This window comes from Neisseria flavescens (assembly GCF_005221285.1).
Taxonomy (GTDB): domain Bacteria; phylum Pseudomonadota; class Gammaproteobacteria; order Burkholderiales; family Neisseriaceae; genus Neisseria; species Neisseria flavescens.
The window spans coordinates 56877-114033 of sequence record NZ_CP039886.1 but is presented as its reverse complement, the minus strand read 5'-3'; the positions used below and the strand labels follow the sequence as shown (position 1 = coordinate 114033).

At 48.8% G+C, this 57157-nt stretch carries 54 protein-coding genes, 3 tRNA genes, 3 pseudogenes and 1 riboswitch; of the genes and pseudogenes, 19 read left to right on the top strand and 41 right to left on the bottom strand.

What is annotated here, in order from left to right; translation table 11 throughout:
- Window positions 1-56: 56 nt before the first annotated feature.
- From FAH67_RS00620 to FAH67_RS00570, 10 genes are all read right to left on the bottom strand, one after another.
- On the bottom strand, window positions 57-1013 hold the full coding sequence (locus tag FAH67_RS00620) for an IS110 family transposase (protein WP_003680013.1): 957 nt from the start codon (window positions 1011-1013) through the stop codon (window positions 57-59).
- A gap of 408 nt (window positions 1014-1421) precedes the next feature.
- On the bottom strand, window positions 1422-1580 hold the full coding sequence (locus FAH67_RS00610) for a hypothetical protein (RefSeq protein WP_002248577.1): 159 nt from the start codon (window positions 1578-1580) through the stop codon (window positions 1422-1424).
- Entirely contained in the window at window positions 1580-2773 is a 1194-nt protein-coding gene (locus tag FAH67_RS00605; protein WP_003680018.1) for a zonular occludens toxin family protein, read from the bottom strand. The genes FAH67_RS00610 and FAH67_RS00605 overlap by 1 nt, the downstream gene beginning before the upstream one ends.
- Before the next feature lie 12 nt (window positions 2774-2785).
- Entirely contained in the window at window positions 2786-3067 is a 282-nt protein-coding gene (locus FAH67_RS00600; RefSeq protein WP_003680019.1) for a DUF2523 family protein, read from the bottom strand.
- Between the two features lies 1 nt (window position 3068).
- Window positions 3069-4934, bottom strand: a complete 1866-nt coding sequence (locus FAH67_RS00595) for a virulence factor TspB C-terminal domain-related protein (protein ID WP_003680020.1) — start codon at window positions 4932-4934, stop codon at window positions 3069-3071.
- The gene (locus FAH67_RS00590) at window positions 4924-5238 is read right to left on the bottom strand and encodes a hypothetical protein (RefSeq protein ID WP_003680021.1); all 315 of its coding nucleotides are present in this window, start codon (window positions 5236-5238) and stop codon (window positions 4924-4926) included. The genes FAH67_RS00595 and FAH67_RS00590 overlap by 11 nt, the downstream gene beginning before the upstream one ends.
- 9 nt (window positions 5239-5247) lie before the next feature.
- Complete coding sequence (locus FAH67_RS00585) at window positions 5248-5472, bottom strand: hypothetical protein (protein ID WP_003680022.1); 225 nt, start codon at window positions 5470-5472, stop codon at window positions 5248-5250.
- An 88-nt stretch (window positions 5473-5560) separates the two neighbouring features.
- Entirely contained in the window at window positions 5561-5830 is a 270-nt protein-coding gene (locus tag FAH67_RS00580) for a hypothetical protein (RefSeq protein WP_003680023.1), read from the bottom strand.
- A 55-nt stretch (window positions 5831-5885) separates the two neighbouring features.
- On the bottom strand, window positions 5886-6779 hold the full coding sequence (locus FAH67_RS00575) for a rolling circle replication-associated protein (RefSeq protein WP_003680024.1): 894 nt from the start codon (window positions 6777-6779) through the stop codon (window positions 5886-5888).
- Window positions 6776-6994, bottom strand: a complete 219-nt coding sequence (locus FAH67_RS00570; RefSeq protein ID WP_003680025.1) for a hypothetical protein — start codon at window positions 6992-6994, stop codon at window positions 6776-6778. The genes FAH67_RS00575 and FAH67_RS00570 overlap by 4 nt, the downstream gene beginning before the upstream one ends.
- A gap of 173 nt (window positions 6995-7167) precedes the next feature.
- Between FAH67_RS00570 and FAH67_RS00565 the strand changes: the two genes are divergently transcribed.
- A complete protein-coding gene (locus tag FAH67_RS00565; RefSeq protein WP_003680026.1) occupies window positions 7168-8049 on the top strand; it encodes a prephenate dehydrogenase in 882 nt (293 codons plus the stop codon).
- 108 nt (window positions 8050-8157) lie between these two features.
- Here the strand turns inward: FAH67_RS00565 and hisD are convergent, their stop codons facing one another.
- The 4 genes from hisD to FAH67_RS00545 all read right to left on the bottom strand — a co-directional run bounded on the left by hisD (window position 8158) and on the right by FAH67_RS00545 (window position 11694).
- Entirely contained in the window at window positions 8158-9450 is a 1293-nt protein-coding gene (gene hisD, locus FAH67_RS00560) for a histidinol dehydrogenase (RefSeq protein ID WP_003680029.1), read from the bottom strand.
- Window positions 9451-9521: 71 nt separating this feature from the next.
- On the bottom strand, window positions 9522-10247 hold the full coding sequence (nfsA, locus tag FAH67_RS00555) for an oxygen-insensitive NADPH nitroreductase (RefSeq protein ID WP_003680031.1): 726 nt from the start codon (window positions 10245-10247) through the stop codon (window positions 9522-9524).
- 48 nt (window positions 10248-10295) lie between these two features.
- A complete protein-coding gene (hisG, locus tag FAH67_RS00550) occupies window positions 10296-10949 on the bottom strand; it encodes an ATP phosphoribosyltransferase (protein ID WP_039863755.1) in 654 nt (217 codons plus the stop codon).
- Between the two features lie 82 nt (window positions 10950-11031).
- Window positions 11032-11694: an SCO family protein gene (locus tag FAH67_RS00545; RefSeq protein WP_003680035.1), complete on the bottom strand. Its 663-nt coding sequence runs from the start codon at window positions 11692-11694 to the stop codon at window positions 11032-11034.
- 284 nt (window positions 11695-11978) lie between these two features.
- Here FAH67_RS00545 and FAH67_RS00540 point away from each other — a divergent pair.
- The 6 genes and pseudogenes from FAH67_RS00540 (at window position 11979) to porB (ending at window position 17668) form a co-directional block, all read left to right on the top strand.
- Window positions 11979-12063: transfer RNA gene (locus FAH67_RS00540), tRNA-Leu, on the top strand.
- 388 nt (window positions 12064-12451) lie between these two features.
- Window positions 12452-14180: pseudogene (gene ilvB, locus FAH67_RS00535) on the top strand (biosynthetic-type acetolactate synthase large subunit).
- 10 nt (window positions 14181-14190) lie between these two features.
- The gene (gene ilvN / locus FAH67_RS00530) at window positions 14191-14682 is read left to right on the top strand and encodes an acetolactate synthase small subunit (protein ID WP_003685820.1); all 492 of its coding nucleotides are present in this window, start codon (window positions 14191-14193) and stop codon (window positions 14680-14682) included.
- Window positions 14683-14748: 66 nt separating this feature from the next.
- Window positions 14749-15042, top strand: coding sequence for a putative quinol monooxygenase (locus FAH67_RS00525; protein WP_003680039.1), 294 nt, complete (start codon window positions 14749-14751; stop codon window positions 15040-15042).
- 61 nt (window positions 15043-15103) lie between these two features.
- Window positions 15104-16117, top strand: coding sequence for a ketol-acid reductoisomerase (ilvC, locus tag FAH67_RS00520; protein WP_003680040.1), 1014 nt, complete (start codon window positions 15104-15106; stop codon window positions 16115-16117).
- Between the two features lie 387 nt (window positions 16118-16504).
- Window positions 16505-17668 (top strand): trimeric porin PorB, encoded by a 1164-nt coding sequence (porB, locus tag FAH67_RS00515; protein ID WP_003680041.1) that lies wholly within the window; start codon window positions 16505-16507, stop codon window positions 17666-17668.
- A 186-nt stretch (window positions 17669-17854) separates the two neighbouring features.
- Here the strand turns inward: porB and pepN are convergent, their stop codons facing one another.
- Both pepN and FAH67_RS00505 read right to left on the bottom strand, forming a co-directional pair.
- Window positions 17855-20476, bottom strand: a complete 2622-nt coding sequence (pepN, locus tag FAH67_RS00510; RefSeq protein WP_003680042.1) for an aminopeptidase N — start codon at window positions 20474-20476, stop codon at window positions 17855-17857.
- Between the two features lie 155 nt (window positions 20477-20631).
- Window positions 20632-21777: a YadA family autotransporter adhesin gene (locus FAH67_RS00505; protein ID WP_167480500.1), complete on the bottom strand. Its 1146-nt coding sequence runs from the start codon at window positions 21775-21777 to the stop codon at window positions 20632-20634.
- Here FAH67_RS00505 and FAH67_RS12360 point away from each other — a divergent pair.
- Window positions 21776-22632 (top strand): annotated as a pseudogene (locus FAH67_RS12360) (integrase core domain-containing protein). The gene FAH67_RS00505 and the pseudogene FAH67_RS12360 sit on opposite strands and share 2 nt — an antisense overlap.
- Window positions 22633-22836: 204 nt before the next feature.
- On the opposite strand, the gene FAH67_RS00495 reads toward FAH67_RS12360, so the two are convergent.
- Window positions 22837-23457: an L-threonylcarbamoyladenylate synthase gene (locus FAH67_RS00495; RefSeq protein ID WP_003680049.1), complete on the bottom strand. Its 621-nt coding sequence runs from the start codon at window positions 23455-23457 to the stop codon at window positions 22837-22839.
- 217 nt (window positions 23458-23674) lie between these two features.
- On the opposite strand from FAH67_RS00495, the gene dusA reads away from it, so the two are divergent.
- On the top strand, window positions 23675-24679 hold the full coding sequence (gene dusA / locus FAH67_RS00485; protein ID WP_050772625.1) for a tRNA dihydrouridine(20/20a) synthase DusA: 1005 nt from the start codon (window positions 23675-23677) through the stop codon (window positions 24677-24679).
- A 304-nt stretch (window positions 24680-24983) separates the two neighbouring features.
- Here dusA and FAH67_RS00480 read toward each other — a convergent pair whose 3' ends face one another.
- The 13 genes and pseudogenes from FAH67_RS00480 to FAH67_RS00420 form a co-directional block, all read right to left on the bottom strand.
- The gene (locus FAH67_RS00480) at window positions 24984-25619 is read right to left on the bottom strand and encodes an opacity family porin (protein WP_003680052.1); all 636 of its coding nucleotides are present in this window, start codon (window positions 25617-25619) and stop codon (window positions 24984-24986) included.
- A gap of 213 nt (window positions 25620-25832) precedes the next feature.
- Window positions 25833-26003, bottom strand: coding sequence for a hypothetical protein (locus FAH67_RS11445; RefSeq protein ID WP_003680054.1), 171 nt, complete (start codon window positions 26001-26003; stop codon window positions 25833-25835).
- A gap of 358 nt (window positions 26004-26361) precedes the next feature.
- A complete protein-coding gene (purH, locus tag FAH67_RS00470; protein WP_039863759.1) occupies window positions 26362-27942 on the bottom strand; it encodes a bifunctional phosphoribosylaminoimidazolecarboxamide formyltransferase/IMP cyclohydrolase in 1581 nt (526 codons plus the stop codon).
- A 163-nt stretch (window positions 27943-28105) separates the two neighbouring features.
- A pseudogene (locus FAH67_RS00465) lies at window positions 28106-29275 on the bottom strand (chloride channel protein).
- An 87-nt stretch (window positions 29276-29362) separates the two neighbouring features.
- Window positions 29363-29482, bottom strand: coding sequence for a hemagglutinin repeat-containing protein (locus tag FAH67_RS00460; protein ID WP_232500810.1), 120 nt, complete (start codon window positions 29480-29482; stop codon window positions 29363-29365).
- 423 nt (window positions 29483-29905) lie between these two features.
- Entirely contained in the window at window positions 29906-30724 is an 819-nt protein-coding gene (locus FAH67_RS00455) for a hypothetical protein (RefSeq protein WP_112890753.1), read from the bottom strand.
- A gap of 56 nt (window positions 30725-30780) precedes the next feature.
- Entirely contained in the window at window positions 30781-31656 is an 876-nt protein-coding gene (locus FAH67_RS00450) for a DMT family transporter (protein WP_003680067.1), read from the bottom strand.
- Between the two features lie 182 nt (window positions 31657-31838).
- Window positions 31839-32078 carry a Fis family transcriptional regulator gene (locus FAH67_RS00445; protein WP_003680068.1) on the bottom strand — a complete coding sequence of 80 codons (240 nt, stop codon included), beginning with the start codon at window positions 32076-32078 and terminating at the stop codon, window positions 31839-31841.
- 70 nt (window positions 32079-32148) lie between these two features.
- Entirely contained in the window at window positions 32149-33153 is a 1005-nt protein-coding gene (gene dusB / locus FAH67_RS00440; RefSeq protein WP_003680069.1) for a tRNA dihydrouridine synthase DusB, read from the bottom strand.
- Window positions 33154-33285: 132 nt separating this feature from the next.
- Entirely contained in the window at window positions 33286-33936 is a 651-nt protein-coding gene (locus FAH67_RS00435) for a site-2 protease family protein (RefSeq protein WP_049351143.1), read from the bottom strand.
- 72 nt (window positions 33937-34008) lie between these two features.
- On the bottom strand, window positions 34009-35256 hold the full coding sequence (locus FAH67_RS00430; RefSeq protein WP_003680074.1) for a hypothetical protein: 1248 nt from the start codon (window positions 35254-35256) through the stop codon (window positions 34009-34011).
- 210 nt (window positions 35257-35466) lie between these two features.
- Window positions 35467-36885, bottom strand: coding sequence for a type I glutamate--ammonia ligase (glnA, locus tag FAH67_RS00425; protein ID WP_039863760.1), 1419 nt, complete (start codon window positions 36883-36885; stop codon window positions 35467-35469).
- Between the two features lie 238 nt (window positions 36886-37123).
- Window positions 37124-37510: a surface-adhesin E family protein gene (locus FAH67_RS00420; protein ID WP_003680081.1), complete on the bottom strand. Its 387-nt coding sequence runs from the start codon at window positions 37508-37510 to the stop codon at window positions 37124-37126.
- A gap of 172 nt (window positions 37511-37682) precedes the next feature.
- Between FAH67_RS00420 and aroE the strand changes: the two genes are divergently transcribed.
- On the top strand, window positions 37683-38492 hold the full coding sequence (gene aroE / locus FAH67_RS00410) for a shikimate dehydrogenase (RefSeq protein ID WP_003680082.1): 810 nt from the start codon (window positions 37683-37685) through the stop codon (window positions 38490-38492).
- Between the two features lie 2 nt (window positions 38493-38494).
- On the top strand, window positions 38495-39196 hold the full coding sequence (gene mtgA / locus FAH67_RS00405; protein WP_003680083.1) for a monofunctional biosynthetic peptidoglycan transglycosylase: 702 nt from the start codon (window positions 38495-38497) through the stop codon (window positions 39194-39196).
- A gap of 39 nt (window positions 39197-39235) precedes the next feature.
- On the opposite strand, the gene pncB is transcribed toward mtgA, so the two are convergent.
- Together pncB and FAH67_RS00395 are read right to left on the bottom strand one after the other, a co-directional pair.
- On the bottom strand, window positions 39236-40456 hold the full coding sequence (gene pncB / locus FAH67_RS00400; RefSeq protein WP_003680084.1) for a nicotinate phosphoribosyltransferase: 1221 nt from the start codon (window positions 40454-40456) through the stop codon (window positions 39236-39238).
- Window positions 40457-40552: 96 nt separating this feature from the next.
- Complete coding sequence (locus FAH67_RS00395) at window positions 40553-41848, bottom strand: M23 family metallopeptidase (protein WP_003680085.1); 1296 nt, start codon at window positions 41846-41848, stop codon at window positions 40553-40555.
- Between the two features lie 363 nt (window positions 41849-42211).
- Between FAH67_RS00395 and FAH67_RS00390 the strand changes: the two genes are divergently transcribed.
- Complete coding sequence (locus tag FAH67_RS00390; RefSeq protein ID WP_003680087.1) at window positions 42212-43192, top strand: hypothetical protein; 981 nt, start codon at window positions 42212-42214, stop codon at window positions 43190-43192.
- 6 nt (window positions 43193-43198) lie between these two features.
- Here FAH67_RS00390 and rfaQ read toward each other — a convergent pair whose 3' ends face one another.
- Window positions 43199-44281 carry a putative lipopolysaccharide heptosyltransferase III gene (gene rfaQ / locus FAH67_RS00385; protein ID WP_003680091.1) on the bottom strand — a complete coding sequence of 361 codons (1083 nt, stop codon included), beginning with the start codon at window positions 44279-44281 and terminating at the stop codon, window positions 43199-43201.
- 148 nt (window positions 44282-44429) lie between these two features.
- A riboswitch (PreQ1 riboswitch) is annotated at window positions 44430-44474 on the top strand.
- Window positions 44475-44477: 3 nt separating this feature from the next.
- Here rfaQ and queF point away from each other — a divergent pair.
- Complete coding sequence (gene queF / locus FAH67_RS00380; RefSeq protein WP_003680093.1) at window positions 44478-44951, top strand: preQ(1) synthase; 474 nt, start codon at window positions 44478-44480, stop codon at window positions 44949-44951.
- Between the two features lie 101 nt (window positions 44952-45052).
- Complete coding sequence (locus FAH67_RS00375) at window positions 45053-45730, top strand: 7-cyano-7-deazaguanine/7-aminomethyl-7-deazaguanine transporter (RefSeq protein ID WP_003680094.1); 678 nt, start codon at window positions 45053-45055, stop codon at window positions 45728-45730.
- A 67-nt stretch (window positions 45731-45797) separates the two neighbouring features.
- On the opposite strand, the gene ubiM is transcribed toward FAH67_RS00375, so the two are convergent.
- The 3 genes from ubiM to rplU form a co-directional block, all read right to left on the bottom strand.
- Complete coding sequence (gene ubiM / locus FAH67_RS00370; protein WP_003680095.1) at window positions 45798-46982, bottom strand: 5-demethoxyubiquinol-8 5-hydroxylase UbiM; 1185 nt, start codon at window positions 46980-46982, stop codon at window positions 45798-45800.
- A gap of 274 nt (window positions 46983-47256) precedes the next feature.
- The gene (gene rpmA / locus FAH67_RS00365) at window positions 47257-47529 is read right to left on the bottom strand and encodes a 50S ribosomal protein L27 (protein WP_002212328.1); all 273 of its coding nucleotides are present in this window, start codon (window positions 47527-47529) and stop codon (window positions 47257-47259) included.
- 27 nt (window positions 47530-47556) lie between these two features.
- Window positions 47557-47865 (bottom strand): 50S ribosomal protein L21, encoded by a 309-nt coding sequence (gene rplU, locus FAH67_RS00360; RefSeq protein WP_002216394.1) that lies wholly within the window; start codon window positions 47863-47865, stop codon window positions 47557-47559.
- Window positions 47866-48128: 263 nt separating this feature from the next.
- Between rplU and ispB the strand changes: the two genes are divergently transcribed.
- The 3 genes from ispB (at window position 48129) to FAH67_RS00345 (ending at window position 49647) form a co-directional block, all read left to right on the top strand.
- A complete protein-coding gene (gene ispB / locus FAH67_RS00355) occupies window positions 48129-49103 on the top strand; it encodes an octaprenyl diphosphate synthase (protein WP_003680096.1) in 975 nt (324 codons plus the stop codon).
- 4 nt (window positions 49104-49107) lie between these two features.
- Entirely contained in the window at window positions 49108-49554 is a 447-nt protein-coding gene (locus FAH67_RS00350; protein WP_003680097.1) for a DUF441 domain-containing protein, read from the top strand.
- A gap of 18 nt (window positions 49555-49572) precedes the next feature.
- Window positions 49573-49647: transfer RNA gene (locus FAH67_RS00345), tRNA-Arg, on the top strand.
- Between the two features lie 105 nt (window positions 49648-49752).
- On the opposite strand, the gene FAH67_RS00340 is transcribed toward FAH67_RS00345, so the two are convergent.
- Together FAH67_RS00340 and FAH67_RS00335 are read right to left on the bottom strand one after the other, a co-directional pair.
- Window positions 49753-50910 (bottom strand): NnrS family protein, encoded by a 1158-nt coding sequence (locus FAH67_RS00340; protein ID WP_003680098.1) that lies wholly within the window; start codon window positions 50908-50910, stop codon window positions 49753-49755.
- An 86-nt stretch (window positions 50911-50996) separates the two neighbouring features.
- Window positions 50997-51377: a hemerythrin domain-containing protein gene (locus tag FAH67_RS00335; RefSeq protein WP_003680099.1), complete on the bottom strand. Its 381-nt coding sequence runs from the start codon at window positions 51375-51377 to the stop codon at window positions 50997-50999.
- Between the two features lie 147 nt (window positions 51378-51524).
- Between FAH67_RS00335 and FAH67_RS00330 the strand changes: the two genes are divergently transcribed.
- Both FAH67_RS00330 and FAH67_RS00325 read left to right on the top strand, forming a co-directional pair.
- Window positions 51525-51983 (top strand): RrF2 family transcriptional regulator, encoded by a 459-nt coding sequence (locus FAH67_RS00330; protein WP_003680100.1) that lies wholly within the window; start codon window positions 51525-51527, stop codon window positions 51981-51983.
- A gap of 534 nt (window positions 51984-52517) precedes the next feature.
- Entirely contained in the window at window positions 52518-53825 is a 1308-nt protein-coding gene (locus FAH67_RS00325) for a YadA-like family protein (protein WP_244284778.1), read from the top strand.
- A 486-nt stretch (window positions 53826-54311) separates the two neighbouring features.
- On the opposite strand, the gene FAH67_RS00320 is transcribed toward FAH67_RS00325, so the two are convergent.
- From FAH67_RS00320 to FAH67_RS00310, 3 genes are all read right to left on the bottom strand, one after another.
- Window positions 54312-54387: transfer RNA gene (locus FAH67_RS00320), tRNA-Ile, on the bottom strand.
- A gap of 93 nt (window positions 54388-54480) precedes the next feature.
- Window positions 54481-55332: a dihydropteroate synthase gene (gene folP, locus FAH67_RS00315; protein WP_003680102.1), complete on the bottom strand. Its 852-nt coding sequence runs from the start codon at window positions 55330-55332 to the stop codon at window positions 54481-54483.
- 84 nt (window positions 55333-55416) lie between these two features.
- Entirely contained in the window at window positions 55417-57078 is a 1662-nt protein-coding gene (locus FAH67_RS00310) for an electron transfer flavoprotein-ubiquinone oxidoreductase (protein ID WP_003680104.1), read from the bottom strand.
- Between the last annotated feature and the right edge of the window lie 79 nt (window positions 57079-57157).

Genomic DNA, 57157 nt, shown 5'->3' with positions numbered 1-57157 from the left:
ACGCAATAAAACAAACCTGCTGATTTTTCGGCAGGTTTTTCTTTTTGGCTTGGTTATTAATTCTTGTTCATATACCTTTGCGGCTCAAAGTCTTTGCCAGTCTTTATCAGGTTGTAAGCGATAATGGCAAGTTTGCGCATCAGGGCGACTATGATTTGCTTCGGCCTTTTTCCGTTGGCTTTCAATCGGCTCACAAAAGGGGCAAAGGTTCGGCTTCGGTAAGCGTGCATTGCTGGCATATACAGGGCAGTTCGTAGTCGGCTGCTACCGACTTTTGATATACGCTCTCGGCCTTTGACACTCGTGCCTGATTTAAATTGTTTGGGGTCTAGTCCGAGATAGGCGGTAAATTGCCGCTGGTTTTCAAATCGGTCTTGTTCGGCCAATACGGTTAGCAGAGTGTCGGCGGTGTTGTCTCCTACTCCTGTGATGGTCTTAAGGCGGTTTCTGTTTGCCTTGTAATCGGGATTGTCTTGGTGGAATTTGCCGATTTTTTCCTGAACGGCCTTAATCTGCTTTTGCAGATGTCTAATTGTGTCTTCGATGAGGGAGGCGAGGTAGTCGGGCGCGGTGTGTAGTTTTGTTTGTTCGGCGGCTTTTTGGGCTTTCAACCGCTGGCAGTATTGGTTAAGTTCTTTGAGTTTGGTTTGTGCTTCGCTTGGCTTTTGCCACACTCGCGGCTTCATATCACGGCAGTATTGGGCAATTAGCCTTGCGTCCAGTCGGTCGGTTTTTGACCGTTGCAGCTTGGCGTTGCCGTAGCCTTTTATCTTGCGTGGGTTCTCCACGCTCATAACGTAGCTTTCGGCCAAGTAGTCGGCTGCAGCTTCGTAATATTTGCCTGTTGCTTCGCAGCAGCAATGTAAGGCACTGGTTGCTCCGCTCTTTTTCAACCATGATTTAAGTTGATCAAATCCTGTTCTGTTGTTTTTAAACTGCCGTTCAAAAAAAATGCCGTCTGAAATCAGACAGCAATCTAACGTGTTCTTTGAAACGTCTATCCCTAGATTCATGATTTTTTGCCTTATGAATACGGGCTATTATTGCCCTAGATAGTGTACAAACTTGGGTAGGGAATCGCCCGCGCTTCAGTCTTTTTTACGGCCTTTGCGGCCTTGCCGTACTTGGGAAGTCGCGGGCGGCGGTTTGGGTCATGAGGCCAAACCCCTTATTGTTCTATTTTTAAAACAATAGGGGGGTGGGTCTCTTGGGTTTTGCGGGGCTCTGCCCCTGCGCCCCGCGTTCGCCACGTGGCAGGGGGTGGGGTAAAAAAACCACCCCACCCCTTTGCCCTAGCGTTTTTGGGTGGGCTAGAGCGTCAAGGGGTATCCAAAAAGATTTATAAATGCAAAAAACGCGCATTTACAAATCTTTCTGGACGTCCTCCCCCTGACTTGGTAAAGGTTACTGTGGCGGAACGGTTATGATGGGTGAAAAGTTTCTATAAAGTACATACCTAAAACAGCTACAAACTCAATCAGGACAATCGGCAATATAAAATACTTCTTCACGCCTGCCCAACCGCCTTTTTTATAGTAGCAACGGGTTGCCCATATGCCGAGTAAAAAGCCTGCTCCCATTATGTCCCATCTCCTACCACGCCGCCGCCGATTCCTTCAAAATCCCTGCCGCGCTCTTCCCAGTTGTCGTACATGAGATTTTGCTGCGGCTTGCCGCCCATAACAGCAACTTTGCCGCCCTGCGGTGCTTCTGCTTTAGGTGTCGTGGTTTCTGTCGTTAATCGGTTACTATCCTTGTACGGATTATATATACCGTTCTCTACGAACTCAAGACATTGGGTTTTACTGAAGCCTTTAATCGTTGTGCCTTGGTCTGTGTAGCAGGTACAGCGGTTTGCGTTTTTAACGCAAGCAACCGGATAGGGCATAGTCTTTACGGCTTTGTTGAATTGGTCGTATATCGGCGCGGTGTGGGGTTGGCCGTCTATGGCGGGCTTATAATCGTCTTCGGTCAGGTGTGGCCGCTGCTGCTGCGGCTCGGGCGTTGGCTGCGCTTCGGGATATTGCCCCGTTCCGTGCGTCCCGTTTTGGGCTTGCGCCCCCACCGTGCCGCCCGTTTCGGGGCTTGCCGCTGGCGCGGCAACTTCCTGCTGCGCCGTGGGGGTCGGCGTGGTTTTTTTGAAGTCTCCCCAAAAGTCATAAAAGCCCCAAAGGCCGCCGATTATCATCAAAAGTATGACAGGAATCAGGTAAAAGACTTTGCTGCGGCCTGTTCTGATTTTGGTGTGTTCTTCGGCTGATTTGTATAGGCCGTACACGCTTTTATCCAGCTTGTACACGCTTTTGAGTGCGTCTCTTACGTCTGCTCTGCTTTCGGGATTTTTAGCGCCACCCGTACTCCATTCCAGTTTGCGCCTTACGCCCAGTTCGGTCTTGCTCACATGGGTGTGATGCTCAATTAGGCTTCTTAGGTTGACATCAATTAATCGGGGGTGTTGGGTAATAAAAAAGAAGTCTAGGCCTCGATGGCGATGGGTTTCTAGTTCTGAAACGTAATCGGGTACTTTCGAGCCACTCGGGCGCGGCCTAAAGATGCGCTGGCATTCGTCAACAACGATGATTGCGCCTGTCGGCGCCCACTTCGGCCAAGTCTGTATGCTTTCGCCCTCGGGGATTTGTTCGTGTGGTATTTTAAGTTCTAGAATCCCGTCAACAAACAAGGGTCGGTTTTTGAGGTCGTGACGTTTGGCCAGCATTGAAACTACGTTCAGGGTTTTGCCCGAACCGGGTACGCCTGTGAACAGATATAACATGGCTTTTTCTCTCTATTTTTTGGATATGCCTGCGGCCAGTTTAGTCAGGCTTTTTGTGGAAATGACAAAGGCAAATGCGCCGATTATCCAGTTAAGCACTACGCCCAAGCCTGCGATATAGGCAATCTGCAAGGCTTCTTTTGGGATGTTGTTCAGGTTTTCGGCAATGGCCGCGACTATGCGGCTCTGAACTTCGTTCAGGCCGACATAGGTTACAAACGACAGACCGAACGCGGCGATTAGTCTGCCTGCTACGGTCATCAGTACGGCGGTTATGATGTTCCCGATATTCATTTTAGTCTTTCAGTGATGAGTAAACGAAAAAGGAGCAGGATACGATTGTGATAAGTATCAAAATCGGCCTTATTTTTCGGGCAAAATCGCATAGGGGGTCATATGAAAATTCATGTTGTCCGAACATGCCGAAATCTACGCTTCTAGGTTCGGGGCATACGCCGTCAACTGAAAATATATCTGCTGGTTTAAAGTCTAAATCTACGGTTTGGGTGGGTATGTCGGGGTCTTCATAGGCTGTATTTTCCTGCGGTGGTTGGTCTTCTTTAGGCTTGTTTGGCACGGTCGGATTATCGGGTGTGATAGGTGTGCTTGGGTTGTTTGGGCTAGTCGGTGTCGTTGGTGTGGTTGGACTTGTCGGGCTTGTCGGCGTGGTTGGGGTACTGGGGTTTTTGGGTATCAACGAGCTTCGCGTTGGGGCTTGTGGGCTGTTCGGTACGAGGTCGGAACGAGGAATAACGCTTGTTGTTACGCTGCCGTCTTTGTTTATCGTGATTTGGGTCTGCTGCGGTGTGTTCGATCCTGACGGAGTATAAGGGGCGGTAGTAGCCGTTGCCGGTGTGAACTCGGTCGAGGTGGTCGAATCGAGTACGACGTTGCCCATTTTGGCGAGCTGGTTCATTAATTCGGCATGGTTTGTCTGATTGTTCTCAAGCATTCGCTTGAGAATGTCTAACATTTCTTTTTGTGTCAGCATGAAATCTTCAGGTTTTACTTGACCAGTATTCTTAGCTGCATTAGGAATATCGGGACTGCCTGCTGGGTATGATCTAATCTCGTAATAGATTGAACTTTCTTTAGGAAGATTATTAATTTCTAAACTAATTTTAGACGGATTTTTTAAACCAGTAAAAAACGAATAATCTTTACTAGGATTATAGTTATGGTAAAAACCACCATTATTTATAAAACCGCTTGAAAATACATCATAATTAGTACTATTTGAATAAACCTTGTAACCTTTATATGTAACTGAAGATTCAGATTTGTAAATATTTGGTTGAAAAATCTTCTTAACAATTAAATCATAAGCATAAAGCCCTTTTGCTTTTGCTTCTTCTTCTCTTTTCTGTTCTTCTTTCCTCTGTTGTTCTTGTTGTTGCGCTTTTTGTTCTGCTTCTGCTGCTGCTTCTGCGGCTTTGGCTGCTGCGGCGTTGGCTACTGCTGAGCGTAAATCGCCTGCGCGTTCGGCTTGGGCTTGTGCGGTTCTTGCCCTCTCTGCAGCTTTCTTTGCGATAATCGCGTTTCCTATCCTATCGGTTTTTTCGGCGTTTACTTGGTACTTGCCGTCAAAGTAGCCTTGTACGAACCTATCTACTAAATTCGCCGTTGATTGCCCTGGACTTGAAAAAAAACCGTCTACAAATTTAAATACAGAACTAAAGCCCTGCCATGCAGCATCTTTATAATCGCCTTTTGCAATGGCGCTACCTAATTTTTCAACATTTGGTGCTGCCGAGTTCATACCATTAGCAAACCCTAAACCCACCGCAACCCCATTAGTTGCCGTCTGAAGTTTGCCCACTCCCACATTCTGCGTTACTTGGGTGTTCACGGTCGCTTTATTGCCGTACGCATCCGTTACGGTTACACGCTGGTTCTGCGTCCCCATGATTTGACCGCCGCCGCTGCTTACGGTCGGCTTGCCTGTTGGGTTTGTTTGTACTTTCCAAACGCCTGTCTCTCTGTTGTATCCCATCTGCTCGAGTTTTTGGGCAGACGGAAAGCCCGCATTTTGGTGTTGTGCCGGTGGCGGTAGTGTTGCGTCTGCAATCACTTGAGCATGAGGAACGACAACGCCCAGCAGCAGAACAGATAGGGGGCGATGGCAATTAAAAATAGAATTTCGGGGAGCATTATTCTTCATCTCTTTCTTTCAGTATGTTCAAGGTTGAAAGCACTGCTCGTATAATCCAAACGACTACAAACGCGCCTAACATGGCTATTCCTATTTCTCTGCCTGCGTTTGTGTATTCGTTTGGGTCGCATTGGGGGAATGTGAGTTTTATCGGGTACTCGTAACCGTTTTGCCTGTATGTCCAAGTCTTGCCATTAAAAACGGGGTGATGTAGCACCCCGTCTTTGTCTATGGTCGGTACGACTTGGGTCATCACGCTGTTCACTGCTTCGGCTTCTGTGCCGTAACAGATTCTTCCGACTTGATAACCCATGTCGTTTCCTTAGGCTTTGGATACTGCGCGTTTGATTACGCCGATGGTAACGGTTGCCACGGCGATGCCGATAATCACGGCGCCAATGGCTACAATGCCTGCTTTCAGGCCGCCGATTTCGGTTTGTGCGGCTTCCAGCGGTGTGCCATCAGCCCAAACGGGAGCAGACATTGCGGCTACTGCTACGGTTGCAGCCGCTTTACGCGCTGCGTTTTTTAAAGTCATCATTTTCATGATTTTTTCCTTTAAGTGAGTTAAAAAAATGTTGTGGCCGTTTTTAGGGGTCTGATTCAGGGGAAACGGCCAAACCCCTAAAACTGGTTTATGATTCGTCCGAATAGTAGATGTTGTTATTGAATGCGCGTGGGAATACTTGCATTGAAACGATTTGATGTGGCTTGTAACCTTCGTATTTTTCAGGGTGTTTTGTGCGAACTTCGCAAAGTCGCGTTTCGGTTTCGCTACGGATAATCAGGCCGACATAATGCGACTTGGTAAATGTGCCGTCTTGGTTTTTGCGTTCACGCGTGAACATTCGGTCAAAAGAGGCGATAACAAACATACCTTGTCGGCGTTCTGTTTCTTGTGTCATGTTTTTTCCTTTCTTTAAGGTCTGGGTTACTGGTATTCAACGGTTACGGGTTTCGCTACATATTGATGATGGTTTCTCGGTTTTTAAATGCCCATTTCGGGCTTAGGACAAAGGCCAAGACGGTGTTGTAATTGTCTTGGGTAATGCTGGGCAGGGCTACGCGGTGTTTCCATTCGGCCACGAGGTTCAGATAGCTTTCTACCTGCTCAACCCACTTTTTTAGCTTGCGTCTCCACTCTTTCGAGCCTTTGGACAAAAAAGCAAAATTGCTGTTTGCTACTTTCCACATGGATTTTTTATCCATGCTGGTACGCACGAGCCTATAACCTTTGTCTTCTGGCAGTCGGCTGTTGATGTGTTTGCTGATGTATTTGGATACGTATCGCGCCAAGCCTTTGCTGTTGGTTTTGACCGGCAACAGTTCAGTACGGCCAAAGCCGTATTTGTGGACGTTTTCACGGAGCAATGCCCACAGTTGGCGCAATGCTGGATTTGCCGAGCTGTAACGGCCTGCGGCGATTTCGCGGAAATTCAGGCCGCGCCGTATATCGACACGGGTATTTACGATTAGATGGAAATGGATACGGCCTTTCTTCGTGCGTTCGTAAACGCAGACGTATTCAGAAAAGTGGCGTTTGAGAAAGTTGGTTCTTAAGCTGTGAAAACGGCGTTGCGCTTCTTTCGGGTCGGTTACGTCATCGGCAAAGGTCAGGGTTAAAAAGCCGACTTTGTTCAGGCCAAAGGCTTCAATGAACGCTTTGACGTTCATTTCTAGGGCAGTAGTGGATTTTTTGTAAGAAGTGGAAAACTCGTTCAGCGTGTACGCTTTACGGTTTTCATACTGACTTGGCAACTGCTTGATTTCGCCGCTGTTTGCGGTCTCAATGCAGTTGTTACTATTTAGACAAGGAAGAGCGCGTTCCGCGCTTGCTGAAGCTGAACGGTTCATGCGTTTTCCTCCTGATTTATAAAATCAGCTACGCACAAATCGCCATATAAAGAAGCGGTTTCTTCTGTTGCTTTTGGATTTTGGGGATTGGTTACGTGGAAAGCTCTTGTATTAATGAGCTTGGAATAGCCGTCCTTATCGGAAAAAAGACGTAAGATGTAGGCAACTGGATTTTGTTCCGGTTGAGGTGTGATAGTGTAGAAACAAATTGACATTTCAGACCCCTTGAAAAGTCGGTTAATCAGAACTTGTCAAGGGGTTTTGTTTGTAATTTACACTCCCTTAACGGAGTGCAATATATAAGGCCGTCTGAAACCTTGATGACAACTTTCAGACGACCTCCATAACGGATTAAAATAAGCTTTTCCACTTGTACCGGATTCAAACCATGAACACTTCCGCCTTTTTCTCCCACATCACCCTTATCGGCGTCGGTTTAATCGGCGGCTCGTTCATGCTCGACCTCAAACGCTTGGGACTGGTGCAAACCGTTACCGGCATCGACACCAATGCCGATAACCTCAATTACGCACTCGAATGCGGCATCATCGACCATGCCTATCCAGATATTTGTGCCGAAAGCATCGCCAATGCCGATTTGGTTTTGATTGCCACGCCAGTCTCCGTCCTGCCTGACGTATGCCGCGACATCAAGCCCTTCTTAAAAGACACTGCCTGCGTTTCCGATGTCGGCAGCACCAAACAATCGGCACTCAATGCCTTCCGCACCCACTTATCCGACCGCCTGGCGCAATGTTTTGCCGCCCACCCGATTGCCGGTTCAGATCAAAGCGGGGCAAAATCCGCGCGTTGCGGTTTGTTTCAAAACAGCCGCCTTATCATTACGCTACATGGCCAAGAGGCTTCAGACGGCCTGAGACGGCTGAAAAGCCTGTGGCAGGCAGTTGGTTCGCAAATTTCCACCATGAGCGCCGAAGAACACGACAATATTTTTGCCGCCGTTTCCCACTTGCCGCACTTGGCCGCCTTTGCCTATGTCCACGCTTTGGTTGACCATCCGCACGGCAAAGACTACCTTCCCTATGCCGCTACCGGCTTTCGCGACTTTACCCGCATCGCTTCCAGCCATCCGGCCGTTTGGACCGACATCTGCATGGCCAACCGCCCTGCCCTGCTCAAACTGACCGGCGATTTGAAAGAACAATTGTCCCGATTAGAAAACTTACTTTCAGACGGCAACAAAACCGAGCTTTACCGCTATTTTGAAGAAGCCGCACAAATGCGTAATGACTGGCTGAAAAACCGTTAAACCTGTTTTCAGACGGCCTGATACCTTCTCAGCTAAAATCTTCATCACAATAAAAAGGGCATCTGTTTAGATGCCCTTTTTTGATTTCTTACGACTTCAACGTTTCACTCAGTCTTTCAAACGGAACTCAGCCGCTCTTGCGTGCGCGGTCAAGCTTTCGCCATGCGCTAACACGCTGGCGGTTTTGCCCAACTTCTGCGCGCCTTGTTCTGAAACCTGAATCAGACTGGAGCGTTTTTGGAAATCATATGTTCCCAAAGGAGAAGAGAAACGCGCCGTGCGGCTGGTCGGTAAAACGTGGTTGGGCCCTGCGCAATAGTCGCCAAGGCTTTCACTGGTATAGCGTCCCATAAAAATCGCACCGGCGTGGCGGATTTTTTTCGCCCACTCTTGCGGATTCTCAACCGACAGTTCCAAGTGTTCGGGAGAAATATAGTTGGCGATTTCACAGGCTTCGTCCAAATCTTTAGCCAAAATCATTGCACCGCGATTGCCCAATGAAGCTTCAATAATCGCACGGCGCGGCATGGTTTCGATCAAGCGGTTCATGGCCGTCTGAACTTCGTCCAAATACGTTTGAGAAGTACCGATCAAAATCGCTTGTGCAATTTCATCGTGTTCCGCCTGACTGAACAAATCCATGGCCACCCAATCGGCAGGCGTCGTGCCATCGGCAATCACCAAAATTTCAGACGGCCCTGCCACCATATCAATACCGACCACACCAAACACGCGTCGTTTAGCCGCAGCGACAAAGGCATTGCCCGGGCCGGTAATCTTATCGACTTGAGGCACTGATTCCGTACCATAGGCCAAAGCCGCAACCGCCTGTGCGCCGCCGACCGTAAACACTTTGGTTACACCGGCCACAAAAGCAGCCGCCAACACGATATCGTTGCGCTCGCCTTTCGGAGTAGGAACGACCATGATGATTTCTTTCACGCCGGCAACGTGGGCAGGCATGGCGTTCATGATAACGGAACTCGGATAAGCGGCTTTACCGCCCGGAACATAAATACCGACACGGTCAAGCGGCGTAATCTGTTGGCCCAAAAGCGTGCCGTCTTCGTCTTCGTAAGTCCACGACTCCATTTTTTGGTGTTGATGGTAGCTTTCCACCCGTCGCGCAGCCGTTTTTAAGGCCGTCTGAATGTTTTCGGGCAAACGTTCAAACGCAGACTGCAAATCGTCTTGCGTCAGGATTAAATCGTCGATGGTTTGAGCAGATGTACCGTCAAAGCGGTTGGTGTATTCAATCAGCGCCGCATCGCCGCGTTTTTGAACATCGGCGCAGATGTCGGCAACAATACGGTCGATTTCAGGGTTTTGCGCGGTTTCAAAAGCGAGTAACGCTTTGAGTTCGGCTTGAAAATCAGGGGATTGGGTGTCGAGTTTCTTCATGGTTTGCTCTCTTCCTTGTTTCGTTCCTATTGTTTTCAGACGGCCTCAGCCACACACAGGCCGTCTGAACATTATCTTTTCAAAAAACCTTTTTTCTGCAAAAACGCCAACATATGCGGCCGTACAGGATTACCCAAGGTTTTGGCCAGCGATTCCTTCCAAGGTATCGGGCTGCCCTTGCGTAACTCATAATAATCCGCCACTGCCTGATTATAGGCTTCAACCGCCTCAGCATTCAGGCTCGGACAAGCGTTTTCGGCATACACCATTTCCTTAGGCAGGCGCGGTTTGAGCGGCGGGTCTTGGTCGGGATAACCGAGGCACAGCCCCACCAAAGGCACGCAATAATCCGGCAGGTTCAACACGTCCGATACTTTTTGCGCATCATTGCGCAACGCGCCGATATACACGCCGCCCAGCCCAAGCGATTCGGCAGCAAGCAATACGTTTTGCGCCATAATACCTGCATCGACCGCACCAATCAGGGTGACTTCCGCCCAATCAATTTGCGCATCGGGAAACATCGCCTTGTGTTTGGAAAAATCGATGCAAAACAGTAAAAATTCCGCACAATGGACAATATAAGGTGCACTTCCTGCCGCTTCATGTATCCCCTGCCTCAGCGCAAGATCGGATACGCGGATGATGGAAACGCATTGCAGATTGTTGGAAGTCGAAGCCTGCTGTCCGGCGCGAACCAGCGTATCGAGGATTTCATCGGCAATCGGCTCGGAAGTAAACCTGCGGATGGAACGATGAGAAAGAATCGTATCGAGTGTCGGTTTGCTTTGCATCATGACGGGGCTTTCAAACTGGGTTGGCAGACAGGTTTTGCCAAAAACTTTTCAGACGGCCTTGGCGGCATTTTCAAATGCCTGAATAATCGGATTCAACAGCGCATATTTGGTTTTCAAGGCCGCTTTGTTGACCACCAAGCGGCTGGAAATATCAACCACATGTTCTACAGCTTCCAAACCATTGGCTTTCAAAGTATTGCCGCTGGAAACCAAATCGACAATCGCGTCGCTCAGACCGACCAAAGGCGCAAGCTCCATCGAGCCGTACAGTTTGATGATGTCCACATGCACACCCTTGTCGGCAAAGTGTTCGGCGGCGATGTCTGGATATTTGGTGGCAATCCGCAAGCGGCTGCCGGGTTTGGAAGCAGCGGCGTAATCGAAACCTTTTTTTACTGCAACCATCATGCGGCATGAAGCAATGTGCAAATCCAAAGGTTGATACAGGCCATCTCCGCCATGCTCAATCAACACATCCTTGCCGGCAATACCGAAATCCGCCGCACCATACTGCACATAAGTCGGCACATCGGTTGCACGTACAATCACCAAACGAATGTTGTCATGATTCGTGCCAATAATCAGCTTGCGCGATTTTTCCGGCTCCTCTGCAGGCACAATACCGGCGGCGGCCAACAGTGGCAGGGTTTCCTCAAAAATTCGTCCCTTGGATAAAGCAACCGTTAAAAGTGTGTCGGTCATTTTGTTCTTCTCCTTTGCCGTATCAAAAACAAGAAGGCCGTCTGAAATCCACAACCCATTTCAGACGGCCTTAACCACGGTTTTACAATAAAGTTTTTACATCAGCCGCAATCGTTTCCGGCTCGCTGCCATAAGGCGAGAAAATTGCCACTTCGCCGTTTTTATCAATCAAATATGCGCCTGAAGAGTGATCGACCAAATAGTTTTCGCTGTCTTCTTTTTGGTTGACTTTAGCCGATACCACACGGTATTGCTGTTTGATGACAGGCAGGCTTTGATCGCCGGTTGCCGTCAGGCCGATAAAATCAGGGTTGAACTGTTTGGCGTATTTGCCGATTACCTCAGGTGTATCGCGTTCAGGGTCGATGCTGACAAATACTACTTTCACGTCTTTAGCCTGATCGCCCAATTGTTTCAACGTGTCGCTGTAAGTCAGCAACTCGGTTGGGCATACGTCAGGACAGTGGGTATAACCGAAAGACAGGATAACCACTTTGCCTTTCAAATCGCTCAGGCTGAAAGGTTTGCCGTCGCCATCGGTCAATGTAAAGTCGCCACCAATGTCTTCTTTGCGCATATCGGTACCGCGCGCTTGCACTTTGGGCGCAGACTCACCGGAAGCAGCAGGCGCAGCAGAAGCGGCAGGTGTCGAAGAAGCCTCTTTGGCCTCCTCTTTAGGCTGACAAGCAGCCAGAGCAGCCAACGCAAAAGCACTGAGTAGGAAAGTTCGTGTAACGGAAAGCATAAATTTTCTCCAAAACCGTTTCAAATAAGTGCGGCCAAATAACTGCCCGGCCGATATAAAAACAAAACATCTTCATATTAACGCGTTTGACACATTAAATGTAGCCCTTTTTACAGATAAATACTGCTTTTTTTGTTTTAAAAATCTGCCTTCCATTTAGATAGTCATCAAACGTAAAAAGTTTAATTCATTAAAAATCAAACAAATATAAAAATAATCCAATTTTTTTTCAATTACTGCTTTACAAGATTCGAGAACTCGCTATAATGACGACTTCTTCGCTAGCCCAGGTGGCGAAATTGGTAGACGCAGGGGACTCAAAATCCCCCGCCGCAAGGTGTGTCGGTTCGAGTCCGACCCTGGGCACCAAATTAAAAAAACCTCTTGATTCGGTCAAGAGGTTTTTTGCTATTCTTCATTTGCAAAACCTTCTCCTTACTCAAACTGTCAACAATCTCCCCACATCAAGCTCAATAAAACTGTTTTTTTATTTCTTTAAAATCAAACGATAATCTATTTTCACTCCTTAAACGTTAAAAGATGAAAGATTTTATCTTGCTTGTACAGTCGGATTGCGTTATCGTTTCTACTCTTTTTCACAAACTCTGTGTTTCTTCCCAATTGCTTGGATAATCTGACTGTCATCGTATTCCCTCAGTGCGCGTACCCTAAATCGCTGCTTGGTGGAATTGCATTACAGGTGCTGTGGTGAGGCGGATTGTTCCTATTGGTTTGAGGCCATATAAAAGAGGTCAATATGCAATTATCTGGCGCACAAATCATCGTGCAAAGTCTCAAAGCCGAAGGTGTCGAGTATGTATTCGGCTATCCGGGCGGCGCGGTTATCGAAATCTACGATGCCCTCTTCCAACTCAATAAATTCAAGCACATCCTGGTTCGCCACGAGCAGGCAGCCGTACATGCGGCAGATGCCTATGCCCGTGTCAGCGGCAAAGTCGGCGTTGCCTTGGTAACTTCCGGCCCAGGCGTAACCAATGCGCTGACCGGTATCGCCACCGCTTACAGCGACTCCATTCCGTTGGTAGTCATCAGCGGCCAGGTGGGCAACTCCCTTATCGGGACAGACGCATTCCAAGAAGTGGATACAGTCGGCATTACCCGCCCTTGTGTCAAACACAATTTCTTGGTAACCAATATCGCTGAGTTGGCAGACACCATCAAAAAAGCTTTCCAAATCGCCGCAAGCGGCCGTCCGGGGCCCGTTGTTGTCGATGTTCCTAAAGATGTTACCCAAGCAATGGCTAAATTCAGCTATCCGCAAGAAGACATCTTCATCCGCTCTTACCAACCGGTTGTACAAGGCCATATCGGTCAAATCAAAAAAGCCGTACAAATGCTGGCTTCCGCCAAACGCCCAATTGTTTACTTTGGCGGCGGCGTGGTTTTGGGCAATGCCTCTGAGGAAATGACCAAATTCGTCCGCATGATCGGCGCTCCTTGTACCGGTACATTGATGGGCTTGGGTGCATACCCTTCCAGCGACCGCCAATTCTTGGGTATGCTGGGTATGCACGGCACTTATGAAGCCAACCTCGCCATGCAGAATGCGGACGTTGTACTGGCAATCGGTGCGCGCTTTGATGACCGCGTGATTTCTGTACCGTCCAAATTCTTTGAAAAAGCCAAAAAAAATTATTCATATCGACGTTGACCCGTCCAGCATTGCCAAACGCGTCAAAGTGGATATCCCGATTGTCGGCGACGTGAAAAACGTATTGTCCGAAATGATTCAATTGTGGGGCAAGCAAGAATCTGCACCTGCAGCCGACTCATTGGATAAATGGTGGAAAAGCATTGAAGAATGGCGTTCGCGCAACTGCCTGTGGTTTGATAATGAAAGCGAAATCATCAAACCGCAATACGTTATTCAAAAACTGGCCGAAATCACCAATAATTCTGCCATCATCACTTCCGACGTCGGTCAACACCAAATGTTTACCGCCCAATATTACCCATTCGAGCGTCCTCGCCAATGGCTCAATTCCGGCGGTTTAGGCACAATGGGCGTCGGTCTGCCATATGCCATCGGCGCGAAACTGGCTGCTCCTGATCAAGATGTATTCTGTATCACCGGCGAAGGCTCGATTCAGATGAACATCCAAGAGTTGTCGACCTGCTTCCAATATCGTGTTCCGGTTAACGTCGTTACCCTGAACAACGGCTACCTCGGCATGGTCCGCCAATGGCAAGAGCTTTATTACGGCAACCGTGAATCAGAAACCTATTTCGATTCATTGCCTGATTTTGTCAAACTGGCTGAAGCCTACGGCCATATCGGCATCCGTGTGGACAAGAAATCCGATGTCGAAGGGGCGTTGCTGGAAGCATTAAACCAAAAAGACCGCCTGGTATTCCTCGATTTCTTGACCGACAAAAAACAAAACGTGCTGCCTATGGTCGGCAACGGCAAAGGTTTGGACGAAATGGTTCTGCCGCCGCATATGCGCGAAACATTGTCAGCGTAAGGAGAGAAAAATGCGACATATCTTATCTATTCTGATGGAAAACGAATCAGGTGCGATGAGCCGTGTGGTAGGTTTGTTCTCCGCACGCGATTACAACATCGATTCCCTGGCTGTTGCACCAACCGAAGACAAAACCTTGTCTCGCATGACCATCGTTACCCATGGCGACGAACACGTTATCGAGCAAATCACCAAACAACTCAACAAACTGATTGAAGTTATCAAAGTGGTCGATTTGAACGAAAGCCGTTTTGTCGAACGCGAGCTGATGTTGGTAAAAGTCCGCGCCGTAGGTAAAGACCGTGACGAATTCCTGCGATTGACCGAAATCTACCGTGGCAGCGTCATTGATGTAACAGACCGCAGCTACACCATCGAAATCACAGGTTCTACCGAAAAACTCGACTCTTTCCTCGAAACAGTCGGTCGTGCTCAAATTTTGGAAACCGTACGCACAGGCGCAGCCGGTATCGGCCGTGGTGAGCGTATTTTGAAAATTTAACGCTGTATCGTTCAGACGGCCTTTTACTTTCTACAAAGGCCGTCTGAAAAACAGTAGGAGACAAATATGTCAAGCATCCAAATCGTTGCATTGGTTACCGTCAAACCCGAATACACCGAGGCTCTGGCTGCCCAGTTTAAAGAATTGGTCAAAGCCAGCCGTGCAGAAGAAGGCAACATCAGCTACGACCTGCACCAAGAAATCGGCAAACCCAACCGTTTCGTATTCGTAGAAAACTGGAAATCCCAAGCAGCTATTGACAAACACAATGCCAGCGAACATTTCCAAAACTTCGTCAAATCCATCGAAGGGAAAACCGAAGCATTGGAAATCGTCTTGATGAACCAAGTCCCCGCTTAAGCCCCTATTACTTTTAACTCAACCCGGATTATCCGGAACCCTCTTACACTAAGGAAATAAAATGCAAGTTTATTACGATAAAGACGCTGACCTTTCTCTGATCAAAGGCAAAACCGTTGCCATCATCGGTTACGGTTCACAAGGTCACGCACACGCAGCAAACCTGAAAGATTCCGGCGTAAATGTCGTAATCGGTCTGCGCCAAGGCGGCTCTTGGAAAAAAGCCGAAGCAGCCGGCCACGACGTACGCACCGTTGCTGAAGCAACCAAAGCGGCCGACGTTGTAATGATTCTGTTGCCTGACGAAAACCAACCTATCGTATACAAAAACGAAATCGAGCCTAACTTGAAAGAAGGCGCAGTATTGGCGTTTGCCCACGGCTTCAACGTACACTACAACCAAATCGTACCTCGCGCCGACCTCGACGTTATCATGATCGCCCCTAAAGGCCCAGGCCACACCGTACGCAGTGAATTCCTGAAAGGCGGCGGCGTACCTTCCCTGATCGCCGTTTACCAAGATAAAAGTGGCAAAGCCAAAGACATCGCCCTGTCTTACGCAGCAGCCAACGGCGGCACCAAAGGCGGCGTAATCGAAACCAACTTCCGCGAAGAAACCGAAACCGACCTGTTCGGCGAACAAGCCGTATTGTGCGGCGGTGTGGTCGAGTTGATTAAAACCGGCTTCGAAACCCTGACCGAAGCAGGCTACGCGCCCGAAATGGCCTATTTCGAGTGTCTGCACGAAATGAAGCTCATCGTTGACCTGATTTACGAAGGCGGCATCGCCAACATGAACTACTCCATTTCCAACAACGCGGAGTACGGCGAATACGTTACTGGCGTGGAAGTTATCAACGACAAATCGCGCGAGGCCATGCGCAACGCCTTGAAACGCATCCAAACCGGCGAATACGCCAAAATGTTCATCCAAGAAGGTGCCGTCAACTACGCCAGCATGACTGCCCGCCGCCGCCTGACTGCCGACCACCAAATCGAAAAAGTGGGCGCACAACTGCGTTCTATGATGCCTTGGATCGCTAAAAACAAACTGGTTGACCAAGACAAAAACTAATCTGTCTTTCAAGCAAATGAAACCTGCCTGATCACTCAGGCAGGTTTTTATAATTTTAAAACCCAATACACTATAAATCTCACTCAACAAGGCCGTCTGAAAACAATATAAGCAACATTTAAACTCCAAACTTAATAAGCCGTCTTTTATGGTTCTCCTAAAATTTTCCTTTTAAAAAAACATATTACGAAATAAACAACTATTTCCCATACCTACTCCGTCTGCAAAAAACAACGTTTCCCAACAAAATACGCCTAAAACAAGAGGAAAATTTGTTTTCTTAAGCCATAACCTTTATATTATGGTCATGGAATCGTTGAAACAGAACGATATCGTAATAAGAAGAACGAATGCTCGCTTCTTCACACTTAAAAAAAGAAAACAGCAATGAAAAAATCCCTGATTGCCCTGACTCTGGCGGCTTTACCTGTTGCAGCTATGGCTGACGTAACTCTGTACGGTCAAATTAAAGCCGGCGTTGAAGTATCCAAAGTAAATTTGGGTGAAAAAACCGCTACTGCACTGGGTAAAGAGAAAAGCTCTAAAACTGCTACTGAAATCGCTGACTTAGGCTCACGCATCGGCTTCAAAGGCCACGAACACTTGGGCAGCAACCTGAATGCTATTTGGCAAGTTGAACAAAAAACTTCTATCGCCGGTGGCGACAAAGAGTGGGCTTCTCGCGAATCTTTCATCGGTTTGGAAGGTGGCTTCGGTAAAGTTCGTGCCGGTAAATTGAACTCTACTGTTAAAGACTCTAGCAATAATGCTGACCAATGGGAAAGCAACAATGGGGCTTTGGGTCTGTCTGTATTCACTCGCGTTGACAAACGTGCAGTATCTGTACGTTACGACAGCCCTGTATTTGCAGGCTTCAGCGCAAGCGTACAATACACTCCACGCGATAACGCTAACCCTTCTGACAAATACACTCACAACGATGCTCCTCGTGACACTTACTACGCTGGCCTGAACTACGAAAACTCTGGTTTCTTCGGTCAATACGCCGGTGGTTTTCGTAAAAACTCTGTAGATACTACAGACGAGAATGGTAAGGTTACTCACAAAGATGGTCATGTACAACGCTTGGTAGCTGGTTACGATGCTAACAACCTGTTTGTATCTGTAGCCGGTCAATACGCTAAAAACTGGGAAAAATTAGGTGACTACGCTCAAGCTCAGTCTAACGGCGTTGTAACTAAAGAAATGCGCGAAAGAACCACTTCTCCAGTTAATGCTTCTAACGTAGTATTCGGTACTGATGCTACCTTGGATGGTAAAGGTGTTGAAACTGTTGAAGTTGCTGCTACTGCCGCTTACCGCGCCGGTAACGTAACTCCTCGCGTTTCTTACGCTCACGGCTTCAAAGCTAAAGTTGACGGCAAAAAACTGAAAGGCACTCAATACGACCAAGTTATCGTTGGTGCTGACTACGACTTCTCTAAACGCACTACTGCTTTGGTTTCTACCGGCTGGTTGCGTGGTGCTGAGTCTGGCTCTCACAAAGTTGAAACCATCTCTGGTTTGGTTGGCCTGCGTCACAAATTCTAATCTTCGGATTAGTATGAAAAAGAGCCTGTTTTATGCAGGCTCTTTTTTTATTCTTATTCCCTACACTCAACGAAAATTAATTTAAGCGTTGATATATAAAAAGGCCGTCTGAAACCAATCGGTTTCAGACGGCCTTTAGTCTATCTATCCTTATTGCCAAATTACAATAAGTTCAACAGACAAGCTTTATTTCTCATTTAAAATTTTACCGACAATCTCGCCCACATCTTTGGACAAACCTTCTTGTGCATGGATGCGTTGCAACTCTTTGGTCATAACGGCTTTGCGGTTGGCTTCCAATTTGTTGCAGATGTTGAAAGCCTGCACCAGTCGGGCGGCAACTTGCGGATTAAAGCGGTCGATTTCCATCACTTTATCAGCAACAAAACGGTATCCACTACCATTCTCTGCATGGAAGTGCAGAATATTGCGGCTGAAGCTCATCAATAAAGAACGGGCTTTATTTGGATTTTCAATACTGAACTTAGGATGATTCAAGGCCGTCTGAACTTGCTGTAAAGTATCTTTGCGGCGGCTTGAGGCAATCAGGGCAAAGTATTTGTCCATTACCAAAGCATCATCGGCAAACTTATCGGCAAATTGTGTCAACAAACGATCGCGGATTTCGCTTTCATTGCTATTGATTGCGGATAAGATACCCCATTCGTGGGTCATGTTTTGTGCCATTGCTTCGTAATTCTCCGCAACGTGTTCGATATGCGCAGCGTCAGCACGAAGGATAAATGCCCTGCAAGCATTACGCAAAGTGCGCCAGCCGGCCAATTCCGGACTGTATTCATAACGAACAGCGGCATCGGCTTGGTTTTCTTGCTCGGCAGCTTGACGGTTCAGCTCGCGCCATTGAGGCAGGAACTTGACGGCAACGGCATTGAGCAAGGCTTCTCGCGCTTGATGAACCTGAATCGGATCAATATTTTCTTCTTCCGCCCATACATCGGTTTCAGACGGCATTTGCAGCAAAATGGCACGGAATGCCGGATCAAAGTCACCGGAAACCACCAGAGCCAAAGCATCCATCAATGCTTTGTGTTCCGGCAAAGGTCGGCCCTCTGCCAATGCCTGACGATTGGCGTTAATGGCGCGATGGTACAGGGTTTGAGCAGCCTCCCAACGGGCAAACTCATTTTCATCTGCCGCCAGCAAAGTGGCCAATTCTTGCTCGCTGTACGGATAGTTCAGGGTAACCGGTGCAGAGAAATCTCGCAGCAGAGACGGGATAACCGGCTCATTGACGCTGCCTAACACAAAAGTCTGCTCGGCTTCAGTCAATACCAAAACCGCCTCTTTCACACGTTTGCCTTGATATTCAAACTCAACCGCTTCGCCTTTTTCATTCAGCAAACCGGTTTTGACCGGAATCATCATCGGCTGCTTGTCCGCCATATCGGGCGTGGCCGGAATGGTTTGTTTGATGGTCAATTCAAATGCTCCATCTTTCAGACGGCCTTGAGCATCTAAAACCGGCGTGCCGGCTTGGCTGTACCACAAGGCGAACTGATCAAGATTGATACCGTTTGCGTCTGCCATTGCGGCACGGAAATCATCACAAGTCACAGCCTGTCCGTCATGGCGTTGGAAATACAACTTCATGCCTTTTTGGAAGCCCTCTTCACCGAGTAAGGTGTGATACATGCGTACTACTTCCGCACCTTTTTCATAGACGGTCATGGTGTAGAAGTTGTTCATTTCTTCGTAGCTGGCCGGACGGACAGGATGTGCAGTCGGACCCGCATCTTCTGGGAATTGGAACAAGCGCAGCATGCGGACATTGTCGATACGGCGTACCACGCGGCTGGCCCGGTCGCTGGAAAACTCTTGATCGCGGAATACGGTCAAGCCTTCTTTCAGCGACAATTGGAACCAATCACGGCAGGTCACGCGGTTGCCCGTCCAGTTGTGGAAATATTCGTGGCCGACAACAGATTCGATGCCTTCAAAGTCGGTATCGGTCGCGGTACGGCTATTGGCCAGCACGAACTTGGTATTGAAAATATTCAAACCTTTGTTTTCCATCGCACCCATATTGAAATCGCCCACGGCAACGACCATGAAAATATCCAAGTCGTATTCCAAACCGAAGCGTGTCTCGTCCCATTTCATCGCATTTTTCAACGATTCCACGGCAAAACCGACTTTAGGTTTGTCTGTCTCAGTGGTATAGAACTCGATTTTGACCTTACGGCCGCTCATGGTCGTAAAATAATCTTCCGTTACCGCCAAATCGCCTGCCACCAAAGCAAAGAGATAGCTCGGTTTGGCAAACGGGTCTTCCCATTTCACCCAATGACGGCCGTCTGAAAACTCGCCGCCATCGATTTTATTGCCGTTAGACAGCAACACCGGATAGCGTTTTTTGTCTGCAACGATGGTGGTGGTAAATTTAGACATGACATCCGGACGGTCGATGTAGAACGCAATTTTGCGGAAGCCTTCCGGTTCACATTGGGTAAACAAATTGCCGCCGGAAGCATACAGACCCATCAGCGATTTGTTCTCAGCCGGTAGAATTTCAGTTTCCACTTCCAGCGTAAAGTTTTCAGACGGCACGCCTGCGATCGTCAGTTTTTCGTCTTCCAACACATAATCTACGGTCTGGCCGTTTACTTTCACAGACAGCAGTTTTGCCGATCCATCCAATACCAATGGCTCCCCTGCTCTTTCAGGTTGAACGGTCAGACTGGATTTGACGATGGTTTGCGGTTCTAAAATATCGAAATGCAGGTCGGTTTTCAGAATACGGTACGCTGGCGCGGTGTAGTCTTTCAAATAATGGATGGTTTTGCTCATTTGTTCTCTTTCAGAGTCATGCGGTAAATAGATGAAGCATATCGTTTCAGATAGCCTAAATTCAAGTGTTTTTAGAAAAAAAGGCCGTCTGAAACCTAAAATTTCAGACGGCCTCCCTATTCAGGCAGCAAATCTAGTTGCCTGTCATTGCCAACTTACCACTGATACAGCGCACCGGCACCGACATGACCGTCGGTATTGGCCGAGAAGTTGCCTTTGACAATCCAGTTGCCGCCGTCGCTCATCGCAGATACGCCGATGGCCATGGCAGACTGACCACCGTAGTAGCCGCTGCCGACACCGATACCGGTCGCACCCGGACGGGTTACTTGCGGAATCGAGCCTTGGGCAATCGCACCGGCCACACCCGCGTAGGCTTTCTTACCTACTTGGTTGATGTTGTTCTGCAACTCGGTACCCAAACCAATCAACTGGTTCACGTTTGCCGCGTCTGTACCGTCTTTACCCGGAGCCACGTTGGTAATGCGTTGGCCGCCGTTGTTTAGACCGACAGGAGACAGTTTGACTTGGTTGTTCGGATTGCTTTCAGTCGGTGCAGCGATGGTTACACCATCGTTGTTGACCACGGTATTGCCTGCGGTCAGACCGTCTTTGTTCAACGCAACTTTATCGCCGACTTTCACGCCGTCGTTATTCATCACAGTATCGCCTGCTTTGAAGGTATCGGCATTCACGGTCTTCACGCTGATCTCGTCAGCCAACTTCAGCTGTGCGCCACCGGCTACGGTTTCGCTGATGATGTTGCTGTCGCCTTTGACGTTGATGGTAGAACCCAACACGTAGTTGTTGCTGCCGGTCGTACCGCCGAAGTTAATACCTTTAGCGATCGTCGTAGCATTGTTGGCGACGTTTTGGTTGGTTGCGTGCAACTGGCTGCCGTTAATGGCATCTTTGCTGTTGGCATTGAGGTCGCCGTCGGCTACGTTGGTCACTTTGTTGCCTGCAGCATCAATACCGGACTTGGTCAGGCTAGAACCACCTGCAACGGTCACACCGTCGTTGTTCACGGTAGTGTCACCCGCTTTGACGCTGTCTACTACCAGGTCTTTGTTCAGCTTGACGGTCGCTTTATCGTCTTGGGCTTCGGTGGTGATGTTGTCGTCGCCGGCAACGGTCACGGTAGAGTCGAGTTTTTCGACATTGGTGCTGCTGCTGTCGCCGTTGAAGGCCAGGCCTTTGGTGTCAACGGTGGTTTTGACATCCACACCTTTTTGGATGTCGTCTTTGGTGTAGAAACCAGTAGCGTTGTTTACAGTATTTCCAGGAGAATACTGAAACATGAACATGCACAAAAACACCCGTCTCACCCCGCACCACCGCCAAGCCATTTGGCCGGCCTACACGCAGGGGAAGGAAAGCGTCACCTCCCCGGCACGCCGCTACCAAGTCAGCCGCGTCACCATTTACCGCGCACTTAAAGCCGCAAGAGGCAGACTGCTCAAACCCCAAACCAGTACCAACAACCGTTTCAAACAGGCAAAGTACGGAATGAAACGCCCGGCCAAGGTAGAACGCGACATTCAGGAAAAACTCAAAAGGCAGGCCAAACGCTACAATAAATCCTACCCCGGAGAGCCGGTACATCCCGATACCAAACGGCTGCCGCTGATCAAAGGGTAGAAAGCCACCGATAAGCGGGATTACCTGTTTGTCGCCATCGACGATTTCTCAAGGGAGCTATACGCCGCCATTTTGCCGGACAAAACCGCAGACAGTGCCGCCAAGTTTCTGACCGAATACCTGATTGATCCCTGCCCATACCTGATTGAGTGCGTTTACTCCGACAACGGTACGGAATATAAAGGCTCGGCCAACCATGCTTTCGGTGTAGCCTGTTATGAGAACGGGATTGGTCAAAAGTTTACCCGGGTTGCCCATCCGCAGACCAACGGTAAGGCGGAACGGGTTATCCGCACCCTGATGGAGATGTGGCATGAGAAACAGTTGTTTGACCGTCCGGAACACCGGCGAAAGGAGTTGTGCCGCTTTGTTAATTTCTATAACACTGTGAAGCCGCACCGCAGTTTGAACGGCGATACGCCGTTTGAGGTCTTGCAGGCTTATTTTTCTCAATCTGTGGTGTAAACAACGCAACGTTTTCCTACAACTCATGCAAACCATATGCCAATATTTAGAATATTATTTAAAATGAATTATTTATTGAGAAATGCAAGAGAAAGGCCGTCTAAAACATTTCAGACGGCCTTTAATGGAATGATATTGAACAACTACTTAATTGAATAATTTGGTTTTTAAGCTATCAATAAAATCGGCAATATACTTTTAATACATAATAGAAAGAACACGCATATCCCTACTTAATACAAACGCGGATGGTTTTACAAGCCGAATACGGCAATATCGCCCTTGCCTTGACGAATCAGCTCAGTGCCATCGGTCATATCGATAACTGTCGTCGGCTCAGTACCGCACCAGCCGCCATCAATAACCAAATCGACAGCATGCTCAAGACGATCTCGAATTTCGTATGGATCGGTCAATGGCTCGTCGTCTTCGGGCAGCATGAGGGTGCAACTTAAAATAGGTTCGCCCAATTCTTGCAAAAGTGCCAAGGCAGTGGCGTTATCGGGAACACGCAGGCCGATGGTTTTGCGCTTGGGGTGAAGCGTGCGATTGGGTACTTCTTTGGTTGCCTGCAGGATAAAGGTGTAGCTGCCGGGCGTAGCTGCTTTGAGCTGGCGGAATTGGGCGTTATCTACTTTGGCGTAAGTACCCAATTCGCTCAAATCGGCACACATCAGGGTCAGATGGTGTTTTTGATCGATTTTGCGAATCGTTAGAATGCGCTCCATCGCGTTTTTATCGCCTAGTTTGCAACCTAACGCATAGCAGGAATCCGTAGGGTAAACAATAACTCCGCCACTGCGAACAATATCGGCGGCTTGTTTGATAAGGCGGTCTTGGGGATTATCGGGATGAATAGCGAAAAATTGTGCCATATTTTTTTCCTTATCATTCCAATGGTTTGTTGTTTGACATTTTAAAACTTATTTGGCCGTCTGAATATTGGATTTCCACCACTATGAATAGATTTAGCCTCAGCTACAACACGGCGGCACCCAGTAATACCTTATATATCATTTTGATTTACCGGACGATATCGAAAGTCAATTTAATACACTATATAATGCGTTATTTTGTTTGAAAGTCATCTCAATGTCTGCTTCTTCCCTACCTTCCCGCCGCTTGTCTGTCGCACCTATGCTCGATTGGACAGACAGACACTATCGCTTTATGGCGCGACAAATTACACGCAATACTTGGCTTTATAGCGAAATGGTCAATTCAGGCGCAGTGGTTTACGGAGATAAAGACCGCTTTTTGAGTTTCAACGAAGGCGAGCAACCGGTAGCTTTACAGCTTGGCGGCTCAGATCCTCATGACTTGGCAATCGCTGCCAAAGCGGCTGAGACGTATGGCTATAACGAAGTTAACCTAAATTGCGGCTGCCCCAGCCCACGCGTACAAAAAGGCGCATTCGGCGCTTGCCTGATGAATGATGTAGATTTGGTGGCAGATTGTTTGAACGCGATGCAGGATGCAGTTGAAATTCCAGTAACAGTCAAACACCGTATCGGCGTAGACAGACAAACAGAATATCAAGTTGTGGCAGATTTTGTAGGAATGCTTCGTGAAAAAACAGCCTGCCGCACATATATCGTCCATGCACGTAATGCTTGGCTGGACGGTTTGTCCCCGAAAGAAAACCGCGAAGTTCCGCCACTCAAATATGAATACGTCTACCGTTTGAAACAAGAGTTCCCCGACTTGGAAATTTTGATTAACGGTGGCATCACCACCAATGAAGAAATCGCCGAACATCTGAAATTTGTCGACGGCGTCATGATCGGGCGCGAGGCTTATCACAATCCAATGCTGATGCGCGATTGGGATGCACGGTTTTACAACGACACACACGCACCAATCCAATACGCAGATTTAGCAGCTTGGCTATACGCATACAGCCGCGAACAAATCGCCTCAGGGCGCGGTACCATCCTACGCCATATCGTCCGCCACGCACTGGGCTTGATGCACAGCCTAAAAAATGCCCGCACTTGGCGCCGTATGCTCTCAGATGCCGCCTTACTGAAAGACAACGACGGCAGCCTGATTCTAGACGCATGGAAAGAAGTCGAACGCGCAAATATTTGGGATTAATGGCATATCGTGCGAATAAATGAAAGGCCATCTGAAACATCAAATGATGTTTCAGACGGCCTTTTAAATTGCAACAGACTGCTAAAGATATTTTCATTTCTCTTTGGCTACTATGACGATTAATTCATCGAATAAACCCAAAACATAATCTAAGCATAAAAAAATGCGGCCTAAATAGGCCGCATGGATTACGGTATATCGGGAATGACGGTCCGGGTATTTCACTGCGCCCACCCCGCGCCTGTAAATGGCGAGTGCATCAAAAATGCCGTCTGAAGGTTCAGACGGCATCGGAATCGGGGAATCAGAAGCGGTAGCGTACGCCCAATGAGGCTTCGTGGGTTTTGAAGCGGGTGTTTTCCAGGTGTCCCCAATAGTGGTAGCGGTAGCCGGTATCCAAGGTTAGGTTGGGCGTGATGTCTATGCCTACGCCTGCCACCGCGCCGAAGCCCACGCGGCGGATGCTGTGGCTTTCGTGGATGGGTTCATAGGCTTTTTCCGGACCTCTCACGATATTGTTAATGGTAGTAGTTTTCGTACCTTCTAAAGAAATGCTGTGTCTGATTTTGCCTAAACCAACCCGTACGCCGGCATAGGGTTTGAAGCGGGTGCCGGTGTCGAAATCGTAGATGGCGGAGATGCCGTAGCCGGATTCGGCTTTAAATGTGCCTTTGTCGGTATTGTCCGCTTCTATTTTGGCGGTAACAGCTCCATTAGCGTATGTTTTTGTTTGTTCCGCATGAATATGCTTGCCATGTTCCCAAGTATTATAACGGGCGTAATCGAGGGCGATGCGCCAGTTGCCGAAATCGTAGCCGACGGAAAGGCGGGGGTGTGTGGAGTGGGTTTTGATGTCTCGGTAGTCGTCGAAGAGTTTGGCGTTGTCGGCAGGATAATCGTGGGTAATGTGTTCGTAGGCGTAAGTCAAATCTGCCTGCACATACGGGCCGCGGCCGTTGTCTTCACTTGCCGCCTGCGCTGCGGAAGAAAAGAAAAGAGAAGAGAAGAGAAGAGAAGGTTTTTGGTGGCTGTATACATATCAATTCCAAATATTTAAGATTAAATTATTAAAAACATTGTTAACGAGTGCTGAGGATTTTAGCAGATTTGTTTGGCTGAAATGTGATTTTTTGTTAAAGAATGTATTTATTTTTTAAAGTTTCGGTGCGGCGATTGGATATAGTGGATTAAAATAGGAAATATTCAATGCCAAAGCAATTTGTCGGAAATGACCGAAATTCAAAAACCGGATTCCCGCTTTCGCGGGAATGACGGGATGCAGGTTTTCGTGCCGGCAGGTCTGGATTCCCTCCACTTTCGCCATTCCCACTCCTTCGTCATTCCCACAAAAGTGGGAATCTAGAAACTTAACGCTACGGCAATTTTTGGAAATGACTGAAACCGAACGGACCGGATTCCCGCCTGCGCGGGAATGGCGAATTTCAAAGTTATGGCATTATCGAAAAAACAGAAATGCCTCCGCCGTCATTCCTACCTTCGTATTTTGATTTTCTGTTTTTCGCGGGAAGGACGATTTGGAAATTACCCGAAACCTCAAAAAAACCGAAACCGAACGGACCGGATTCCCGCTTTCGCGGGAGTGACGGGTTTCAGGATTACGGTAAATGGCGCAAAAATGCCGTCTGAAAGCCCTTCAGACGGCATTGCCTTGTTCATCCGCCTTAATGGCGGAAGTGGCGCACACCCGTTACTACCATCGCGATGCCGTGTTCGTCCGCCGCGTCGAAAACTTCTTGATCGCGCATCGAGCCTGCCGGATGGATGATGGCTTTGATGCCCTGCTCGGCAATGACATCTACGCCGTCGCGGAATGGGAAGAAGGCATCGGATGCGGCACATGCGCCGTTGAGGTCGAGATTGGCATCTTGCGCTTTGCGGGCGGCGATGCGGGTGCTGTCCACGCGGCTCATTTGACCTGCGCCGATGCCGTAGGTTTGACCGCCTTTGCCGAACACGATGGCGTTGGATTTGACGTATTTTGCGACGTTCCAGACGAACAGCAAATCGTTCCATTCCTGCTCGGTCGGTTGGCGTTTGGAGACGACTTTCAAATCGGCGCGGCTGATGCGGCAGATGTCGGGCGTTTGTACCAACAGTCCGCCGCCGACGCGTTTGAGTTCGAAGCGGTTTGCGCCTGCTTCAAGAGGCACTTCCAATACGCGCACGTTTTTCTTGGCGGCGGCGATTTCGAGGGCTTCAGCGGTGAACTTCGGCGCCATCAGGACTTCCATAAACTGATTGTCGGTAATTTGTTTGACGGTTGCGCCGTCGATTTCACGGTTGAAGGCGATGATGCCGCCGAACGCGCTGGTGGTGTCGGTGGCGTAGGCGAGCTTGTAGGCGGTCAAGGTATCGGCTGCAACGGCGACGCCGCACGGATTGGCGTGTTTCACAATCACGCAGGCGGGCGCGTCGAAGGATTTGACGGCTTCCCAAGCGGCATCGGCATCGGCGATGTTGTTGTAGGACAATTCTTTGCCTTGCAGTTGTTTGTAGGCGGAAAGGCTGCCTGCGGCGGGGTCAATATCGCGGTAGAACGCGGCGCGTTGGTGCGGATTTTCGCCGTAGCGCATGTCTTGCACTTTAATCCAGCTTTGGTTGAACTGGCTTGGGAATTCGCCAATTTGGGGCTGGCCGCTCAAGACGTCGTCTGAAAGCGAGGTCAGGTAGTTGGAAATCATGCCGTCGTATTGGGCGGTGTGGCTGAACGCTTTGCGTGAGAGGTTGAAGCGGGTTTTGTCGCTCAATGCGCCATTGTTGGCTTCGAGTTCGGCGGCGATGGCAGGGAAATCGGCGGTATCGGTAACGATGGCGACGTGTTTCCAGTTTTTCGCGGCGGAACGCACCATGGTCGGGCCGCCGATGTCGATGTTTTCAATCGCGTCTTCCAGCGTGCAGTCAGGCTTGGCGATGGTGGCGGCGAAGGGGTAAAGATTGACGCACACAAGGTCGATATTGCCGATGCCGTGTTCTTCCATCTTGGCGACGTGTTCGTCCAAATCGCGACGGCCGAGAATACCGCCGTGAATTTTCGGATGCAGGGTTTTCACGCGGCCGTCGAGCATTTCGGGGAAGCCGGTATAGTCGGCAACTTCAATCACGGGAACGCCCGCATCGGCAAGCAGCTTCGCCGTGCCGCCGGTGGAGAGGATTTCGACACCGAGCTTGTGCAGGGTTTGGGCAAATTCGACTGCACCAGTCTTGTCGGACAGGCTGATCAGCGCGCGTTTGATGGAAGGCATTTGGATTTCCTTTGTTGAAGGTTTAATCAGTATGGGATGAATTTTCAGGGCGGTATTATCCCCCAGTTTCGCATTTTTGGCAGTAGGTTTTTGCAAATATTGTTAACAATTTTATTGCAAAAGGCCGTCTGAAACTTGGTTTCAGACGGCCTTTTGCTTTTGTCTATTTAAATCCCATTTTCTTTGCTACCCATACTGCGCCTGCCATGCCTACGCATAAGGGCATGAGTAAGGCAACGGGGGCATAGGTGAGCTCTAAAATAAAGACGATGGCGGTCAGCGGCATTTTGAGCGATACGCCGAGAAACACCGCCGCTCCGACGACTGCCGCGCTTTCAGACGGCATTTCGGGGAAGACGCTGTTCCACGCGGCGGCGGCAGCAAAAGAAATGGTGCTGCCGAGCATCATCGACGGCGTAATCAGGCCGCCGTATGCCCCTGCCGCCAGCTCCATCAAGACGACCGCCCATTTGACGGCGGTCAGCTCAAGGCTGTATTGCCAACCGGTCAAACCGCCAAAGGTCAGTTGGTTGCCTGCTTTGCCGTTGCCCAAAATTTCGGGAAACCAAACGGCAATCGTGCCGATGAGTGCAAACATACAGACAGCCAAGGGAATGATTTTGATGTTGTCGCGCTTGATGAAGGGAAACTTTTGGGCTGTGCGCTGGAAAAAGACGGCAGTTGCGCCCAGTATCGGGCCGATGATGGCGGAAAACCAAAGTAATGATGTGTTGATGGAAAGGTTGGCCGGATGATATTGCTGCACGTCGCCCAAGCCGATGCGCGCGACGGCGGTGGCGATGACTGAAGTCAGCAATGCGGCGGCGACAGCTTGCTGCGTCCATACGCCCAGCATGGCTTCGAGGATAAAAAGTGTGGAGGCGAGCGGCACGTTATACACGGCCGCCAAACCTGCACCCGAGGCGCAAGCAATGACCAGCCTTGCGTCGTCTTCGCGCAACCCGAAACGGTTGACACCTACTGAAGCAAAGGCGGCGGTCATTTCGCGCGGTGCAACTTCGCGGCCGAGCGGCGAACCAAGCCCGACGGTAATGATTTGCAACAGGGCATGGCTGACAGTTTCAAAAAACGGAAAACCGGCGAGCGGATTTTTAACCACGGCTTTAATGCTCGGTTACGACCTGCCGTGGCGTTTGAGCAACCACCACCCCAAGCCGACCACCGCGCCGCAAAAGGCCATCACGCCGATACGTCGCTCCGAACTTGCCTGCGCTACGCCCTCTCGGAATGAAACGTATAGGCCGTCTGAACCGTAACCGTAGGCAAGATGTTGAATTGTGTGCATGATTTCGGTTAATACAATGCCGACCATGCCGCCGATAATGCCGGTAATGATGAGTGCGGCCCAGAGTTTATGAGTGTCTTTCACGGGATTTGACTTGAGGTAGTAATGGTTTGATCAAAGCGTTTTTAAGGGAACTATATGTTGGCTGTCTTGGGCCGACTGCAGCCGGATGTCGCGTGCGGAATCGAGGCGGATGGTATCGCCCGCAGTAATGTTGCTGCCTTGGACGGTAATGTCGCCCTCGCGGCTGCGGATATTGATGTCGCTGCCGACTTTTAGAAATCATATCTCCCTGAGTTTAAATAAATAGACTCGTCTTCAGACTCTGTTAAACAACCATTGAAAACACTATCTATACTTAAAATATAGTGTCCGTGGTTATACGATATGTAATTACAATTCCCCCAGCCAGGCACGTTATAGCTAAAAAAATTACATCCTAAAATTTCATGTGGATAAATATTAATCTCGCTTAAATTAGATGGGTATCTTCCTTTCTGAGTTTTAAACAAGTGAACTTTATTATTTATAAAAATTATTTTTTTCATGCAATTCTGTTGATCATATTTATTAAATAATATAGTAAATATAATTATTGCTGCAGTGACAAAAAATTTTCTCAATTATTTCCCTCCTGTGAACATGGGTTTTGTGGTTCTATTGTCCGCCTAAGGGATAGTTTTTGGGGGCAACGTGGGTTTTGCCGTTATAAGGGAAAATATATTTCTGATTTTTATAATTTTTCTTTCCTGATACACCGCTGAGTTTTGCAGTCAACGCCCATACGCCGGATACGGCAGGACGGCTTTTGTCAAAAGCAATTTTGGCTTCCAGGCTGACAAACGTGTCTTCGCAGAGGCGTTTTTCGCGCCCTTTATATTCATCGCAATTGCCGTAATATGCGCCGTTATCTCTACCATTGATAATGAAGCTTTTATGAACACGGTTGCTATTATCGGTAAACAGGAAATTTTCTCCGGTTGTCGTTTCGCCTTGACCCGTATAGCCTGATTCGACAGTGTAGCCCCAGTTTTGCTCACCCATCTGGACAAACCGCCAATCCTTATTCTCCGGTGTCTCGCCCCATGCGCCGATTTCATCTTTTCCGTGCTGTTTAATTGCCCACTTGCCGTCTGCTTTCTCCAAAACAAACAATTCTGCCAGACCGGAAGAAGCATGGGCGTCCTGTTTTACTTTTTGTTCCATATCGTAGGCAAAACCCGTGTACAACACATAGCGCGTGGCTTTGCCGTTGCGCGTTACGGTATGATCGGCAACAGGTTTCATGCAATACATAATATTGTCAGATGCTGTCTCACTGTCTTTCGGCGGCTTGGCGAGCTGGCATTTGTGCGCGGCAAGCGGTCGGTTGTAATACTTGGCAATGACGGCCTGTACGGCGGCTTTGTCGTTATCGGGTGCAGCCAACGCCAAAATAGGGCAGGCAAGCAAAAGCAGGGAGATGATGCGTTTCATAGAAATTTTCCCAAAATGTTTTATTGAAGCTTACTTCAGGCCGTCTGAAACTGTTTTCAGACGGCCTTTTTGTGTTTGTTGCTGACACGCGCCAACATACCGGCGACAAAAGTGGACACAATAACCACGGTAATGCCCATCGCAGACATAGCACTTAAATGTTCGCCCAAAATTAACACCGCCATGATAACGCCGATGACAGGCTCAAGCGAAATCAGCAGGCCGGAGACGTTGGCAGGGACTGTGTTCATGCCTTTGTTCCACAACAGATAGGCAAGCCAACTACAGCCAATCCCCATATATAAAATCGACAGCGTACCGCCCCATGACCAGTTGATTTGATAGCTGTCTGCCAACACCAGCGAAAACGGCAGACACAACACCGCCGCCACCGCCATGGAAGCCGCGGTAAATGCAGGCGCACCGATACGGGCAACCATCTGCCGGCTCGGACGTATCACGCCTGCAAAGCCCAATCCCGCAAGCAAAATCAACAGACAGCCGAACCAGTCAATCGTACCGCCCTCTTCTGCACCGCCCATGACCATCATGCCCACGCCTGCAAACGCCACTGCGCCGCAAATCCAGTGGTAAAGTTTGGCTTTGTCGTTGAAGAAGAAATGACCGACAAAGACCACCAGCAAAGGCTCCAGCCCCACCATGGTAACCGCGCTGGCAGCGGATGTATATTTCAAACCGATAAACTGAAGCATCAAAACGACAACGTAGTTGACAAAGGAAATCCACAACAACGGCTTCCATTCGCTCCGCGGAATCCTACCCAAATGACGGCGGCACGACGGCAGCACCATCAACGCGGCAATCAGCAACCGCGCCTCAACCATCAGCGTCGGGTCAAGCATCTCGTAGGAATACTTGGCAGCGATAAACGAGCTGCCCCAGATTAACAATGCGAGTATTTGGTAAAGCATGGTTCAACTCATGGTAAAAAAATTAATCGTTTCTTCTCTGGTTTTCAGACGGCCTGAAGCCTTTTCAAGCTGTTTTTATTTTGATTGTGTCAACGAATCCAAAAAATATCTAACTGATGGATAAATGACCCAGCCGGTTCTTTCATTATAGGCAGGCAGAAATGTCTGCCCTATCCTCCCTATTACAATAAACCATGCTGCTGCAGCTTTTTGCGCAAGGTATTGCGGTTTAACCCCAAAATGACCGCCGCTTTAGATTGGTTGCCGCCGCATTGCTCCATCACGCAAATCAGCATCGGTTTTTCAACTTGGTGCAACACCATATCGTACACGCCGCAAGGTTCCGTGCCATCCAAGTCTTTGAAGTATTGCTTCAGGTTTTGTTCAATACATTGCGCAATGTCAGTAGTCGTTTGATTCATCGTGATGTCTTTCTTTGGATTTGTTTTTAAATAGATTTGTTTTTTAGATGATAAGGCCGTCTGAAACCCTTTAGCCTTCCCGATAGTGGCATACCCAACGGTCGGTTTTTTCTGAAAGCGTCTCAAGATAGGCGGCAAGGGTATCGTATTGTGCTGTGGCGCTGTCCAAGCAGTTAATTTCCCGGCGTGTTTGTTCGCCGTCGGGCATTTCATCGATATACCAGCCGATGTGTTTGCGGGCGATGCGTATGCCGGCCACTTCGCCATAAAATTCATGCATGGCGCGGATGTGGTTCAAAATAGTGGCATTATATTCTGTCAAGCTTAAGGCCGGCGGCAAAACGCCGTGTTCGGCGTAATGTTTTAAATCACGGAAAAGCCACGGCCTGCCTTGTGCGCCGCGCCCTATCATGATGCCGTCGGCAGCGGTTTGCTTGAGGACGGCGGCGGCTTTTTGCGGCGAAGTAATATCGCCGTTGACCCAAACGGGGATGTTCAGACGGCCTTTGGTTTCGGCAATCAGTTCGTAACGCGCTTCGCCTTTGTACATCTGCGTACGGGTGCGGCCATGGATGGCAAGGGCTGCAATGCCCGATTCTTCGGCGATTTTGGCGATGGTCGGCAAGTTTTGATGTTCGTCGTGCCAGCCCAAACGGGTTTTGAGGGTAACGGGTACGTCCACCGCGTTGACAACGGCTTCCAAGATTTCGCCAACCAAAGGCTCGTTTTGCATCAACGCGCTGCCCGCCTGCACATTGCAGACTTTTTTGGCCGGACAGCCCATGTTTATATCAATGACCTGCGCGCCTAAGCCGACGTTATATCGTGCGGCTTCCGCCATCTGCTGCGGATCGCTGCCGGCAATCTGCACGGCCACAACTCCACCCTCGCCTTCAAAATCGCTGCGGCGCAAGGTTTTTTTGGTATGGCGCAAGCTCGGATCGCTGGTCAGCATTTCGCATACCGCCCACCCTGCGCCAAACTCGCGGCAAATCCGGCGGAACGGTTTGTCCGTAATACCTGCCATGGGGGCGAGTGCGATAGGGTTGTCAATGAAATAGCCGCCGATGTGCATGATGTTTGCGCCAAATTGAAAGGGCTGAAATTGTACAATTTTTAAGCAACTTTTCCAATCGTATTTACATGTTGCACAATGAAAAAGGCCGTCTGAAACTGAGTTTCAGACGGCCTTTTTCAGCCAAAATATTTAAATAAACAGCATGACAACCATCTGCACTGCGGCCTGAATCATGGCGATAATCGGCCAAATCAGTTTGGCCAGCAGGCCGGTAAACAACAGAATCAGGATAATCCATGTGCCGTATGGCTCGATTTTACGAAACTGCATGGACTGTTTGGCGTTAAGGAAGGTATCAATAAAAATACCGCCGTCCCAAGGCAAAATCGGAATCAGGCTGAATGCGACCCAAATCGAGTTCACCATCACGCCGTAACCGGCCATCTGCACCAACGGCGCTTGATAAGACTCAGGCACATACGCGGACAATACGACGACAAAGCCCCAAAAAAACGCCAAAATCAGATTGGCAATCGGACCTGAAATCGACACCCAACGCCACGCACGGCGCGGATCGCGGAAATTGCGCGAATCGATGGGCATAGGACGCGCCCAGCCGAACAGAAAACTGCCTATCATCAGACACACCAGCGGCACGACAATCGTACCGACAGGGTCGATGTGCGGCAGCGGATTGAGGGTCAACCGCCCAAACTGCTCGCCGGTATGGTCGCCCCAATACCGCGCCGTATAACCGCGTGCCACTTCGCGCACGGTAATGGCCAACAACACGGGCAATACTGCCAGCAAGAATACGCCTAAATCAAAATTTGCAAACATGGTTTTCCTTATCAAACATGCCGTCTGAAAACAGAAAATATCATTAAATATCCTTTCAGACGGCCCGAGGCTTTAATCTTCTTCTTTCTTATCCGAATCGAAAGACTCTTTCAGCTCTTCCCAAGTAATGCCTTTACCTTGCGGATTAAATTTGAAGACCGGTTTGCCGTAATTACTGTACACACTGTCGCCGATAATATTAATGGCCTTATCTATCCCATTGATTTGCATATACATGCGGGAAGCCAACATGCGGCCTTTGCGGTCGAGATAATAGTCAGTAACAGGATTTTTGCCGAATACCTGTTTGAAGTTAAGTGGTTGAATACTTTCGCTTAAACTAGAGAATGCACTGAAATTTTCTTTTGCTTTCTGATACTCTTCTTCTGTTGATCCAGGTTGTGGCGTTTTCTGCAATTTCGACAACTCTTCATCAAAAGCCTTAGCCATTGCCTTCATTACGATAGAATCATGTTCAGGCTTCATGACATAACGCACTCGATAACGTGCTTTGTGTGATTTACCAAATTCATCCATTTCTTTGAATACATATGCATCAGCAGGTAGAGACTTATTAATGCTCAACCAAGCACGCATTGCCGCTTCAGCGATATGATCAAAAGGCACGCCTTTCAAATCAGCACTATCTTTCAAACTCACTTTTAAAGGTTCTTTAATCAAACGTTTGCCGATTTTCTCATCGGTGTACACACTAATAATGGCAGCAGCACTGGCGGGCGGATCCATATAAATTTCCCATTTTTCCGCATCCAGTTTCATAGGAAGTTTGATACTAAGTTTTTCATTGTGGTTGTTGATGGCCAATTCAGGAATCATCTCAAACTGACGCGTTGATAGGTCAACAGCCACCTCATAATTCAGATGAGTCCGTTCTATGTAGCTTGATATAGCGGGATATTTATCCAGATAATTAATGGCAACTTGTACAATGCTGCCATCCGGCAAGGCATCAAGCATTGCATTGCGGAACTCGGCTTCCTCTTTTTCAGAAAAGTCCTGTTTCAAAGGATCATCTTCTTCTTGAGTGTTTTCCATAGAGGCTGCCGCATCCTCTGCTTTTGCTTTGGCACCCTCTACTTCCGCTTTAGCTTTCTCTTCTACCTTTTCATCTGCCAATACAGCTTCAGCCAATGGGCTGATATATACCCTGGAGCTGCCTGTGATGTTAAAGCTGTGGTCTTCTTTTAAAATACGGTCATTGGAAATCGACATGACCTCGTGCGCGGTTTTGTGATCCAAATTACTGCACGCGCTCAAACCAAATGCCGCAGCAATGGCCAAACCAATTATTTTCTTCATTCTGTATAACCTTTTTGATTAAATGATTTCGTTAGCACAATTTAACACAAGGCGCCGATTCCATAAAGGTTTTCAAACAGCATGATTTATTGCTTCTCGCTATCATGGTAAATCAGAATACCCTAGCCAATTCAAATTTAAAGGCCGTCTGAAACTTCAAATCCAGTTTCAGACGGCCTTTGGTTTCCTATTTAAAATGCCTCAGCTGTTTTACAGGCTGTAATACATTTCAAATTCCAGAGGATGAGGTGCCATGCGGATGCGGCGTACGTCTTCTTCTTTGAAAGCGATGTAGCTGTCGATCCAGTCTTTGCTGAACACGCCGCCGCGCAGGAGGAATTCGTGGTCGGCTTTGAGGGCGGCGAGGGCTTCTTCCAAAGAAGCGCAAACGGTCGGGACAAGCGCGTCTTCCTCCGGCGGCAGATCGTACAGGTTTTTATCGGCAGGATCGCCCGGATGGATTTTGTTTTGAATACCGTCCAAACCCGCCATCAGCAGGGCGGCGAACGCCAAGTACGGGTTGGCTGTCGGATCGGGGAAACGCGCTTCGATGCGGCGTGCTTTGCTGCTGTTCACAGACGGGATGCGGATGGAAGCGGAACGGTTTTTGGCGGAATAAGCCAGTTTGGTCGGCGCTTCAAAGTGCGGCACGAGGCGTTTGTAGGAGTTGGTGGACGGATTGGTAATCGCGTTCAGGGCTTTGGCGTGTTTGATGATGCCGCCAATGTAATAAAGGGCGGTATCGGACAAGCCGGCATAGCCGTCGCCTGCAAACAGGTTTTGACCGTCTTTCCAGATGGATTGGTGGACGTGCATACCGCTGCCGTTGTCGCCCATAATCGGTTTGGGCATAAAGGTGGCGGTTTTGCCGAAGTTGTGGGCAACGTTTTGAATCACATATTTCATGTCTTGGGTTTGGTCGGCGCGTTTGACCAAGGTGGCGAAACGGGTACCGATTTCCATTTGGCTGCCGGTGCCGACTTCAGAGTGGTGGACTTCGACTTCGATGCCGAGTTCTTCCAAAATGTTTACCATCGCGGAGCGCAGGTCTTGACCGCAGTCAATCGGCGCAACAGGTGCGTAACCGCCTTTGACGGTCGGGCGGTGGCCGGTATTTTGACCGTCCATATGCAGACCGCTTGCCCACGCGCCGCTTTCGGAAGTGATTTCGTAACGGGTTTTGTGCATATCGGTTTCAAATTCTACGCCGTCAAAAACGAAGAATTCAGGCTCTGGGCCGAAATAGGCGGTGTCGCCGATACCGGAAGATTTCAAGTAAGCTTCGGCACGGCGTGCGATAGAGCGGGGGTCGCGGTCATAGCCTTGGCCGTCGGCCGGATCGATAACGTCGCAGGTAAAGACAACGGTGGTATCGTCGTAGAAAGGATCGACGAAGGCTGTAGACGCATCGGGACGCAGCTGCATATCGGAAGCCTGAATACCTTTCCAACCGCCAATGGACGAACCGTCAAACGCTTGACCGTTTTCAAACCATTCTTCGGGATCGTCGAGGACGATGCGGGTGGGGATGGTAAAGTGGTGCTGCTTGCCTTTGGTATCGGTAAAGCGCAAATCTACGAAGCGGGCTTCGCTTTCTTCAATCAGTTTTACAGCGTCTTTGATGGACATCTTCAGCTCCTGAGGGAATGGGTTTAAGTTGTTATTCTACCACGGTAAGGCCGTCTGAAATACATCAGGGCACCCGTTTTTACGCAATGAAATATAGTTTCAGACGGCAAGATTGTCAACAATATGCTTCAGTTTGTCTGTTCAAAAGCGGAATGCCCGCCCTTTTGTCCGAATGCCGACAAAACAGATGCCGTCTGAAAGCAGTTCAGACGGCATCTGTTGTTTGGTTTGAAAACGGTCAGCGGGGATAACGGTTGCAGACAAATTTGTACATACTCTCTCCAAGCGTACCTGGAATAACATAATCCCATTCGGCATAGGATGGTGTCTTAGAACCGATAGAGTTTCCCGATTCGGAATACCACGTTACCGTCAAAGACCTACGACGTTTACCACTGCAATCTATTTCTTCCAACCCTTTATCTGTATTATAAAATTTTCCATTGCTATGCTTTTTCGGCTTGGCATACCTCATTTCAACCCATGCACTATTGTCCGTACGGCTGTCTGCATCACCAAACACGGCAGTATTGTTACTGTCATTACCTAACCACACCCAATCCGCCGCCACCGCCGGCGTTGCCAACCCTAATGCAAATACTGCCAAGCACAACATCTTTTTCATGTCCGCCCCTTTCGTTCTTGTCAACAAAATAAAGTTAAATTGTAAAAAAGAAATGACTTTTTTTCAAGAAACAAACATTCCATCATGCTACCTGACAACCGTTTCAGACGGTATCGTTTCCATCTGTACGCCGCCGTTATAAAATAGCCGTCCCGTCTTTTGGAACACGACCATGACTACCCTCCCCCGTTACGCCGTTTTCGGCAATCCCGTTGCACACAGCAAGTCGCCGCAAATCCATCGGCAGTTTGCCCTTCAGGAAGGCGTTGACATTGAATACGAACGCATTTGCGCCGACATCGGCGGTTTCGCGCAGGCGGTTTCGACATTTTTTGAAACAGGCGGTTGCGGGGCAAACGTTACCGTACCGTTCAAACAGGAAGCGTTTGACTTGGCGGACGAGCATTCCGAACGCGCTTTGGCAGCCGGTGCGGTCAATACGCTGATTCTGTTGAAAAACGGCAAGCTGCGCGGCGACAATACCGACGGTATCGGTTTGGCCAACGACATCACGCAGGTCAAAAACATTGCCATCGAGGACAAAACCATTTTGCTTTTGGGCGCAGGCGGCGCGGTGCGCGGCGTGATTCCGGTATTGAAAGAACACCGCCCTGCCCGTATCGTCATTACCAACCGTACCCACGCCAAAGCCGAGGAATTGGCGCGGCTTTTCGGCATTGAAGCCGTCCCGATGGCGGATTTGAACGGCGGTTTCGATATCATCATCAACGGCACGTCCGGCGGCTTGAGCGGTCAGCTTCCGGCCGTCAGCCCTGAAATTTTCCGCGACTGCCGCCTTGCCTACGATATGGTTTACGGCGAAGCGGCGCTGGCGTTTTTGAACTTTGCCCAAAGCAACGGCGCGGCCGAAGTTTCAGACGGCCTGGGCATGCTGGTCGGTCAGGCTGCCGCCTCTTACCATATTTGGCGCGGATTTACGCCCGATATCCGCCCTGTTATCGAATACATGAAAGCCCTGTAACCATGTTCCGCATCATCAAATGGCTGATTGCCCTGCCCGTCGGCATCTTTATCTTTTTCAATGCCTATGTGTACGGCAACATCATCACCTACCGCGCCGTCGCGCCCCATCGGACTGCCTTTATGTCGATGCGGATGAAGCAGTTCGAACAAGAAGGGCGCGATGTCGCACTGGATTACCGCTGGGTGCCTTACAACCGCATTTCGGTCAACCTGAAAAAAGCCCTGATTGCTTCCGAAGACGCCAACTTTGCCGAACACAGCGGCTTTGACTGGAACGGCATCAAATACGCCATGAAACGCAACAAGCAAAGCGGCGAAGTCAAAGGCGGCGGCTCGACCATCAGCCAGCAACTGGCGAAAAACCTGTTTCTCAACGAAAGCCGCAGCTACATCCGCAAAGGCGAAGAAGCGGCCATTACGGCGATGATGGAAGCCGTTACCGATAAAGACCGCATTTTTGAGCTGTATCTGAACTCAATCGAATGGCACTACGGCGTATTCGGCGCGGAAGCGGCGTCCCAGTATTTCTACAAGAAACCTGCCTCCGCCCTCACCCGCCAACAAGCCGCCAAGCTCACGGCGCGCGTTCCGGCTCCACTGTTTTACGCAGACCATCCTAAGAGCAAACGGATGCACAACAAAACGAATATCATCCTGCGCCGTATGGGTTCGGCAGAATTGCCCGAAAGCGATATGGATTAATTAAAAAGGCCGTCTGAATATTTCAGACGGCCTTTGTTTTTAGGCTTTCTCTTCCGGCTCCGGTACGTCAAACACTTGGCGCAGGTAAGCGAGGAAGGTGTTGTTGGTGGTCATGGTTTTGCCCGGGGAGTCGGAGAGCTTGGCAACGGATTGGCCGTTACACTCGACAAGCTTCAAGACAATGTTCAAAGGCGTGTGTCCCAAATCGTTGGTCAGGTTGGTACCGATACCGAAACTGGTTTTGAAACGGTCTTTGAAGTATTGGTGCAACGCCCATGAACGCTCAATATCGAGGCCGTCTGAAAAGGTCAGCATTTTAGTGCGGCTGTCGATTTTGAGTTTTTTGTAATGCTCGTAGGCTTTGTCGCCCCAAACATAAGGATCGCCGCTGTCGTGGCGCAGGCCGTCGAAGAGTTTGGCGAAGTACAGGTCGAAGTCGCGCAAGAAAGCATCCATGCCAACCACGTCGGTCAGGGCGATACCGAGGTCGCCGCGATATTCGTGTACCCAGCTTTCCAGCGCGGCTTTTTGGAAATTGCGCAAACGTACGTCCAAGGCTTGGAAGGCTTGGAGGAACTCATGCGCCATGGTGCCGATTGGTGTGATGCCGATTTTTTTGGCGAGATAAACGTTGCTGGTACCGCGCACAATGTCGGGAGCGGCTTCCAGCAAGGTGCGGATAACGTGTTCCTGCCATGCGAGGGTGTAGCGGCGGCGCGTGCCGAAATCGGAAATCAGGAATGGCGGATCATTCGGATTTTGTGTAGCTGCAATTTCTTTCAGCTGTTGCGCTTTGGCCTGCAGACGGCGCTCGCCTTCTTCGATGACGGCAGGCGTTTCCAAGCGGCGGAAATAGAGTTCGTTGACGATGGCAAGAATGAAAATCTCGAAGAACATCGCCTGTATCATCGGGCCTTCGATGCGGATATTCAGACGGCCTTGGTCATCAGGACTGACTTGGACGAAGCGGCGTTGGAGTTGGAAAAGTTCGAGATAATCGACAAAATCGCTTTTGATAAAACGCAGGCTGCGCAGATAAGCAAGTTCGTCATGGGTAAAGCGCAGCCGGCACAGGGAGTCGAGTTCGCGTTCCAAGTCTTCTTGAATATCGGCCAGCGGATACACCATCTCTTTGTTGCGACAGCGGAATTCGTAGAGGCTGTGGGTTTGCGGGAATTGGTGCAACACGACTTGCAGCATGGTGAATTTGTACAGGTCGGTATCAAGCAGGGATTGGATAATGGGCTGATAAGCAGACATAAGTTTTCTCTGAGTAAACGTGGGCTTGATGAGGGTATCGATTTTAATAGGAAAGGCCGTCTGAAAGAAACCTTATTCAGACGGCCTGTATCTTATTTAATCCAGCTGCGCTACGGAAACCGGCAAAGAGCGGACGGTAGACAACATCGTGCTGGCATCTTTTTGCTGTTTGCGGAACGCGGCCATATTGGTCGGGGTCAATTTCGGCGTCGGCAGTGCAACGGTAGTCGGGTTGACCGGCTGGCCGTTGACGCGTGCTTCGTAGTGCAGGTGCGGACCGGTCGAACGGCCGGTTGTACCGACAAAACCAATCACTTCGCCGGCGCGGACTCTGCCGTCGGCAGGACTGAACGCGCTCATGTGGCCGTACAGGGTTTCCACACCGTTGGCATGGCGGATCATCACGGTATTACCGTAGCCGCCTTTCCAACCTTTGAAAATCACTTCGCCATCGGCAGCGGCCTTAATCGGCGTACCGGTCGGCGCGGCATAGTCGATACCGGTGTGCATATGGACGGTATGCAGGACCGGGTGGACACGGTAGCCGAACGGGGAAGAAATGCGCGTGTATGCAACAGGTTCGGTATTAAAGCCTTCTTTTTGTTGCAGGGACTTACCGTTTTGGTCGTAGTAGCTACCGCTTTCTTCGTCGCCTTTGCCTTGGCTGTAATAATAGGCTTGGTAGGTTTTGCCGTCTTTAACCACTTCAGCTGCCAAAATATCGCTGACCGCCATTTGCTGGCCGCGGAAATACATGCTGTTGTACAAAAGACGCACGGTATCGCCTTCGCCCAAGTCGCTCATATTGAACGAATCGGCAAAGATTTCTTTGAGCTGGATATACACTTCGGAAGGGATTTCGGCACGGAGCATATCGCCGATGGCGGAAGTGCGGATTTGCACGGAGCGCAGGGTCGGCATGGTTTTCATGTCGATTTCGGCATTGGAGATGCGCCATTTGCCTTTGACTTTTTCCAAAGCCACCAAGTTGCGTTCCAATTCTTCATCGGTAAAGAATTGAACGTCGGTCACTTGGCCTGAAGAATCGATGCGGATGTTGACGGATTGGTTGGTCCGTAGGTTTTTCATGTCGAGGTTGGCATTGTTTTTCGCCATGATTTGCTTGATGTCTTCTTGGTTGACACCCATGCGCGTCAAAACGTCTGCCAAAGAGTCGCCGGCTTGGACGGCTTCTTGCGCCCAATAGCTGGATTGATAGGTATTGGTTTCCACATAAACGGCAGGCAGCTCTTCGGAAATACGCTCGACTTTGAAATCGGTATGTGCTGGTTGAGGGTCGGTAATGGCGTATGCGGTCATGATGCCTGAAGCCGGCAGCAGAAACGCTAAGAGGGTTGCTTTGAATCGAGTGGAATATTTGTTTTTAATCACGCGTTATCCTTAATGGGGCGGTCTGTTTTTGAGGTTTGCAGAATGCCGGCACATCCGGCCTGCTGCGACCGCCTGCTGGTTTAAACAGTTTTGGGGATAAAGGACTTTGAGTCTTTTTTCCGATCTGAAAATCAGGTTTTCATTCGGAATGGATGAGGTCGTATTTGAGATTGACGTTATTATCAGGGCTATTGTGTTGATTTACACCCTGTTTTTCTGAAATTTACGCCACGAATTCTAGCATGGCAGCCCGTTTTTTTCCAAACCGGCCGTCTGAACGGCTCTTTTTCAGGGCGTAAGGGCAAGGTTCCGAAACGCATCATTTGTCGCGTAAAATAACGGTTTTCCTATCTATTTGCGCTTATGAAGCTGACCCTCGCCCTCCCCTCGCTCAACCGTTTTGCCGACGAATCCGTTCCTGCACTTGCCTTACCTGCTTTTAACCGTCTTTTGCGTTACGGCATATTGCGCAAAGAAACACTCAGGCCGTCTGAATTTTACGGCCGCCATTTGTGGAGCGGCAGCCTCATTACCCAAGTGCAACGTTTACGCCACACAAGCCAAAAACGCACAGCCGCTTTTGCCTCTCCGGTTTGGCAACAGATGGGTATGCACCATGTCAACATTATCAGCGGCGAGTTTATCGGCATCCAAAAAGAGGAGGCGCAACGGTTATGCACGGATTTGTCGGCGTTTTATCAAGATAAAGATTGGCAAGTCGAGCCACTTTGCGAAAGCATGTGGCTGCTCAGTATGCCGAAGATTGAAGATTGGGGCGCGGAATGTGTTTTGGATGTGTGCGGACAGCCGGAAATGGACGGTCAGGCACACGGCAAAGATGCGGTGTCTTGGTTGGCCATGCAGACGGAAATCCAAATGTTTCTCCACACGCATCAGATTAACCAAGCGCGTGAACAACAAGGATTGCCGGAAATCAACGGTTTGTGGCTGTGGAATGACGCGGACGGTACACAGTCTGCGGATATCGTCGCTTCAGACAGCGCATGGGCGCGTTTTTCGGATACGCCCAAACTCGATGCGCCATACGATTTGAAGGCTTGGTTTGAGATGGTTCAAGAAACAGGCAACACGGTTTCAGACGGCCTTATCTTTTTGGACGACTTGGTTTCCACCTTACAAACAGGCGATGTTTGTGCATACAAAGATATTCTGGAAAGCTGGGAAACCCGTTGGTTTGCGCCTTTATGGGACGCACTCGCTTCAGGCTGTCTGAAAACCGTTTGCATTGCCACAGACGGCGAAAACGGCGGCACGCTGGAAATCGGCCGCCGTTCCAAATGGGCGTTTTGGCGCAAAGCTAAAACGTTTAACGGATCGTGGTAAGCGGTTTTAAGCCTCCAACGCCTCCAATTTGGCTGAAATTTTGTCCCACACATCCTGCAACGGAATCGCTTTCAACAGACGTGTCGGATCGTTGGTATCGATACTGTCGGGGTGAGGCAGTTCGGCATAATCGCCGGCATAAATGACTTCCGCCTGCTCGGAATACGGACGCCATTTATCCACCCATGACGCGCCAAACAAAGAAATTTGCGGTTTATCCAAAGCAGCGGCGATGTGCATCGGTGCAGAGTCGACACCGACAAACAGTTTGGCACCCTCAATGGCCGCCGCCAATTCACGCAGACTCAAGCATCCGGACAATACATATACTTTTCTGCCTTCCGGAATATTCAGACGGCCTATAATTTCCTGAAGCATGTATTGTTCGACAGTGTCGGGAGAAGCGGTCAATACGACATTCTGTCCGCTGTTGAGCAGAAGCTGTACGATGGCGGCATTCTTGCCGTCTTCCCAGCATTTGAAATGCCAACGCGCACCCGGGTGCATCAACACATAATCTTCGCCGCTCCAACCCTGCTCACGCAATTTCTGCCGCATGCTTTCCCTTGCATCTTGTGCCACCCAAAGGCGCACTTTCGCATCGGCCACGTCTTCCGGCCGGATAAGCGGCGCGAGGATATTCAACTGGTTTTCAACGATATGATGGCTGGTATCAAGCTCATGGTTGATAAAATCATGACAGAAACGCCACCAGAATCCGTCACGCTTGATGCAGTCCAAACCCACGCTGCAACGGGCGCACAGTTTGGCGATTACCGCCGCGCTCCATTGGTCAGACAGATTGAAAGCCCAGTCATAATCGCGCGCCTTCAGCTTAGACAAAAGGTTTTTCTCACACGCCAACTGCTTGAATACGCCCAGCTTCTTCCAATTTCGATCAAGGGTAAAAATCTGCGCAATCTGCGGATTATCGGCAATCAGCTGTCCCGTACCGGCATACACCAGCATATCGATTTCGCAATCGGGGAAACGGGTTTTCAGCGCATCGACCACCGGCGTGCTCAAAAGCACATCGCCATGATGGCGCAATTTGATGATCAGAATACGTTTGGGTTGGGCTAAAGACATACAAATACTTTCAGACGGCCTGTTGATTGGCTGCTATTGTAAAGCGGAAAACAGGTTTCATAAAATACAAAACAGGCCGTCTGAAACCTATCCTGCTGATTCATCGCTATAAAATCCGCACAAGCCATGCAATTTATATTACAATCCGCACCCCGTGGTTCGAAAACCTCCCACATTAAAAAACTAAGGAAACCTCATGTCCCGCAACAACGAAGAGCTGCAAGGCATCTCCCTTTTGGGCAACCAGAAAACCCAATACCCGAGCGAATACGCACCTGAGATTTTGGAAGCGTTCGACAACAAACATCCCGACAACGACTATTTCGTCAAATTCGTCTGCCCCGAGTTCACCAGCCTCTGCCCGATGACCGGCCAGCCCGACTTTGCCACCATCTACATCCGCTACATCCCCCATATCAAAATGGTGGAAAGCAAATCCCTGAAACTCTATCTCTTCAGCTTCCGCAACCACGGCGACTTCCATGAAGACTGCGTCAACATCATCATGAAAGACCTCATCGCCCTGATGGATCCGAAATACATCGAAGTATTCGGCGAATTCACACCGCGCGGCGGCATCGCCATTCATCCGTTTGCCAACTACGGCAAAGCAGGCACAGAGTTTGAAGCTTTGGCACACAAACGCCTGTTTGAGCACGATGCACAATAATCCCGTTCAGACGGCCTAACGCCCTTTTCATTGCAAGACTTTCTCTATTGCACGGTCTCGCAAGGCTTCATGCCGTCTGAAAAAACTTCCGAAAGATTTCCATGTACGAATTTACCGCCGCACAGCAGAAGAAAGCGCTCTTCTGGCTGGTGCTTTTCCATATTTTTATTATTGCCGCCAGCAACTATCTGGTGCAGTTCCCCTTTCAAATTTTCGGTATTTTTACCACTTGGGGCGCATTTTCCTTCCCCTTTATCTTCCTCGCTACCGATCTGACCGTGCGCATTTTCGGCGCGCCGTTGGCGAGACGGATTATTTTTTGGGTGATGTTCCCCGCCCTGCTGCTCTCTTACGTCTTCTCCGTCCTCTTTCATAACGGCAACTGGACAGGCTGGGCATCTTTAACCGAATTTAACACCTTCGTCGGCCGTATCGCATTGGCCAGCTTTTCCGCCTATGCGCTCGGGCAAATCCTCGATATTTTCGTGTTCAACAGATTACGCCGTCTGAAATCATGGTGGGCCGCCCCTACTGCTTCCACTGTAGTCGGCAACGCGTTGGACACGCTGGTGTTTTTCGCCGTTGCCTTTTACACGAGTAACGATGAATTTATGGCGGCAAACTGGCAGGGCATCGCATTTGTCGATTATCTGTTCAAACTCGCCATCTGCACCCTCTTCTTCCTGCCTGCCTACGGCATCGTATTGAGCATCTTGACCAAAAAACTGACTTCCTTAAACGTCCGTCAAGAAATGCCCGAATCGGTTTTAGCCAAATAAGCTGCAGATAAAAAACAAGGCCGTCTGAAACTTTAATCGTTCAGACGGCCTTTTATGTTTTAAACAATTAACCGGTCAATTGTTTGGTAATCAGTTTTTTCAGCGGAGGGAAGTTATTGCTTGCACGCAATACCAAACCGCGCAGCAGTTTCGCCGGAGCAGTTTCATTGGTGAAGAGTTTCAGCAGCATATTGGTGCCGTGGTAAATCGGATGGGCGTGGAGCATATGCTTGGTGCTGTATTTTTCCAGGAGGCTCTTCGCACCAATATCCTGACCGCGTTGCTCGGCTTCGAGAACCAATTTAGCCAAGAGATCGGCACTTGCCAGACCCAAGTTGAAACCGTGCGCAGTAACCGGATGCATACCGACTGCGGCATCGCCGATCAACGCGCTGCGTTTGCCGTAGAAACGTTGGGCAATCATGCCGACCAAAGGATAATTGTGAATGGTGCTGACCAATTCCATATCGCCCAAACGGCCTTTGAGTTGCTCTTTCACGCTGGCTGCCAACTCTTCCGGCGACATATTTTTAATCGTTTCGGCTTTATCGCTGTCCACTGTAATCACTGTATTGGTCAAATGCTCTTCCAAAGGCAGCAACGCAATGGTGCGGCCGTAGTGGAAGCATTCATATGCAGTATGCAGGTTGGACAAAGTATGCTTCATGCGGCACACAAACATGGTACGGCTGTAATCGTGCATATCGGAAGAAATGCCCAATTGACGGCGCGTTTGCGAGAAACGGCTATCGGCGGCCAACAACAGACGGCCGGTCAATACTTCGCCGCTTTCCAAAATAACTTGCGCCTCATCGTCAGAAGTTTTGACTTCTTTAACATTGGTGCCGGTCAGGATTTTCACGTTGTCCAATTTGGACACGACTTCATAAGCGGCTTTGCGGATATTGTGGTTGGAGATCAAATAGCCCAAGCAGTCCGCAGGCTCGCCGCGCGCCTGAGTCGGTTGCGGGAAATGGAGCTGGTAATCGGAATGGCCGTTCAACACTTTGGCATCGCGCAAAGGATAAATTTCGTCTTTTGGAATCAAATCCCACATACCCAATCGCTGCATGATTTCACGCGACAGATGCGTCAGTGCGATTTCACGGCCGTCATACGGCGGATTTTGCAACACTTCTAAAGGACTTCTTTCAATCAGGGTTATGTTCAAACCGCTTCCGGCCAACTCTGCGGCAAAACTTAATCCGGCAGGGCCTGCGCCGACGACGAGAATATCACTGTGTAAGCTCATGGGAGGAATTCCTTGTATTCAACTGATACGGATTTTTTCAGACGGCCTTAAGTTTACTGTGTTTAGCTACAGGAGGGCAAATCAAAGGCATTTGATAGATTATATAGAAAGAGTTGATAGAATAAAACAAAGGTCATCGATTGTAAGCACGTTTTTACTTTGGCCTTAATATAAATCAAGCTTCACGACATACGGATTTTATCAAACAGACAAAACCGTCTGACAAACAAAAACCGCATTCCAAAAAGGAATGCGGCTTTCAATCGTAAAACGATTATTCTTCAGAACCGGTGTAAGGACGGATGCTGACGGTTTTACGGTTCAGCGCGCCTTTGGTTTTGAATTCAACGTAACCGTCGACTTTAGCAAACAAAGTGTGGTCTTTGCCCATGCCTACGTTGTCACCTGCGTGGAATTTAGTACCACGTTGACGAACGATGATAGAGCCTGCCGGAATCAGCTCGTTGCCGTAGGCTTTAACACCCAAGCGTTTGGCTTCTGAATCGCGACCGTTGCGGGTGCTACCGCCTGCTTTTTTACTTGCCATTTGTAATACTCCTGAACTTACTTGAAATTAGGCAATTGCCACGATTTCGATTTGGGTGAAATTTTGGCGATGGCCTTGGCGTTTTTGGTAGTGTTTGCGACGACGCATTTTGAAAATGCGTACTTTCTCGCCACGACCATGAGCAACGACTTTAGCTGTTACTTTTGCGCCTTCGATAAAAGGTGCGCCTACTTTTACAGATTCGCCGTCAGCAATCATCAAAACTTCAGTCAGTTCGATTTGGCTGTCGAGTTCGGCTGGTATCTGTTCTACTTTCAATTTTTCGCCAACGGAAACTTTATATTGTTTACCGCCGGTTTTTACGACCGCGTACATACTCAACTCCATGAGAATTAGGTTAACTTTCCGCACACCATGTGCGAAACGAGGTATTCTATTTCTATTTACCTGTTTTGTCAAAATTTATTTCATTTACAAGTGAAAAGGCCGTCTGAAAGATATGTTGCATGCTTTTTAACTGATATAATCACGCGCTGGATTGCTGATATCTTTATGCAACGTTATTACCCCGACCGAATGTACGGGTTTAAACAGATTCATTGGAGCTCCCGCTCCGTTTTGTCAACAGAGAATGTTTTATGCTCGAAAACCTGCCTTACTTCCAACGCCACCTGCCCGATGACCTTGCCAAAGTTAATGTGGTCATCAACCAAGCTGTTCAATCCGATGTCGCGCTGATTTCGCAAATCGGCACATACATCATCAGCGCAGGCGGTAAGCGCCTGCGTCCGATTATTACCATTTTGGCAGGCAAAGCAGTCGGGCATGACGATGAAAAACTGTACTCGCTGGCAGCAATGGTGGAATTCATCCACACCTCTACCCTCCTGCACGACGATGTCGTCGATGAAAGCGATTTGCGCCGTGGTCGTAAAACGGCCAACAACCTCTTCGGCAACGCGGCGGCTGTTTTGGTCGGCGACTTCCTATATACACGCGCCTTCCAACTGATGGTTGGTTCGGGCAGCATGCGTATTTTGGAAGTGATGGCAGATGCGACCAACATCATTGCCGAAGGCGAAGTCATGCAGCTGATGAACATCGGCAATACGGATATTACCGAAGAGCAATACCTCCAAGTTATCCAATACAAAACAGCAAAACTGTTTGAAGCTGCCGCTCAAGTCGGCGCAATTTTGGGCAAGGCTTCCCCCGAACACGAGCAAGCCTTGAAAGACTACGGCATGTATGTCGGTACGGCTTTCCAAATCATTGACGATGTATTGGACTACTCTGGCGAAACCGAAGAAATCGGCAAAAACGTCGGCGACGATTTGGCAGAAGGCAAACCTACCCTGCCATTGATTTATTTGATGAGAAACGGCTCCGAGCTGGCAGCAAACGATGTGCGCCACGCCTTGGAAAATGCCGACCGTAGCTATTTTGAAAAAATCCACGACTATGTCGTCAACTCCGACGCTTTGCCGTATTCGATTTCCGAGGCGAAAAAAGCCGTCGACAAAGCCATCGCTTCATTGAACGTGTTGCCTGACAGCGAAGTCAAAGATGCCATGATCCAACTGGCAAAAGAATCCTTGGCCCGAGTATCTTAATCCGATGAATTTCAGCTTTGTCCCTTTGTTTCTGGTTACGCTGATTTTTTTAGGCGTTGTCAGCAACAACAACTCGATTACAATTTCAGCGGCCGTCTTATTGTTGATGCAGCAAACCGCTTTGTCGCAATACATTCCCTTCGTGGAAAAACACGGCCTGCAAGTGGGCATCATTATTCTGACCATCAGCGTATTGAGTCCGCTGGTTTCAGGCAAAATACAGATTCCGCCGCTGTCCGAGTTTCTCAATTTCAAAATGATTACCGCCATCCTGATCGGCATCTTTGTCTCTTGGCTTGCCGGACGCGGCGTTCCATTGATGAGCGAACAGCCTGTTTTGGTAACCGGTTTATTAATCGGCACAGTCATCGGCGTTGCTTTTCTTGGCGGCATTCCGGTCGGCCCCTTAATTGCCGCCGGCTTATTGTCTTTTTTTGCCGGAAAGGTTTAAAATCCCCTCCTTTAACGCCTCGCCATAGTTCAACGGATAGAACGTATGCCTCCTAAGCGTAAAATACAGGTTCGATTCCTGTTGGCGAGGCCACAATTTCAATAAAAGCCTTTCATACTTTGAAAGGCTTTTTTATTATCAATAAATAAAGGGGGCCGTCTGAAACTTTTCAGACGGCCTTTTCATTTTGCCAAACCGTTAACCCGGACGGCCATCCGAACGCGGACGGATCAGCCAAGGAATATATTTCCATGCGTACAACAGCAGAGATACGGCGAACAAGGCGGCGGAGCAACGGATACTGTGTATGTATGCCGTACCGCTCACAAAGGTAGCCAAAACACGGATAACCGTTGCGGCAATCATCAGCCAAAAGGCGACAGGAACCACTTTAGGCGGCGGATAAATAGAGTTGCCGGTATGGCCAAGCGCAGTTCGCGCCATCATACCCAAAGTCAGTACGCCGATACCGCCAACGCCGATAAGGTGTACGCCCAAATTCAGGAAACTTGAAATCCAATAAGAAAGACCGACAGCAATCAAACCCAAGCCTGTAAACAGATAGCCTGCAAACAAAATCCAAAGCATAGGTTCTTTCAGTACGGCTTTATACCACCAGCGGTACACCTGCACGGTAAAAATCACACCGGCAGCAATAGAGAACAAAGCAGCCAATTCCGGCAATATGTTATGCGCCATCATCATGGCAGTCAGCATAGGCAGCCAAAGCGATGCGTGCGCGACCCATTGAGGGCTGGGAATTTGCGGTACATTCAAACGTTTGGACGTGAAGAACGAGATAATCCGCATACCGATCAAACCGATAAAACCGGCCACCATAATCAAACCGGATTGCAAACCGGTCATCAGCGCGATGGCATCAAACGGCTGCATTTTCATATGGAACGCGAAATGGGTACCACCCAAAACAAAAATAGCAAATACGGCAACATAGTTGCGCTTGTTTTGAGAACGGATTACCGGCAAAGCCATACACACCGCGCCATACCAGAAAAAGATCGTGCCGAATATGCCGCTTGCCGTCGCACCCCAGCCGGGAATAAACGCACACAAACGCGCAAGCAGCCAAAATGCGGTCAAACCTGCCAACGCCTTACCGCGTGTAGGCGGCTGGCCAGTCCAAGTTGCCACGGCCGTCAGCAAGAATGCAATGACAACCAATCCGGCGTAGCCCCAAATCATTTCATGGGCATGCCAATACAAACCCGGCAATTCAGGCGTACCCTGATAGCCGAAGCCCCAAAGCAATATAGACAATGCGCCATACAAAGCCGCCAACGAGTAAAACGGGCGGAAGGCCATTGCCCATACAGGATGTTTGAACAAATCGTTCATGGTGGTTCCTTCTATTTTTATATCATCATAAGACAGCAACAGAGGCCGTCTGAAACTTTTCAGACGGCCATCAATTCCCTTCCCTATTACACATTCTCAGGCAAAGGCAAAAAAGGTTCAATCGCAGGAAAAAGCTCGCGCTCCTCAAAACGCGCATGATCGCGCAAAATTACCGCAAAATCCTTATTCCATGATTCATTCATATATTCGGGATGAGCCATCATCGCACGCAGCTTGGCATGATCGTCTTCAAAACGCTGCCTCAACGCCTGATCAACCTTATCCCAATACGGCGCAAACATGGTTTCTTCCTCCAAAAAATGTGGCTCAAGCTCCACAAAATGAGGATCCAGCTCCGCTTGATGGCTTTGCTCCGGCGTACGCAGGAGACGGACGCACAACGACAGCGAGCCATGATGCTCGCGGGAAAGTTCTATTAAGGCAGGGTGACGTTTCAAGGGTTTCATAAGTTCGTTATAATGGCAACAGTTTGTCAAACTGGATTAATTTAAATGTTTCAGATATTATGAAACCCAATCCCACATAAAGTCAAACAACCCTTTACCAAACACTACCCTTTTGACATATAAGAAAAAATATTCAAAGAGCCAGCTATGTATCTGACCCAACATACCGATTACGGATTGCGCGTATTGGTTTATACCGCCATTAACGATGACACCCTCGTCAATATCAGCACCATTGCCGAGACTTACAATATTTCCAAAAGCCACTTGATGAAAGTGGTTACCTCATTAGTCAAAGGCGGATTTCTGGTCAGCGTGCGCGGTAAAGGCGGCGGTTTGCGCTTGGCGGATGTTCCAGAAAAAATCAACATCGGCGCAGTCGTGCGCCATCTTGAGCCGATGCAGGTTGTCGAATGTATGGGCGAAAACAACGAATGCCTCATTACCCCATCCTGCCGACTGACCGGCATCATTACCGGCGCCATCAAAGCTTTCTTCAACCATTTAGATCAATACTCCCTGCAAGATCTTTTGGACAAACCAACCTACGACATACTCTATACCCCGCGTATCCCCATCAACGAAATACGCAGAATGGTTGATTAAACTTTCAGGCCGTCTGAAAAACAGTCCGGCTATATTGAAATAATCATCAGCCTCTCAACATAGGGGGATGTGGTATTACTCGGAAAAATAAAAAATGCCGTCTGAAATTAAGATTTTCAAACAGCATTGTTAATTTTAAAATAATAGAAAGATATCGACCAGTATTAGAATGTTAAGAATTGAAGAACTTAACGATCTTTCCCCAGCACTATAACAGTGATGACTTTTTATAGCCTCTAATTCTAATATAGATTAGAGGCTTTTCTTTAACTGCTATTAAGTGGCTATTTATGCGTTCACAATGACTACTAAAATCAATTAATTTTTAAAATAATGTCTTGCCTTTTATTTTCTGTTAGAATGACCGTCCTCAATTATTTTCTTGACAAAGGAGCAAAACAATGAAAATCATTAAGCAAGCAAGCAAGCAAGCAAGCAAGCAAGCAAAATAGTCTAACCCGCCTTTCTTTAATTACTCTACTTATTTCCACTTCTTTTTATCCTGTTCAGTCTGTTGCGGCTACAGTTTCTAATGTGAACGATAAAACCTATAGCTTCCAAGGCGGTCAGGTCACTACCGGTGATGGAAAATATAAAAGTACAGTTAATATTGCGATTGGTAATAATTCTACTGCTCAAGGTTTTAACTCAATTGCGCTTGGGGATGGTTCAGTCGTAGTAAGTGAAGAGGGGAAAGGTATTGCTATCGGTTATAAAGCAGAAACAAAGGGTAAAGACACATATGATAATATTGTCATCGGCTTTGAAACAAAAGCATCATCGAAAGCCAATAGATCTATTGCTATGGGTTATAAGGCAAGTGTTGCAGATGGGGCGAGTACAGCAGCATTTGGTGAAAGTGCTACAGTGTCTAAATTGCCTGCAAATAAAACAACGCCAATCAATGGCACGTCTAAGCAAGTTGTTACTGACGGTAGCGGTAATGTAACAAATGTTATTGGAACCTCTCAAAATGAAGAAGCTGTAATTAACAGTTATGGCGCAACTTTCGGTAGCCAAGCATTTGGTTATAAAGCTTCATCGCACGGACTACTCGCCAATTCATTCGGTGCGTTCAGCACTACAGGGGCAACAGGTGCTAGCGCATACGGTGCGCAAAGTGAAGCATTAGGTAAATTCAGTACAGCCATTGGCTTTAATTCAAAGGCAAGACAAAAGGATTCCTCGGCATTCGGGTATTTTGCTGAAGCCAACGCAAAAGATTCATTGGCATTAGGTGCAAATAGCACAGCAGAAAAAGAAAAATCGGTTGCTTTAGGTAATTATTCTATTGCCGACCGTGCCAACACCGTTTCAGTGGGAAGTAAAACAGCGAACTATCGTCGCCAAATCGTCAATGTCGCTGATGGTACAGAAGATTATGATGCAGTAAATGTTCGTCAGTTAAATGCAGTAGAAGCTAAAATTGGTCAAGTGAATAATCAATTTACACAAGTTGATACCCATTTAAATCGAACAGATTTACGTATTAACCGCGTCGGCGCAAGTGCGGCGGCGTTGGCTTCATTAAAACCTGCACAATTAGGCGAAGATGATAAATTTGCGTTGTCTTTGGGTGTTGGAAGTTATAAAAATGCGCAAGCGGTGGCAATGGGTGCAGTGTTTAAACCAGCTGAAAACGTACTACTCAATGTAGCAGGTAGTTTTTCTGGTTCGGAAAAAACCTTTGGCGCAGGTGTTTCTTGGAAATTCGGTAACAAATCAAAACCTGCGGTTTCAACACAAAGTGCGGTCAATTCTGCGGAAGTTTTGCAATTGCGACAAGAAATGTCGGCAATGCAAAAAGAATTGGATGAATTGAAAAAAGCATTAAGAAAATAATCTTTAAACTAAGTGAGTAAGGGCGTGATGTACGCCCTTTTTATTAGATATTTTTAAAGTATGAAAAGCGCGGTAAAAATTTTATGCAGGAACGCGTTCTGTTACGAGCATTTGTAGTTTTCGTAAAATAACATTAGCAAGCAAAAAGTAACTGCTCGCCATTTACTTATTCCCTAGTCAAAAAGTACGCCAAGCATCTTCCCAGTCAACGTAACGGTCTTTTTCCAATACAAAATTGGGAACGTTATATACAATCCCGGTCCATATGGTTGATAATCAAAATCAAATTTACCCTCAACGACTATAAGGGTGTCAATGTGATAAGCCCTTTTCAGCCTAAAAAAGCATTACCTAAATGTGCTTTAACCTTTTGTATCCATTTTATAGGTTGATTTTTATGCCGTTGTTCACATTATATTCCAACCCTTCACAAACCAATAAATACAAAAATGCCCGAAGCCAAAAGCCTCGGGCATTTTTAATATTTGGTGGGTCCGGTGGGTTTCGAACCCACGACCAAGGGATTATGAGTCCCCTGCTCTAACCCCTGAGCTACAGACCCGCCAAGAGTAGAAGCGGATTATAGCATAACTTGTTGCTTGTTCAAGATGTCGGCCAAATGTTTCAGACGGCCTGTTGGTTTTCTATTCGGGTATTATGCCGATACGCCCAATGCTTCCCAAACTTTCAAAGCGTCCGATGTTGCTTTGACATCGTGAACACGGATGATTTGCGCACCTCTAGCCACTGTGGCCAAAGCGGCTGCGACGCTGCCGTGTACGCGTTTGGCGGCATCTTGTTCGCCTGTCAGCTCGCCAATCATACGTTTACGCGATACGCCGATCAGGAGTGGGAATTCGGTTGCTTCCATCAATTCAGGTAAATGTTTTATCAGGGTAATGTTGTGTTGCAGGTTTTTGCCGAAACCGAAGCCGGGGTCTAGCGTAATGCGTTCAGGGGCAATGCCTGCTTGAACGCATTCTGCCGCGCGTACTTTTAAATAACGCGCGACTTCTTCGACGACATCTTGATATTGCGGATTAAGCTGCATGGTTTTGGGCAAACCCTGCATGTGCATGAGACACACGCCCGTCTTCGGCTGTTGCGCCAGCAATGCGACTGCGCCTTCATCACTCAATGCGGCAACATCATTGATAATATCGATGCCGCCTTGCGCCAAGGCTTTTTCCATGATCACCGTGCGGCGCGTGTCCAAGCTGACGGGAACATTCCACTTGGCGACTTCCGCCAAAACCGGCTGCACCCTGACCCATTCTTCTTCAAGAGAAACATCATCCGAACCTGGACGGGTAGATTCGCCGCCGATATCGAGAATATCCGCACCGTCTTTCAGCAGCTGCTCGGCATGTGCCAATGCTATTTGGACATTTTGCGAATAGGTGCCGCCATCAGAAAATGAATCGGGGGTCAGATTGACGATGCCCATGATTTTCGGTTTGTCTAAGGCGATTTCAAATCGGCCTGCCTGCCAAATGTGCGTGTTCATAATGCTTCCATTGATAAAATAATAGGATAGAGGCCGTCTGAAACTTTTCAGACGGCCTTTAGGTTTTGACTTCAAAACAGTAAATTACATTCCGCCGTAATTCGGTCCGCTCGCGCCTTCGGGACAAATCCAAGTGATGTTTTGCGTCGGGTCTTTGATGTCGCATGTTTTGCAGTGCACGCAGTTGGCGGAGTTGATTTGCAGGCACGGACTACCGTTTTCTTCGACGATTTCATACACGCCGGCCGGACAATAACGCGTTTCGGGCGAGGCGTATTCTTTGTAGTTTACGTCTATCATGACCTCCGGATTTTTCAGCACCAAATGGTCGGGCTGGTTTTCTTCGTGCGCAAGGTTGGCAAGGAAAACGCTGCTCAAACGGTCGAAGGTCAATACGCCGTCGGGCTTCGGATAATCAATCGGCTTGCATTCGGCGGCTTTTTTGAGTTGCTCGTTGTCTTTGCCGTGATGTTTCAAAGTCCACGGGGCTTTGCCTCTGAAAATCATCTGGTCAATGCCGGTATAAAGCGAGCCGAGGTAAACGCCCCATTTGAATGACGGGCGGACATTGCGTGCGGCGTAAAGCTCTTGATACAGCCAGCTTTGTTCGAAACGTTGCTGATAATCCGCTGCCTCTTCGCCGCTGTCAAAGCTTTCCACTTCTTCAAGGTTTTCCAACAAGGGGAACACGGCTTCAGCGGCGAGCATAGCGGACTTCATCGCGGTATGGATGCCTTTGATGCGCGGCATATTGAGGAAACCCGCCGCATCTCCGATTAAAACGCCGCCCTTAAACGAGAGCTTCGGCAGGCTTTGCAAACCGCCTTCAATCAGCGAACGCGCGCCGTAAGCGATGCGGCGGCCGCCTGCAAAGGTTTTGCGGATTTCGGGGTGGGTTTTGAAGCGTTGGAACTCTTCAAACGGCGACAGATAAGGGTTTTGATAATCCAAGCCGACCACGAAGCCGACGGCGACCTTGTTGTCGTCGAAATGGTAAACAAACGCGCCGCCGTAGGTTTTGCTGTCCAGCGGCCAGCCCGCGCTATGCACCACCAAACCGGGCTGATGTTTTTCAGACGGCACTTCCCAAATCTCTTTGATGCCCAAGCCGTAAGTTTGCGGCTGGCTGTTTTGGTCAAGCTTGAATTGTTCGATGATTTGCTTGGAAAGTGAACCCCGGCAGCCTTCGGCAAACAGAGTTTGCTGCGCCCAAAGCTCCATACCGGGCTGGAAACTGTCGGTCGGTTCACCGTCTTTGCCAATGCCCATATTGCCGGTTGCAATGCCTTTGACCGAACCGTCTTCGTGATACAGCACTTCGGCGGCGGCAAAGCCCGGATAGATTTCCACGCCCATATTTTCCGCCTGTTCCGCCAACCAGCGCACGACTTCGCCCAAGCTGACGATGTAGTTGCCGTGATTGTCGAAATTGGGGGTCACGGGCAGATTGAACGCTTTTTTCTCCGTCAGGAACAACACTTTGTCCTGCGTTACCGCACGCGTTAGCGGCGCGCCTTTTTCTTTCCAGTCGGGAATCAGCTCGTTCAGTGCAATCGGATCGATGACCGCGCCCGCCAGCGAATGCGCACCCGCTTCAGAACCTTTCTCCACCACGCAAACGCTGATTTCGCGCCCGTTTTTTTCGGCAAGCTGCTTGAGTTTGATGGCGGCGGACAAACCCGACGGGCCTGCGCCGACAATCACGACATCGTATTGCATACTGTCGCGGGTGATGGATTCTGTCATGGCGGTTCCTGTATTGTCGTTATTGAATTTAATCCGCTAATTATACAGCCTGGACATATAGTTACCAAATACAACAAAA

Bases quoted from the DNA above. Each gene is read 5' to 3' on its own strand.
- FAH67_RS00595 (WP_003680020.1), bottom strand. From the start codon at position 4,934: ATGAAGAATAATGCTCCCCGAAATTCTATTTTTAATTGCCATCGCCCC.
- FAH67_RS00310 (WP_003680104.1), bottom strand. From the start codon at position 57,078: ATGACAGAATCCATCACCCGCGACAGTATGCAATACGATGTCGTGATT.
- FAH67_RS00455 (WP_112890753.1), bottom strand. From the start codon at position 30,724: ATGAAACGCATCATCTCCCTGCTTTTGCTTGCCTGCCCTATTTTGGCG.
- FAH67_RS00575 (WP_003680024.1), bottom strand. From the start codon at position 6,779: ATGAACCGTTCAGCTTCAGCAAGCGCGGAACGCGCTCTTCCTTGTCTA.
- hisD (WP_003680029.1), bottom strand. From the start codon at position 9,450: ATGAAGAAACTCGACACCCAATCCCCTGATTTTCAAGCCGAACTCAAA.
- folP (WP_003680102.1), bottom strand. From the start codon at position 55,332: ATGAACACGCACATTTGGCAGGCAGGCCGATTTGAAATCGCCTTAGAC.
- FAH67_RS00605 (WP_003680018.1), bottom strand. From the start codon at position 2,773: ATGTTATATCTGTTCACAGGCGTACCCGGTTCGGGCAAAACCCTGAAC.
- nfsA (WP_003680031.1), bottom strand. From the start codon at position 10,247: ATGATGCAAAGCAAACCGACACTCGATACGATTCTTTCTCATCGTTCC.
- FAH67_RS00450 (WP_003680067.1), bottom strand. From the start codon at position 31,656: ATGCTTTACCAAATACTCGCATTGTTAATCTGGGGCAGCTCGTTTATC.
- FAH67_RS00435 (WP_049351143.1), bottom strand. From the start codon at position 33,936: ATGTTTGCAAATTTTGATTTAGGCGTATTCTTGCTGGCAGTATTGCCC.
- FAH67_RS11445 (WP_003680054.1), bottom strand. From the start codon at position 26,003: ATGGCGAAAGTGGAGGGAATCCAGACCTGCCGGCACGAAAACCTGCAT.
- rpmA (WP_002212328.1), bottom strand. From the start codon at position 47,529: ATGGCAAGTAAAAAAGCAGGCGGTAGCACCCGCAACGGTCGCGATTCA.
- FAH67_RS00580 (WP_003680023.1), bottom strand. From the start codon at position 5,830: ATGACACAAGAAACAGAACGCCGACAAGGTATGTTTGTTATCGCCTCT.
- FAH67_RS00340 (WP_003680098.1), bottom strand. From the start codon at position 50,910: ATGAACGATTTGTTCAAACATCCTGTATGGGCAATGGCCTTCCGCCCG.
- FAH67_RS00330 (WP_003680100.1), top strand. From the start codon at position 51,525: ATGTATCTGACCCAACATACCGATTACGGATTGCGCGTATTGGTTTAT.
- FAH67_RS00565 (WP_003680026.1), top strand. From the start codon at position 7,168: ATGAACACTTCCGCCTTTTTCTCCCACATCACCCTTATCGGCGTCGGT.
- FAH67_RS00350 (WP_003680097.1), top strand. From the start codon at position 49,108: ATGAATTTCAGCTTTGTCCCTTTGTTTCTGGTTACGCTGATTTTTTTA.
- hisG (WP_039863755.1), bottom strand. From the start codon at position 10,949: ATGACCGACACACTTTTAACGGTTGCTTTATCCAAGGGACGAATTTTT.
- rfaQ (WP_003680091.1), bottom strand. From the start codon at position 44,281: ATGTCTTTAGCCCAACCCAAACGTATTCTGATCATCAAATTGCGCCAT.
- purH (WP_039863759.1), bottom strand. From the start codon at position 27,942: ATGCCTTCCATCAAACGCGCGCTGATCAGCCTGTCCGACAAGACTGGT.
- FAH67_RS00570 (WP_003680025.1), bottom strand. From the start codon at position 6,994: ATGTCAATTTGTTTCTACACTATCACACCTCAACCGGAACAAAATCCA.
- rplU (WP_002216394.1), bottom strand. From the start codon at position 47,865: ATGTACGCGGTCGTAAAAACCGGCGGTAAACAATATAAAGTTTCCGTT.
- mtgA (WP_003680083.1), top strand. From the start codon at position 38,495: ATGTTCCGCATCATCAAATGGCTGATTGCCCTGCCCGTCGGCATCTTT.
- glnA (WP_039863760.1), bottom strand. From the start codon at position 36,885: ATGTCCATCAAAGACGCTGTAAAACTGATTGAAGAAAGCGAAGCCCGC.
- pncB (WP_003680084.1), bottom strand. From the start codon at position 40,456: ATGTCTGCTTATCAGCCCATTATCCAATCCCTGCTTGATACCGACCTG.
- FAH67_RS00390 (WP_003680087.1), top strand. From the start codon at position 42,212: ATGAAGCTGACCCTCGCCCTCCCCTCGCTCAACCGTTTTGCCGACGAA.
- FAH67_RS00610 (WP_002248577.1), bottom strand. From the start codon at position 1,580: ATGGGAGCAGGCTTTTTACTCGGCATATGGGCAACCCGTTGCTACTAT.
- ispB (WP_003680096.1), top strand. From the start codon at position 48,129: ATGCTCGAAAACCTGCCTTACTTCCAACGCCACCTGCCCGATGACCTT.
- ubiM (WP_003680095.1), bottom strand. From the start codon at position 46,982: ATGAGCTTACACAGTGATATTCTCGTCGTCGGCGCAGGCCCTGCCGGA.
- FAH67_RS00495 (WP_003680049.1), bottom strand. From the start codon at position 23,457: ATGGCACAATTTTTCGCTATTCATCCCGATAATCCCCAAGACCGCCTT.
- dusA (WP_050772625.1), top strand. From the start codon at position 23,675: ATGTCTGCTTCTTCCCTACCTTCCCGCCGCTTGTCTGTCGCACCTATG.
- aroE (WP_003680082.1), top strand. From the start codon at position 37,683: ATGACTACCCTCCCCCGTTACGCCGTTTTCGGCAATCCCGTTGCACAC.
- FAH67_RS00620 (WP_003680013.1), bottom strand. From the start codon at position 1,013: ATGAATCTAGGGATAGACGTTTCAAAGAACACGTTAGATTGCTGTCTG.
- queF (WP_003680093.1), top strand. From the start codon at position 44,478: ATGTCCCGCAACAACGAAGAGCTGCAAGGCATCTCCCTTTTGGGCAAC.
- dusB (WP_003680069.1), bottom strand. From the start codon at position 33,153: ATGCACATCGGCGGCTATTTCATTGACAACCCTATCGCACTCGCCCCC.
- FAH67_RS00590 (WP_003680021.1), bottom strand. From the start codon at position 5,238: ATGGGTTATCAAGTCGGAAGAATCTGTTACGGCACAGAAGCCGAAGCA.
- FAH67_RS00445 (WP_003680068.1), bottom strand. From the start codon at position 32,078: ATGAATCAAACGACTACTGACATTGCGCAATGTATTGAACAAAACCTG.
- FAH67_RS00335 (WP_003680099.1), bottom strand. From the start codon at position 51,377: ATGAAACCCTTGAAACGTCACCCTGCCTTAATAGAACTTTCCCGCGAG.
- FAH67_RS00600 (WP_003680019.1), bottom strand. From the start codon at position 3,067: ATGAATATCGGGAACATCATAACCGCCGTACTGATGACCGTAGCAGGC.
- FAH67_RS00545 (WP_003680035.1), bottom strand. From the start codon at position 11,694: ATGCTTTCCGTTACACGAACTTTCCTACTCAGTGCTTTTGCGTTGGCT.
- ilvN (WP_003685820.1), top strand. From the start codon at position 14,191: ATGCGACATATCTTATCTATTCTGATGGAAAACGAATCAGGTGCGATG.
- porB (WP_003680041.1), top strand. From the start codon at position 16,505: ATGAAAAAATCCCTGATTGCCCTGACTCTGGCGGCTTTACCTGTTGCA.
- FAH67_RS00420 (WP_003680081.1), bottom strand. From the start codon at position 37,510: ATGAAAAAGATGTTGTGCTTGGCAGTATTTGCATTAGGGTTGGCAACG.
- ilvC (WP_003680040.1), top strand. From the start codon at position 15,104: ATGCAAGTTTATTACGATAAAGACGCTGACCTTTCTCTGATCAAAGGC.
- FAH67_RS00585 (WP_003680022.1), bottom strand. From the start codon at position 5,472: ATGAAAATGATGACTTTAAAAAACGCAGCGCGTAAAGCGGCTGCAACC.
- FAH67_RS00375 (WP_003680094.1), top strand. From the start codon at position 45,053: ATGTACGAATTTACCGCCGCACAGCAGAAGAAAGCGCTCTTCTGGCTG.
- FAH67_RS00430 (WP_003680074.1), bottom strand. From the start codon at position 35,256: ATGAAGAAAATAATTGGTTTGGCCATTGCTGCGGCATTTGGTTTGAGC.
- FAH67_RS00505 (WP_167480500.1), bottom strand. From the start codon at position 21,777: ATGTTTCAGTATTCTCCTGGAAATACTGTAAACAACGCTACTGGTTTC.
- pepN (WP_003680042.1), bottom strand. From the start codon at position 20,476: ATGAGCAAAACCATCCATTATTTGAAAGACTACACCGCGCCAGCGTAC.
- FAH67_RS00525 (WP_003680039.1), top strand. From the start codon at position 14,749: ATGTCAAGCATCCAAATCGTTGCATTGGTTACCGTCAAACCCGAATAC.